The following is a 42,250-nucleotide window of genomic DNA, read 5'->3' on the forward strand; positions in this document are numbered from 1 at the left end:
GAGCAGGAGCAGGAGCAGGAGCAGGAGCAGGAGCAGGAGCAGGAGCAGGAGCAGGAGCAGGAGCAGGAGCAGGAGCAGGAGCAGGAGCAGGGATAGCCTCCTTGGTCGCTCGTATAGCTTCTAAGTGATCAGGGTTGTAGTTAAGTTGCTTTTGAAGATTTGCCCAGGAGTAACCCTTGCCTAACTGCGAAGCTTTGAAAGCTATATCGCGGTAGGAGAATGAGAACCCGTTCATTTTCCCGGTAGAAGCAATGTTAGCCGTCCAAGATACTTCGGCTTCTTCCAGTCGTTTTGTGAAGGTTAAAAGGTCAGGTGTATCTGCCAAACTTTTATCAAGTATCTGTTGGAGAGCTTCTTTGGGGGAAGGAAGGCCAGTCCGTTCTGAAAGCATCTGTTCATTGCGGGAAACCTTTCTTCGCTTCGGTTGCTTTGGTGCTGTCATGGTCACTGTCAGGTTATGAGTGATTTCAAGTTCACTGATGATCCGTGTGCTTATAAGATTTTCGTTCCTACCTAAGTAGAGCTTCCCACCGGCTATGTCGATTCTGCTGGCGATAATGTGTATATGCTGGCCTTCGTCGTCATGTAAGACATAGCAACGGAGATGGGTATCACTGAATCCCATTCGTTTCATATAGTCATCTGCGATGCTGGACCATTGTTCAGCCGTTAGTGATTCTCCACTAGGCAGGCGAAGCGAGTTGTGCCATACCGGTTTCTGGATATCTGGCCGAAGCTGTTTAGTGCCATCAAATTCAGCGATCAGTTCAAGAGCGGAGCCACCCAGCATATTGCCCCCGATTACGGCTGGATCGCTTTTATGATGTGCTCCCGGCTTCAATGCATATTGAACGACACCAGCGAAGCTCTTACCCCTTTTGATCTTCTGCATACCCTTCATAGGGTTTGCTCCATATGTCAGCATTTAGCAGGTGCTGGCGAAGATCTTCCAGTTGTCGCTTCACAGCGAAAAGCTCTGTATGAGTAAGCTGGCTATCTTTGCTCTTACCATCTATATGTATCGCAATTCGATTTAGCTTTTGTGATATTTCAGTTAAAACTTTCCAAGCTTCGATATTAATCTCTGGTATTAAAGGGATGATTTTATTCAAAGCTAATTTACGAAGCCATACGCTTTTATTCGTCGAGCCCCGTTTAATATCAATGAATCTCATTTCTTTATTATTAAATCTTACACTGACGCAATGTATTCTATGCGAAGATGATTTTTGATTGATACTTTGACTGAGATGATTTTTCTTATTGTTTACTTGTCCTTTTTCGGTTTTTTTTATCATATGAAATCCTTTTCATAATTAAAGTAGTTTTCTTTGTAATATTTAGTTATATCAAAACATAAAATTTGTCAATATGAGAGTAACATATTACTTCTGTTTGAATTTTTAAATTTAAACTTTGATATAGCCCCTATCCGCCAATGTATAGGGGCTATATTATTATTCTGCTATTTTAGAATTAGCAATTAAGTTATTAACGTCTTGCATTATTCGCAAGTATTCGCAATCATTATTAATGTTTTTAAATATAAAATGAGGAGGGACCAATGCTTTTCCAGCAGAATTTCTATACAGACCAATTATTGCTATATTATCAGTAGCTACAATAGATAGAGATACCCCGTTAGGGCAATAAAATATTTCTAGTTTATTTGAAGAAGGTGAGTTTTTATGAAATTCAATATATTCTTTTCTGGATTCTTCGATTTTCTTGCCGTAATAGCCACTTTCATCCTTTCCATTTTTCTTGCATAGGAATTTTTCTGCTTCTGAATCAGGGTCCATTAGGACGATGAAAGTTTCTTTATTTTCCTTTTTAAATCGTTCTGAAAGTTGCCTTGAGTTATTAGTAAAGAAATTTCGTCCATCATTCATTATGATAAATAATTTTGATGGTTCCACTATATCTATATCAAGCAATTCCATATTGTTATTATAAACGACATTTTCTAGACCATTATCCTCAATCATCAGTAATTTCGGGAATTTTTCATTAATTAATTCACGGACTTCATAATTGGTTTTTGATGCAGTCAGTTTGTTTACAACTAACGATACGGTCAGTGCAACGAATATCGAAGTGCCAAGCGATATCAAGATCTTCTGATAAGGATCTCTAATATCAAATGCAATTGGTAAGATAACCAAAACAAGAAATGAAATGACTCCAATTAGAGCAATTATTATTTTTAAATATTTTACAATTGACTGCTTTTCCATGCTTAATTCTCTAGTTAAACTTCGGTTGATATTTTTGACGCTTTACAGTGTCTACTTGTATATACTACACTTAAATTGGTTGAACAAGAAATATTAATGTGAAATTTAAACGACTTTATTATCAATGCGAGAATAACTAATATATATCCTTTAATAGTATTTAATAACCATGCATTTTTATTTTTCAACCGAAGGGAGAAAACAAGAGGCTAAAATAAGCGGAGCTTCTTTTGGTTAGCCCTTGCTTTTTATGGATGGGGTATTGACAATACGTGAAAAAAAATTATAGGTATATATGAAAGTTAATTTAGCATGAGGAGTCGGATATGCATTTTTTTTTGTTAATGGCGGTGTTTAGTTTATTTAATTTGCTAGGGTATTTATTACCATTTATTAAACCAACAGTTTTTGTGTTTGATATATTCATAATGCTATTAGGAATGATCGGTCTTTTGTTTTTTAGGAAGGATTTTGATGATTTTTAGAATGGTTTTCTTTGATGTTGCGTAATAAAACTATCTCGTTGGATATATTAGATATTAACTCTTCCTTTGTATTGTGTTTTTTATTGAATTCGATTTTTTTCTCTAAATAAAATTCCATAGCCGATATGAAAAATTTAGCAAATGAGCATAGTAAGATGAGAGATTTGAATAAAGCTAATGTGTGAATGTCAATGGCTTTTTCTATTAATGTTATAAGGTCATTAGAGTTTTGCTCATAAGTTTTATAAACGACAATTGACGCAGAGAAAAATAACACGCAGTCGTTCAATGATTTTATGGATTTACCTATTTTTTTAAAAAATATTGAAATCAATAAACCACCCAGGAATAAACAAGTGAAAAGAATGTCTTCTTTATTTATTGTTATCATTGAGCTTGTAAAGTTTAAAATCTTTGGATCAAATTTATCAATGAGAAATTTTATGATGACATTTATTAAGAGTAGAAATAATACGAGCAAAGAGATTTCTAACGATAATTTTTTATAAAAAAGTAGTCTTAATGATGATTTCATTTAAAACCCTCTGTATTTTTGAATATCCATTATGATAAAAGAATGTTTTGGTTCTGACTGATGTTTAAAACTTATATCGTATTTATTTCACAGAATTAATATCGCGTCGCGATTTTTCAACGCTTAATGATTAGTATATATACTTATACGGGTAAGGCTCATGTTTAATTCTCCAGTTGACAGTTTTTTTTATTTTTAGGTAGTAAATGTGTAAGGTATAATTTCAATTAATAAAAATCCCTTAAAGAATAAAAGATTTTTATTTGCAGCCATAAACAAACTTTAAAATTCTGTTTACGTCTGTAATGTAGTTTACATATTCATCTTCAGTTTTTCAAGAGAAAGGCCACTTAGGTGGCCTTCAATGGGACTGCTTATGCATATTGTGTTAACTTCCAGGTTACGGCTTTACCATCATATGGAGGGAAGCGGTTTCCTTTTGCTATTGGTGCAGTTGTTGATGGTGTCCCTACAACAGTCCACACTCCACTCTCAGGGCAACTCTCGCCAGTTCTCCCGGTAGTGCCCAATGGTGCTTTTGCCATTACGGAATCTCCATGTCATATGTGTTTAGCTATGTGTGTCGAAATTTAGCAGCGTGACGATTATATGGCGGTTACATACTTTGGTTTATTAAGAATTTATTATTTTTGAGAGGTGAATCGATTAAATTATATTGATATATTATGCATTGTGTTTCATATGTTTAAAGTTTTGACATTGGTATTTGTCATGCAATATACAAATATGCAGTTATTAACTGTTAACTTTACCTATCGAACCCATTTTATCTCACCCACTTATGTATGCCATATGTAGATCATTACATTGAAAGTAAATATTTAGTCATATAATTCAATTTGATAATTACATCTTATGAGTACAGCTGCATCATGTGAGTGCGTGATTCGATTAATTTTAGTTGAACTGAATCTTAGAATTTTGACATACTCAGTAACATGTTTTGAAAAGTGTTATATCATTAATCTATAAGAAAAAACCCAAATGGAATAAGTTTCTTTCCGTTATTATTTCTTTTGTAAGGTAATAGTGATGTGGGAAAAGATATTACAAAAAAATCTTTATTCTGAATGGGTTATCCGAAACACCCTATACTGGATGACTCCTGTAAGCCCATGGAAACTTGAAGAAAACATATCCTCGTGGATTATCTTCTTTGAGATAGGTGGTCCTGAATGTGAGTTTGAATTCGCAAGGTTGTTAAACGATTTTAGCCTCCGTGAGAAACTTCACCATCAAACTGGTCAGTTGCGTGATGCCATCATCAGCAAGGTTCTCCGAAGCATAGATGACAGGCTTGCATAATGAAACTCATGCCTTTTAACTTCGACAGGATGCCTGACGGCCGGGTATTCATCAGTAACCTCGCTGGCTTTCATCATTTTTTAGGAGAGCAGGAATTTCTCGATCTGGTAAACGGTCACATCAGTCAAGAACAGTCCTCATCGCTTGAAAGCAAACTTTTCATTTGCGGAGATGAATCTTCCTCCGTTACCCCTTATGCACTAAGTTCGGCTTTTGCCAAACGACTCATGAATGAACTGGCGATCAGGCCAATCTTCATGATTGTACCTACTCTTCGGTGTGATCATACTTGCAAATATTGCCAGGTCAGTAGGGCATCGGTCACCGCTGATGGTTATGACCTCAATCCTGAACTGATACCGCAAATTGTCAGCACCATTAAGAAACTAGGTACACCTCCCTACAAGATAGAAGTACAGGGCGGTGAACCACTTCTCAGGTTCGATCTTGTTCAGTCAATCTATCACGAGTGTGAGATTTCATTGGGTAGTGATGCTTTTGAAATGGTGATTGCTACAAGTCTGTCATTACTCGATGAAAGCATTCTCTCATGGGTTAAAGAGCGGAATATCACCTTCTCGGTCTCGCTCGATGGGATTGAAGCTGTCCATAACAAGAATCGCATCCTTACTGACTTTCAAGCTCATAACAAAGCAGTAACTGGTATTCGGAAAATCACAGAAGAACTTGGCGCAAACCGGGTAGCTACGGTTACCACAGTTACTAAGGAGCTGACTAAAGAGCCAGCTTCCATAGTAGATGCTCATTTGTCTCTGGGTCTTACAGACATGTTTATCAGGCCTGTTAGTCCTTATGGGTTTGCTCAGAAGCAGAGCTTCACTTTTTCAATGCCAGAGTATTTTGCTTTTTATAAAGAGTTGATGCAGGAAGTGTTGATTCAGAATGAAAAGGGAATACCTGTCATTGAGCACTCGGCTGCTATTCATCTCAAGCGAATTTTCAATCCAGGCTTCAGTGGTTATGCAGATCTAAAATCGCCAAGCGGAGTTGTGCTGAACTGCATCCTGTTCAATTATGACGGTAAAGTCTACGGTAGTGATGAAAGTCGTATGCTTCAGAAAGTAAACCCGGAAGCAGATTTCAGTGCAGGAGAGTTTGCCTCACTCTCATTCAGTAGCAACGAATACTACCGTTCCGCTCTCTCATCTTCATTTAACTTCGCCATGCCAGGTTGTGACACCTGTGCATACCAGCCTTTCTGTGGAGCAGATCCTTGCCAGAACATTAGTGTTCATGGCGAACCTGTTGGTGACAAGAGTCGTTCTACTTTCTGCCAGTATCACAAAGGCATGTTCCGCTTCCTTCTGAATGAAATCTCTCAGGATGGACCGATGGCAAAGATGCTTAAAGGGTGGGCTTATGTCTGAGGTGCTGAGAAACGACATTTTCAGATTTACGGCAGATCTGCCAGTTCAGCAAGGTTTCTATCGCTTGTGCAAATCTAAGCCCGAAAATCCTCAATTCTATCTGCCAAATTTACTGGTCAGTGAAACTCAACTTGATTCCAGACTTCCTGCATATTTTGCAGACTTCGTTGTGAGCACTGATCTTTTCAATTCCATAGAAGATGGTGATATAGGGATTGTTAATAATGGCAACATGATTAGGGTGATTTTGTCACGGAGAGCAAACCATAACACTGTTCTGGTAACTGAAAGGTGCAACAACCGTTGCCTTTTTTGTTCTCAGCCTCCTAAGACAGGAAACGATGACTGGCTTCTTAACCAGTCAGCACTTGCCATCGCCTCTTTCTCCCTGAATGGTGTAGTAGGAGTGAGTGGGGGAGAACCTCTACTGTATGGCGAAGATTTCTTGCAATTTCTTGACTTCATAATCGAAAACTCACCTGAGACAGCTTTGCATGTTTTGACCAATGGACGAAAGTTTGCAGATGTCAGTTTTACTCAACAGATGAAAGAGCGAAGCGAAAAGCTCAAAATAACTTTCGGTATTCCGCTTTATTCTTCAAGGTCGTCAGTTCATGACTATCTGGTTGGAAGCGAAGGGGCATTTGATGAGACAGTTATGGGGCTTATCAATGCCGGTAACTCAGGGATCAACATTGAGTTAAGAATCATTCCGACACTGGCTAACTATATGGAACTGGACAAAATCATAGAGTTCGCTGGTCGCGTGTTTTCCAATATCAACCAGATTTCTCTTATGGGCTTAGAATCTATCGGCTGGGCACGTAAAAACTGGTCATCAATCTTCATTGAGCATGATAGCTATAGTGAGAAAATTCTCTCTGCCATAGGAACAGCACAAAGGTCAGGCATCACCCTAACAATCTTCAATTACCCATTGTGCCATCTTCCTGAAAGAGCTTGGGGATTTGCTACTCAGTCAATTTCTGACTGGAAAAATTACTACCCCAAAGAATGTGATGAATGTACTCAGAAGTCTTCCTGTGCTGGTTATTTCAGTTCATCAAAAGGCCGTTTTCATCAACCACCGAGACCAATTTTATGAAAAAATTTAATTTCGCTGCTCTGCTTCCGGGATTTTTAGCACTCAATAATTCTGTATGGGCAAGTGATTCCTCCACTGGTGCAAGTGATTTGCCCGGTATGACTCTTAATGAGCATGATTTAGTTATAGCTCCACTTAACACGGAAGTACCTTTCTACATTGCAGGGCATCGTAGTCATAGCTCCCATCGAAGCCATAGTTCTCATAGATCTTCGTCTGGTGGTGGGTACTATGGTGGAAGCACTCCTTATTATCCTAAAACATACAGTTCACCAAGCTCATCAGGCTCATCCACTTCAGGTACAAATTCGCCATCGTCTTCTTCATCTGTTCGTTCGCTTCGCTCTAATGACACCGATGCCTCTACGACCACAAACTCTGCTGGAATGAATGGAACTACTCGTGCAAGTAGTGGGCTGGCTTCTGATACTGAAAAGCGTAAGCGTTTGATCATGCGAGTGCAGTTCGCATTACTGGATAAAGGGTTTTATAACGGCAATATAGACGGAAGTATGGGGCCTGCGACACGAACTGCTATCAAAAATTACAGAGTTGCATATGGGCTTCCTACTCCAGTAAGAGAAACATTAGATGCTCAGTTATTGAACTCTTTGAATATACTGGCTCGTTAAAATGTTAGGTAAAATAGAATGAAGATAAAACTCTCTATTTATAAAACAAAAAGGTTTAGCGATGCTATTGATCAGGTTTTGAATTTGGAAAGGGTCAAAAGACCTGTTGAATTCGAGATGGAGGATGCACGAGCATATCTATATGTAAAGGAGTACATGGACCCAAAACCTCCTGAATGGACCACCTTTTTTATGGGCCAAAATCCTGGCATAGAACCTGATTTCTTCGGTATGAATAGTAGCACAGGAGCAGTATTAGTTATTGAAGCTAACAATTCCAGATATCTTATTCCCTTTGGAACCGGTCATCACTTAATCAATGATGGCAGCATTGTCAAAGGATTTGGGCTTAAAACAACTCTTAATAGTATAGAACATAAAAAAATTCGCAGTTTAGATAAAGGCAGTCACAACGAAACGAACCTGTTAACTCGCAGTCAGAGCAGTAAAGAAGTCGATATATACAACCTAAAAATAGATTCTGAGATGGATATTCTCACAACTCTCACAGGCACTTCGACAGAAGATATTTTAGGAAGTAAAATTACTGGCAAAGATGCTTTTGTGATCATGCCGGATATTGAATTGAAGGCTATTCCAGCACTGTTGACCAAAATAGACTCTATTTACTTATTACCTCTTCCTGAAGAATTCGAATGGGTTAACAATATCAAGGAGGCTGATGAACAAGAAGTTGAGATATTGGATTCGCTTTTGATTGATCGGATAAAGGAAAAAGACTTCAATGATTTATGGCTTGGAGAGCCAGAAATAATAGACTGGGAAAATCAAATAGGCTATTGCTTTGATAAGAGACAAAGATTCATTCATGAAACCTTATCAATATACCATGTTTGTGATTATTTTGATGGTAAGAAAACTGAAGTAACTGTTGATGAACTCAAAAAAAATTACCTGCATGTTTTGAATGCCGATTTTGAATCGATAAAAAAATGGTCTTTATATAGGTGCCTCTATGCCGAGATAAAAGAAGGTGATCAGAACTATATTCTTCGAGACTCTATATGGTATGTTGCAGATAGGAATTTTGTATCGACTATTGATGATGAAATGAAAAAAATAATTCATTATGAGGAGTCGGATAAATTCCCTGTATATTCATATAAACGAGAGGAGGATTATAATAAAAAACTTTGCCAAGATGATAATTCCTTTACACACATGGATCAGAAATTCATTCATCATGGTGGTGGTAAAAGTAAGATTGAATTTTGTGATCTTATCAGAGGTCAATCAGATTTTATCCATGTAAAATATTATACTGGTTCGCAAAGTATGAGCCATCTTTTTTCACAAGGATTTATAGGTTCTGAACTTTTTATAAGTGACTCTGAATTTCGAGGCAAACTTAATGAGAAACTACCTGCTCATATAAAATTAGCCGATCATATAAATAGACCAGATGCTAAAAAATATAAACTAGTTTTCGCCATAGCTTCTAATAAAAATCTTCCCGAAGATTTACCTTTGTTTTCTAAAGTAAACTTGAAAAATTTCCACAAGAGTATTACCAATTTTGGGTATGAGGTCAGGATCTGCAAAATTGCTGTGGACCCAGATATTTATAAAAAGAAGCTATGTAAACCACAAAAGAACAAGCTTTAAATAAATTTTTCAATGCCAGAGACGTTTGCCAGTTCATGCAGAAAATCGCTTTTGTAAGTTACAGCCCATGTATCTTGGTTTAGAACAAAGTGGTGTCAAAAAAGGTTTATGTCTTGGTGGATAAGGGGCTGGGAGATTTAACCCCTTATAGAGTTGTTATGCCGCAATAGCTTTAAATTTTTGAGCAATGACATAATCACTCCACCACTGCATGAGAATCACTCGTTCTGCCAGATATTCCGGGCGATTGTAAGCTGCAATTATTTCATCTTTCTTCGAGTGGGCAAGGGCCGCTTCTAAGACACCAGTCCTGAACTTACCAGATTCGTCTGTCGCCGTTCTCACAATAGATCTCATTCTATTAACCATAAGTTCACCTCCTTAAACCGTTCGAATGATTACGGCTTATACTGCCTACTTATGCTAATATCTAAGAGAAGCCATTATGGTTGTGTAAGTATACTTCATGGTTTATTTCGGATATATAAAACCATACCTATGACTGGCTGTTTTCAGCAAGAGTCTTCTCATCTAAAGAATTAATTTTCGAAATTCTTTTTAACTCATTAAGATAATCAACCTCGTTTTCCAAGAACCAATGAAGAACTTTAGAGTTACCCAGTAATTTATTAATATATGACTGGATTATCACGAATTTCAACATATCTGAACCATACTCGATTTGAAGTTTTTTTGTTTCTTCCGAAGTTGTTGCCATTTCCTGTTCCAGACGAAGTATGGTTTTTTTTATGTCCTTTTTATAGGGAGTGTTTTTCCCTTTATTTACTATCATTGATGCCGGTGTAGCATCCAAGATGCTCATTGCAAATTTTTTACTATAATTATCAAAATTAATCATTGTACCGACTGCTTCAATTTGACGAATTGGCTTCATTTTCCTCAAAACATCAAATGTAGCCTTAGGTATAGGTTTATCAGAAAGTTTCGCAATTACACTTGGATCTATACCGTTCATCACATTAGCTTTATCTTTTATAGCATCAATAGATATTCCCAAAGCAGCACTAAGTTTTTCAATTGAAACTTTTGCCAAGGACTTGATTATCATTCTATGTTCTTCAACTACATTTATATGATTGACTTGTTTGTTAGGAGTGAACGCATCATCTATGCTCGAAAGTAAACATGGAGCTTTTTCTATGCCTAAGTCTTTTAAAGCCTCAACCCTCAAATGGCCATCGAGTATCTTAATGGCATCTTTATCTTTGTCATAGAACACTATTATTGGTTCAATAATACCTAAGCTTTCAATAGAGGTAACTATTTGATGATATTTATGACTTAACTTTACATTTTCTAACAATTCCTTAGAGGGAATTAACTTGTTAGTTTCTAAATAAATAAAATTGTCGCCAAAACGTATCTGAATCATTTTGATGCCTCTTTGTTTATTGGATTGAGGATTTGAGATGGCAGTTCTGATAGATTCTCTTGTTCAAGTAAATTTTGAAAGCTTTTATTCATCATTATGATGTTAAAAATCTCATTTACTATTAGTAAATTAGTTTTTATAAATTTAGAGTTGTTATAAACAGATTTATGTTCAGCGATACTATTTTCATAAAGCCCAATTAACTCCTCAGCAGTCATTCTTTTTGATGGTTTGTGATAATAAAACCCGGCTGCTTTTGCACCTTTATTCCCAATTGTTCGCTGATTTAGAATGTGTTTTATCTTTATAATGTCCCGGCTTTTAATTAATTTTTTATCATATGCTTCGGTAAGAATATCTTGAGCTTCTTCAGTTTCACATCTTGCAAATTGCACTGCAAGATATAGAGGCAAATTCCCCCGTTCGACTGCAGAGAGAAGTTTATGCTCTCCCTTATCAAGAAGCATATTTATACTGCTCACCCAGTTCGATGAATACCCAGTAATCTCACTTATTTCGGAGTCTGAAAGTCCTCTGATTTTCATATCTTTTATTACCTGTAATAACTCATTGGAACGTGGTCTCCTCCTTGCAATGTTTTCAACTAAACTCATAACGTAAGCATCTTCTTCTGATACATCTCTTATAATTGCTGGAATAATGGTTTCACCTAATGCAACGAGAGCCTCTATTCTCCCTTGACCACAAATTAAAGCATATTTGAAATCGTCTTCATCAATCGCTCTCACGCTTATAGGCTTGCTTAATCCTCTTTTTTTTATGCTTTCCTTAATTTCTTCATGCACTACCTTATTTCTAGTTCTTGGGTTAAGGAATTTTATTTTTGCAATCTCAATTTGTATTATTGGGAATTCATTTGTTTCAGGCAGCATATAGTTCCCTCACTTTCATGCGAGTAATAATTTGTAGAAGTTTATCCAGATTATCAAATCTATAGAGATCTAATCGAATGTTGTTTGTTTCCGTCATGCACATTTTACTATATTCGTTTTCTATCTTTGGTATGATATAAAAATCAAGAGGCGAAATATTTTGTGAATCCATTCGTATAACAATTGTTATGTCTGCTTTCTGTGAGTTATCAAACCGGACCTTCCATCTAAGTTTACCTGATTTCATATGTATGCATTTAGTAATAAGGACGGAAATTAAAAGCTCATCATTGATGTAAAGCATTGGGGCATATTTATATTCGTCTATATAGCAGTTACTTTTTAAAATCCTCCCCTTAAAATCCTCAATTATACCTGAGTAAAATGATCTTAGTGCTTCATTTATTTGGAGATAACTGTAATCATGTTCTGGCTTATAACCAATCAAAGTATATGCTCTTAAAAGACCACCAAATCGGGTTCTGTAAACAGAAGATGAAGGGCCTGTATCATCTTCATCAATGATAAATCCTGATAGTTTTCCATTAGATTCCAATTTTTGTTTTAGCTTTTCTAAAAGCTCTTCATTAGTCAAATGTATGGATCGGAGCTGAATTATATCTTGAGCTTTATTATATTTTTTCTTTGAAATAATGGGTTTATATGCTTTGTCACATCTAACCCATTCATGTTTGGGGTTTTTTACAAGTCTACTTTTTAGTTTAGATGAGGTTTTGTTATATATGTTGTTTCCAATATATTTTTCATTTGTCAAGATTTGATGTATTTTTGCACGAGTCCATAATGTTCCATTTTCTGCAGGTATATTCTGTTCATTTAATCTCTCAGCAATAATGAATTCTGGTACGTTATAATCTATAAAGAGATCATAGATTCTATTTACAATTTTTATCTCATTTTTGGGGCCCGGAATTAATATTACTCTATCTGTTTGAATACTCTTTCTTTTGCGGAAACTCAATATTTCTTTAGCTATGCCATTTTCATCTACTAAAAGACGTCTCAGCCCATAACCAGCCATGCCGCCTTGATGATAACCAAGCTTTATTAAATTTACTTGTCCTATAAATACCTTTTCTGATAAATTCCTGCTGTGATATGCAGCACTAGATCTTTTTATATTCAGTATTACAGAAGACTCTAAAGGGAAATCTTTAGTGGGTATAGGTTCAGAACAGTATATAAGGTCTACACCGTTTCTCTCAAATAGAAAGGAATAATATGCAGCTTCATCACTGTTTTGAAAACGACCAAAACGACTCACATCATAAAATAATACAGCCTGTATATCTATTTTCTTTTGTTCTACATCACTAAGTAACTGCTGCAAAGAATGCCTGCCTACGATACTGACTCCGCTCTTACCTGCATCATCGTAGGTATAAGCGATTTCCATATTGTTCTTTTCAGCATAATCTTTGATGTATTCGGACTGATTATGTAAAGAATATTGCTGATGGTCGGTAGACATCCTCAAGTACTGTGCGACTCTAACTTTATGATTTTTATCATTTTCGCTAGCCATGCACGAAACCTCATGGATGATTCAATACAATGTAGAGGATAAAATTGATCAATTTTTAACCAAATTCAACTCTTTTATCATCGATTAGAGCGAATTTGGTAAATCTTCGAGGTGTATGATAATCGAGAAGAGATGTGAATTATTTAGCTGATATGACCTACAGCTTTCGTTATGTGGACTCAAGGTCCCCATTTGTGAATGGCTATGCTTAGTCCACATAGGTTAATGGTGTGATTATTAATTCTTTAACTAAATCAAGATAGTTAACCCATCATGGGAGATTTATGCGGCAATAACTTTGCATTTTTGAGACGAAACATAGTCACTCCACCATTGCATGAGAACCACCCGTTCAGTGAGATACTCTGCACGATTGTAGGCTGCAATGATTTCATCTTTCTTCGAGTGGGCAAGGGCGGCTTCTAAGACATCAGTTCTAAACTTGCCAGACTCCTCAGCAGCCGTTCTAGCAATGGATCGCATACCGTGAGCTACAAGCTCACCTCCGAAGCCCATACGGATTATGGCCGCATTGGCTGTTTGTTCATGCATGTGATTGAGTGGAGCTTTGATACTGGGGAAAACCCACTCTCTACGTCCGCTGATGGCTTTCATTGAATCCAAGACTCGCAAAGCTTCTTTACTTAGTGGAACTTTGTGAGGCTTCTTCATTTTCATGAACTCCGCCGGAATGTTCCACATTGAGTTGTCAGTATCTATATCGGCCCATCTGGTGCGAACAGCCTCACCAGGACGAACCCAAGTTAGTAACTGCCATTCAATCAGCAATCGTGTCTCCATACGGACTGAGGCGTTGTTTAACACTGTAAGGAAGCGGGGGAGTTCGGTTGGGGGCAGGGCTGGCATGTTCTGTTTCTTCGGCTTACTAAATCTCTGGGCAAGATTGTCAGCCGGATTGAATTCTATGAGTTCTTCTGTTGCTGCATAGCGGAAAACTTCATTCAGGCGGGATATGATGCGGCGAAGTGTTTCAAGGACACCTCGTTTTTCTATGGGGTCTAAATGCTGTTTAAGCATTTTAGGGCGAATCTCCTTAATGGGGGTATCACCCAACGTTGGAAAGATATTTCTTTCTAGGCTTCGCCAGATGTCGTTAGCATGATCCTGGGAGATGCCTGACGTTTTGACTTTCTCATCAAGCCACTTCTTGGCTACTGCTTGAAATGTATGTTCCGTTGCATCTTTTAGGGCATTGGCTTTCTGGGTGTTATGAACTTGTGGGTCTATATCATTTGCAAGCAACGACAAGTATTCATCACGTAAAGCTCGTGCCTTAGCAAGTGTAAGATGAGGATAGGTTCCTAAGCTCACCTTAGTTCGCTTTTTGGTCACAGGCACTGCATATCTGAAATACCAATTTTTCTTCCCTCCCTTCGCCAGGGGAGCGATTCGCAGGAGCAAACCATCGCCGTCAAAAAGGTTAACCTCTTTCTCGGCAGGTTTGGTGCTTTTGATTTCAGTGTCAGTGAGCTTCTTAGCGATTTTTGCCATTTGGGACCCTCGATTTTTGGACCCTTCTTAGTGGGTCCTATTCAGGGTGCCATAACTCGTAGTTCTCAGCAATTCTCACTGGACGACAATAGACGTAAAAAAGCCCGCAGAGCTTGTGCTGTGCGGGCTTAGTAGACTTCATTGTACTTCAAACAACTAAAAAGTGGTGGAGCTGGCGGGAGTTGAACCCGCGTCCGAAATTTCTACATCCTCGGTACTACATGCTTAGTTTGTCTTTACATTCGCACGCCAGCTGCGAACAAACACGCCACTAACGTACTAGCCTGATTAGTTTTAACGCTTCAACCCCAGGCAGGGCTTCCACGCGATCTCTTTTGGGTTTGACCTCTCTTGAATCCCCGTCTTAAGAGCGGAAGCTAGGGAGAGAGGGCTCAGAGCAGGTTATTAAGCTGCTAAAGCGTAGTTTTCGTCGTTTGCGACTATTTTTTTGCGGCTTTTTACGAGGCAAACCGCCCCTCGGCATGCACCTTGGGTTTCGCAAATCCCGTCGAATCCAGAATCAGCCCCAATAGTGTTGAACTGAGTATACCAGATTTTAGATCCTGGATACCAGCCCGGAACGCTAACTTATTGAATAGTACAATAAGTGCGCAGAATCAACGTCCTGCGTTTTTCATAATACGTGCTTTGTCGAGCTGCCATTCGCGCTCTTTCAGATCGGTACGTTTGTCGTGCTGTTTTTTACCCTTCGCTACGCCAACTTTCACTTTGCACCAGGCATTTTTCCAGTACAGCGACAGGGCAACCACGGTGAAGCCTTCACGATTAATGCGCCCATAAAGGGACTCCAGTTCACGCTTGTTCAGCAGCAGCTTACGGGTACGCGTTGGGTCACACACGTAGTGTGACGAGGCGACGGTCAGCGGCGTGAAGTTGGCACCGAACAGGAAGGCTTCGCCATCTTTCAGGATCACGTAGCTATCACCGATGTTGGCTTTCCCGGCGCGCAGCGATTTTACTTCCCAGCCCTGCAATGCCAGGCCAGCTTCGAATTCTTCTTCAATAAAATACTCGTGGCGAGCACGCTTGTTGAGCGCAATGGTCGCCGAGCCTGGTTTATGTGCTTTTTTCTTCGTCATAAGTATCGTAAAGCCATCGGTAATCTGATTTCAAAAAGTCACCTCATTGCGTCCTGTGAGGTCTAACGCGCTATATTAGCACGAGATGAGGCTTAGCGTTTTTTTAACAGGTGATAAATGTTATTATTTGTCGGTTGTGTGACCATGGGAAATGCTATGCCTCAGATTAGCCGTACTGCGCTTGTTCCATACAGCGCGGAACAAATGTATCAGTTAGTGAACGACGTTCAGTCTTATCCAGAGTTTATTCCGGGATGTACCGGGAGCCGAGTGCTGGAGTCTGGCCCGACGCAGATGACGGCGGCGGTCGATGTCTCCAAAGCGGGGATCAGCAAGACGTTCACCACCCGCAATACGCTGACGAGCAATCAGAGTATTTTGATGCATCTGGTAGATGGTCCGTTTAAAACCCTGATGGGTGGCTGGAAGTTTACCCCCCTCAGCGCTGATGCCTGTCGCATCGAGTTCCAGCTGGACTTTGAGTTTACCAATAAACTGATTGAGCTGGCGTTTGGCCGCATCTTTAAAGAGCTGGCCTCGAATATGGTTCAGGCGTTCACGACCCGCGCCAAAGAGGTTTACAGTGTCGCATAAGATAGCTGTCGAGGTGGTGTATGCGCTGCCGGAGAAGCAATATCTGCAGCGTGTGATGCTGGAAGAAGGTGCGACCGTTGAGGTGGCTATTCGCGCTTCTGGCATCCTTGAGCTTCGTCGTGACATCGACCTGGCGAAAAATAAAGTCGGCATTTACAGCCGTCCGGTCAAACTGGCTGATGTGGTGAATGAGGGTGACAGGGTCGAAATTTATCGCCCGCTGATTGCCGACCCCAAAGAGCTGCGTCGTCAGCGTGCGGAGAAATCGGGTAAGTAGTTCGCTCTTCACCTTAAGCCTGATCTCAAAGGGGCGAGGGGGATGAAGGAAAACAAAAAAGGTGCTCATTGAGCACCTTTTTGCATCTCTGACACCTGATTATTTGGTCAGGGCAGGCTTGTTGTCGATGTTGGTCAACACACCGGCGCTGCTGAAGGTCAGCGTCAGGGTCTGCTGGGACGCGTCTTCATGGCCCGGCTGCTGACGGAATACATAGAACCAGGTGTTTGTGCCGAACGGATCGGACATCATTGGGGTTCCAAGTGCATAAGCGACCTGCTGTTGTGTCATCCCCACACGGATTTTGGACACATCGTTAGGGGTAAGGTAGTTCCCCTGGTTGATATCAGGACGGTAAACCACTTTCTCCAGAGTGGAACAGCCTGCGGTCAACATCAGAAGAACCGCTGCGGCAGCGGTCAGCATTTTACAACGCATAGTGATTTGATTCCTTTTCGGGCCCGAGCAGAACGCGGCTCATATGTTATATGCCGATGATAATAGACCTTGCCCCACTTTGAAACCGGTCTGGCGGCGTTTTTGTTGTTCTCTATGACCCTGAGATCCCGAAAAAGTTTATGCCGCCAGCAGTTCTTTCGCGTTCGCGAGCGTATTTCGCGTGACTTCACTGCCGCCCAGCAGGCGTGCCAGCTCCTGCAGACGTGCGCGTTTATCCAGTGGCTTCATGTGCGTTTCCGTCATTTCACCGTCAGTTTCTTTGCTGACGATAAAGTGATGATGACCACACCCGGCCACCTGCGGCAGGTGGGTAACACACATGACCTGCGTTGATTCACCCAACTGGCGCAACAGTTTGCCGACGACCGCCGCCGTAGGGCCGCTGATCCCCACGTCTACTTCATCGAAAATCAGCGCCGGGGTTTCCATTTTACGTGCGGTAATCACCTGAATCGCCAGCGCGATACGCGACAGTTCACCGCCGGAAGCCACTTTAGAGATGGGCTGCAACGGCTGCCCCGGGTTGGTGGTGACGCGGAATTCGATACGGTCCGCACCTTCCGCCGTCAGATGGTTCTCTTCGAAACGGACATCGATGGTGAATACGCCGTGCGGCATCGCCAGCGTGTGCATGCTGTCGGTGATGTGCTGGCTCAGTTCCTGGGCGTAATGTTGACGGATCTCATGCAGCTGTTTCGCCGTCGTCAGCGCCTGTTCATGGTGCAGGTTCACCGCCAGTGACAGGGTTTCCAGCGAGTCAGCCTGATCGTCAAGCTGCTGTTGTTCATCAAGCAGAGACTGATAGTAGCCAGGCAGCTCCTCTGGCGTAACGTGGTGCTTACGCGCCAGCGAGATCTGACGGGAGATGCGTTGCTCCAGTTCAAACAGACGGTTCGGGTCGAGATCCAGACGTTCACAGTAGTGGCGCAGTTCGTCACTGGCTTCTGAAATCTGAATCGCGGCCTCTTCCAGCATATCCAGTACGCCAGAGAGTTTGCTGTCCATGCCGGCCAGTTCGGTGATGAGCTGACGAACATTATACAGCTGGCTCTGCAGGTTCACGTCTTCACCGTCAGCCAGCATGTTAAGGGCATTCTGGCTGGTTGAGAGCAGGTGACCGCTGTTAGCCAGGCGCTTGTACTCTTCGTCGATAAGCTCAAATTCACCCGCCTGCGGGCTAAATTCGTTGAGTTCTTTAAGCTGGTATTCCAGAAGCTCAGCGCGGGCGGCACGCTCCTGGCTTTGCTGCTGGTGCTGGGCAAGCTCACGGCAGCTTTGATGCCACTGGCGATAGTGCTCCGCCATGCGCTGAGTAAGTGCGTACTCACCAGCATAGCCATCAAGCAGCGCTTTCTGCTGCTCCGGTTTAATGAGTTGCTGGTGCGCGTGCTGGCCGTGGATCTGAATGAGTAACTGGCCGAGCTCGCGAAGCTGGGAAAGCGGGACTGCAGTGCCGTTGATAAAGCCGCGGGAACGACCATCGCTGCTGATAACGCGACGAAGTAAACACTCACGTCCGTCTTCCAGCTGGTTCTCTTCCAACCAGCGCAGGGCAGCAGGGGTATCTTTCAGGGAGAAGCGAGCGCAGAGATCGGCACGGTTTGCGCCCCTGCGCACCATGTCACCTTCTGCACGGCCGCCGAGGCACAAGCCGAGGGCATCTATGGCAATGGATTTACCCGCACCGGTTTCCCCGGTGATCGCCGTCATGCCGCTGTGGAAATCGATCTCAAGCTCACGAACTATGGCAAAGTTGCTGATGGTCAGTTGTGCCAGCATAATTGTTTTCCTGTATGAAAAACCATGACTGTGTTTTCATACAGTATAAACTGGTTTTATATACAGTAAAGTACTGGATGCAAAATCAGAACAATTTTTTTGACCAGCCAAGCTTCGAGCTTAATGTATTGAAATAGCTGTAATCTTTCGGATGAATAAGATTCAGGTGGTAATCACACCGACGAATGAGAACATCTTCACCTTCCTGAATAGGCAGCGCAATCTGGCTGTCGCAGCTGATCTCCAGATCGTTACGGCGGTGCGAGAAACGCAGACGAATGGTGCTGCTACTGTTGATCACCAGCGGACGCGCCGAGAGCGTGTGCGGGAACATCGGTACCAGGGTGATGGCATCCAGTGAAGGGGTGAGGATCGGGCCACCCGCAGAGAGCGAGTAGGCAGTCGACCCTGTCGGCGTGGAGATAATCAGCCCGTCAGAACGCTGCGAGAAGGCGAAGATTTCGTCGATATAGACTTCGAACTCAATCATGTGCGCCACTTTGCCGGGGTGGAGCACCACTTCATTAATCGCGGTGCTGATGCGCTTCTGGCAGTCCTGCTGACACACCTGCGCTTCCAGCAAAAAGCGTTTTTCGCTGATATAATGACCTTCCAGCACGTCGGCCAGCTGCTGCTGGGCGTTGTCCGGATCGAGGTCGGTCAGAAAGCCGAGATTGCCGCGGTTGATACCAATGACCTTGATGTCATAACGCGCAAGCGTTCGGGCCGCGCCGAGCATATTGCCGTCGCCACCGACCACCACGGCGAGATCCGCCTGCTGGCCAATTTCCGCCAGCGTGCCGGTTTTGACGCTCTTCAGCTGCAGCTCCTGGGCAATCTGCTGTTCGACCATCACTTCATAGCCTTTGCTACACAGCCAGCGATACAACATTTCATGTGTCGTCAATGCGGTAGGGTGACGCGGATGCCCGACGATCCCAATACACCTGAAATGATTATTCATTTTCTGGAGGTCCTTGTGCCTGATGAATGATGACAATCTGTCTTGTTCCCTTGAATCCCGGAAACTGATCCCCATAATAAGCGAAGTTAGCGATATGAATGCAGAAAAACGCGGAGAAATTCATGAGTAGTAAAGAACAGAAAACGCCTGAGGGGCAAGCCCCTGAAGAAATTATCACGGAACAGCACGATGATGTTGAGGCTGTAGAGCCGGACGCATCTGCTGAGCAGGTGGACCCGCGCGATGAAAAAATTGCGAATCTGGAAGCTCAGCTGGTAGAAGCACAGAATCGCGAACGCGACAGTGTTCTGCGCATCAAGGCGGAAATGGAAAACCTGCGCCGTCGTACCGAGCAGGACGTTGAGAAGGCGCATAAATTTGCGCTGGAGAAATTCATCAACGAACTGCTGCCGGTGATTGATAGCCTGGATCGCGCACTGGAAGTGGCTGATAAAGCTAACCCGGACAACACCGCGATGATCGAAGGTATCGAACTGACGCTGAAATCCATGCTGGATGTGGTACGTAAGTTTGGCGTGGAAGTGGTTGGCGATACCAACGTTCCGCTGGATCCAAACGTGCACCAGGCGATTGCGATGGTGGAATCAGAAGACGTTGAAGCCGGTAAAGTGCTTGGCGTAATGCAGAAAGGTTATACCCTGAACGGTCGTACCATTCGTGCTGCAATGGTTACCGTGGCGAAAGCGAAAGCGTAATTTGCCATCTGTAGTGCCGGGTGGCGGCTTGCGCCGTACCCGGCCTACTCTCTACTCTGCAATACTTTCCCGAATCGGTTTTACCGGCAGGACTTTCACCTGCTTAATCATATTGTCCTGCACGTCCAGGATATCAATATCGTAGTGCTCAATGCGCACCCGCGTGCCCGCCGCCGGGATCTCTTCCAGTGCCTCCAGAATCATCCCGTTTATGGTGCGTGCTTCATCTTCCGGTAAATGCCAGTTAAAGGCTTTATTGAGTTCGCGAATGTTCGCGCTACCGTCGATCAGCACCGAGCCGTCGTTTTGCGGGGTGACTTCTTCCGCAAGGGAAGGGGACATTGAGGTGGTAAAGTCGCCAACAATCTCTTCCAGAATATCTTCAACCGTCACCAGCCCCTGAATATCCCCGTACTCATTGACCACCAGGCCGACCTTCTTCTTGTTACGCTGGAACTTCACCAGCTGGGTGCTGAGCGGCGTTCCTTCCGGCACGTAATAAATTTCGTCGGCGGCGCGGAGCATCACCTCTTTGGTGAACTCTTTTTTCTCGGTCATCAGACGATAAGCTTCGCGCACGCGCAGCATGCTGATGGCATCGTCCAGAGAGTCGCGGTACAGCACGATACGGCCGTGCGGGGAGTGGGTCAGCTGGCGGACGATGGCTTTCCAGTCGTCATTGATATCAATGCCGACGATCTCGTTACGCGGCACCATGATGTCGTTAACGCTGACCTTTTCCAGATCCAGTACCGACAGCAGCATGTCCTGATTACGCCGGGAGATCTGCGAGCGTGATTCATGCACGATGGTGCGCAGCTCTTCTTTGCTGAGCGCGCTGCTGATGGTGACGTCTGCTTTGATACCGATCATCCGCATCAGAACACGCGTCACCATGTTCAGTAACCAGACTAGCGGCATCATCAGGATCAGCAGTGGTGCGAGCAGGAAGCTGCTGGGGTAGGCCACTTTTTCCGGGTAGAGCGCGGCGATGGTTTTAGGCAACACTTCTGCAAACACCAGCACCACAAACGTCAGCACACCGGTGGCAATGGCGACGCCGGCGTTGCCGTACAGGCGCATCCCAACGATGGTACCGAGCGCAGAGGCAAGAATGTTGACGAGGTTGTTACCGATGAGCACCAGACTGATCAGACGATCCGGTTGACGCAGCAGTTTTTCGACGCGACGGGCGGCACGGTTACCCTGCTTAGCACGATGACGTAACCGGTAGCGGTTTAAGGTCATCATGCCGGTTTCCGAGCCGGAGAAATAGGCGGAGATGACCACCATGACGATCAGCGTAATGATCAGCGTGGTGGTAGAGATGTGTTCCAGGGGGAACTCCTTTGTTACTTAGCCAGCAAATTGCTGTATGAAGCGGCTGCCAAAATAGGCAAGGGTGAGAATGCCCGCGCCCGCGACGTTGAACCAGACCACGCGACGACCGCGCCAGCCTTCATGATAATGGCCCCATAACAGGACAATATAGACAAACCACGCGATGATGGAGAGGACCGCTTTATCGATATTCTCTACGCTGAACAGGTTCTTCATATAAAACAAGCCCGTGCACAGCGTTAACGTCAGCAGCACGACACCGACCTGCGTGATGTGGAACATCTTACGCTCAATCACCATCAGCGGCGGCATCTCATGGTTAAAGGCCAGCTTTTTGTTTTTCAGCTGGTAGTCAATCCAGGCGAGCTGCATGGCATAGAGCGCGGCGATAATCAGCGTTGCGTAAGCGAAGAGTGACAGGCCGATATGCACCAGCATTCCCGGCGTCGCTTCCAGATGCGTAATAAACTCATTGGGCATAAACGTGGCCAGGGCCAGGTTGATCAGCGCGAAGGCATACACAATCGGCAGCAGCAGCCAGCCACGGTTTTTAGAGGCGACAATGGTCATCACCGTGCAGATCATCAGGCTGACCAACGAGCCGACGTTGAGCACGCTCAGGTTCTGTACGCTGCCATCGCCGGGGATAATGCGCGATTCCAGCGCGAACGCATGGCTTATCAGTGCGATCACCGCCGAAAGAATAGCCATGCGTCGCCAGCCGCTGTTTTTTTGCAGCAGTCCAGGAATGATCAGCGCGAGGCTGACAGAGTAGGCAACAAGGGCGATCAGTGCGAAAACAGGCATATAGGCATCGACAGTTGTCTTAATAAGAAAGAGAAGCAGTATAACGTTACGTGACGCCTGCTCCAACCGTTGCATAACAACAAAGCCGCCTTCATGTTATACTCCGGCAAAATTCTGTGTATGTGTCGCTGCCAGCGACCCAACGTTTCTACTCAGGCGAGAGACAATGTTTGATAATTTAACCGATCGTTTGTCGCGCACGCTGCGCAACATCAGCGGCCGCGGACGCCTTACCGAAGACAACATCAAGGAAACGCTGCGCGAAGTGCGCATGGCGCTGCTGGAAGCAGACGTCGCGTTGCCGGTTGTTCGTGATTTTATCAACCGCGTTAAAGAGAAGGCGGTTGGTCATGAAGTTAACAAGAGCCTGACCCCGGGTCAGGAGTTCGTCAAAATCGTCCGTAACGAACTGGTTTCGGCGATGGGCGAAGAGAACCAGGTGCTTAACCTGGCGGCACAGCCACCGGCCGTCGTGCTGATGGCAGGCCTGCAGGGTGCGGGTAAAACCACCAGTGTGGGTAAGCTGGGTAAATTCCTGCGTGAAAAGCACAAGAAAAAAGTGCTGGTCGTTTCTGCGGACGTCTATCGCCCGGCGGCGATTAAACAGCTGGAAACCCTGGCGCAGCAGGTCAGCGTGGATTTCTTCCCGTCTGACGTTGCCCAGAAGCCTGTCGACATCGTTAACGCGGCGCTGAAAGAGGCGAAGCTGAAATTCTACGATGTGCTGCTGGTGGATACCGCCGGTCGTCTGCACGTTGACGAAGCGATGATGGATGAGATCAAACAGGTGCATGCCGCTATCAATCCGGTAGAGACCCTGTTTGTTGTTGACGCCATGACCGGTCAGGATGCGGCGAACACCGCGAAAGCGTTTAACGAAGCGCTGCCGTTAACCGGCGTAGTGCTGACCAAAGTGGACGGTGACGCCCGCGGCGGTGCGGCGCTTTCGATTCGTCATATCACCGGCAAGCCGATTAAATTCCTCGGTGTGGGTGAGAAAACCGAAGCGCTGGAGCCGTTCCACCCGGACCGTATCGCCTCCCGTATCCTCGGCATGGGCGACGTGCTGTCGCTTATCGAAGATATCGAGAGCAAGGTTGACCGCGCCCAGGCTGAGAAGCTGGCCAGCAAGCTGAAAAAAGGCGACGGCTTTGACCTGACCGATTTCCTTGAGCAGCTGCGTCAGATGAAAAACATGGGCGGCATGGCAAGCCTGATGGGCAAACTGCCGGGCATGGGCCAGATCCCTGACAACGTAAAAGCGCAGATGGATGACAAGGTGCTGGTGCGTATGGAGGCGATCATCAACTCGATGACCCTCAAGGAACGTGCTAACCCGGACATCATCAAAGGGTCCCGCAAACGCCGTATCGCAGCCGGTTGCGGCATGCAGGTGCAGGACGTAAACCGCCTTCTGAAACAGTTCGACGACATGCAGCGCATGATGAAGAAAATGAAGAAAGGCGGCATGGCGAAGATGATGCGTGGCATGAAGGGCATGATGCCGCCAGGATTCCCTGGCCGTTAATCGCCAGGCTGTTGGCTATTTTGATGCCGGGGTGTGCCCGAAAAGCGCACCCTGGCCGTGTTTTGCAGCAGAGTTTTAACTGCTGATTGCATTTTCCCCAGAAATCAGTAAAATTTTCGGGCTTTTAATATGACACCCGGGCTCCGTTCCTCGATGGGGCCCGGTTGTTTTATTCACACAAGAGGATGTTATGGTAACTATTCGTTTAGCACGTCACGGCGCTAAAAAGCGTCCGTTCTACCAGGTTGTTGTTACTGACAGCCGTAATGCACGCAACGGTCGCTTCATTGAGCGCGTTGGTTTCTTCAACCCGATCGCTTCTGGTTCTGAAGAAGAAACCCGTCTGGATCTGGATCGTATCGCTCACTGGGTTGGCCAGGGCGCTACTGTTTCCGATCGCGTTGCTACGCTGATCAAAGCAGCAAACAAAGCAGCTTAATCTGTCACGGTGGTCATGATGAGCAATAAAGCACCTGTTGAACCGATTGTATTGGGCAAAATGGGTTCTTGCTACGGTATTCGTGGTTGGCTCAGAGTGTTTTCCTCCACTGAAGACGCTGATAGCATTTTTAATTACCAGCCCTGGTTTATCCAGAAAGCCGGTAAGTGGGAAGAGGTCGAGCTGGAAAGCTGGCGTCACCACAATCAGGACATCATCATCAAGCTGAAAGGCATTGACGATCGTGATGCCGCGAATGCACTGACTAATTGTGAAATTATCGTGGATTCGTCGCAGTTGCCGCAGCTGGAAGAGGGCGACTACTACTGGAAAGACCTTATGGGTTGCCAGGTGGTCACCACTGAAGGTTATAGCCTGGGGAAAGTCATCGACATGATGGAAACCGGGTCAAATGACGTTCTCGTCATTAGGGCAAACCTGAAAGATGCATTTGGCATCAAGGAGCGGTTGGTTCCGTTCCTCGATGGACAGGTTATCAAGAAAGTCGATCTCGCTACTCAAACGATTGAAGTAGATTGGGATCCTGGTTTTTAAATTCTCCGGATAAACGGTAAAAGACGGCGCTATGTGGATTGGCATAATTAGCCTGTTTCCTGAAATGTTCCGCGCGATTACCGATTACGGGGTAACTGGCCGGGCAGTAAAGAATGGCCTGCTGAACATCCAGAGCTGGAGTCCTCGTGACTTTACGCATGACCGGCACCGTACCGTGGACGATCGTCCTTACGGCGGCGGACCGGGGATGTTAATGATGGTGCAACCCTTACGGGACGCCATTCACACAGCAAAAGCCGCGGCAGGTGAAGGCGCGAAGGTGATTTATCTGTCACCTCAGGGACGCAAGCTTGATCAAGCGGGCGTCAGCGAACTGGCGACGAATCAAAAATTGATTCTGGTCTGTGGTCGCTACGAAGGGATAGATGAGCGCGTAATTCAAACCGAGATTGACGAAGAATGGTCTATCGGCGATTACGTACTCAGCGGTGGTGAGTTACCAGCGATGACGCTGATTGACTCCGTTGCCCGGTTCATTCCGGGTGTACTGGGCCATGAAGCTTCGGCAACGGAAGATTCCTTTGCTGATGGGTTGCTGGACTGTCCACACTATACTCGTCCTGAAGTGTTAGAAGGGATGGAAGTACCGGCGGTGTTACTGTCAGGAAACCATGCTGAGATACGTCGCTGGCGTTTGAAGCAGTCGCTGGGCCGAACCTGGCTTAGAAGACCTGAACTTCTGGAAAACCTGGCTCTGACTGAAGAGCAAGCAAAGTTGCTGGCCGAGTTCAAAAAAGAACACGCGCAACAGCAGCATGAACATGATGGGAATGCGTAATACGCTCCCGAATATCAGTTTACCCAGGATAAGAGATTAAATTATGAGCAACATTATTAAGCAACTTGAACAAGAGCAGATGAAGCAGGACGTACCTTCCTTCCGTCCAGGTGACACCGTGGAAGTGAAAGTATGGGTTGTTGAAGGTTCCAAAAAACGTCTGCAGGCATTCGAGGGCGTGGTTATCGCTATTCGTAACCGCGGTCTGCACTCTGCATTCACTGTTCGTAAAATTTCCAACGGCGAAGGCGTTGAGCGTGTCTTCCAGACTCACTCTCCGGTAGTTGACAGCATTGCTGTTAAACGTCGTGGTGCTGTACGTAAAGCTAAACTGTACTACCTGCGTGAGCGTACTGGTAAGTCTGCTCGTATTAAAGAGCGTCTGAACTAAGATTCGCTTAAGCGACATCCTGTTAAAAAGGGCTGGCCGAAAGGCTGGCCCTTTTTTATTCCATTGCACCTCTCGCATTAACCCTTTCGTCATAAATCATTTACAATGCTGGCCTCTTAACGGGAGGGAAAGTGGATAACGTACTGCATCGGCATAACTGGAAACGCGCAGCGGCTTTGACCGCGCTGTTTGCGATCCTGTTGATCGTGGTTGCGCCGCTTATCTCCATCTCGCTGCAAAAAGATCCCATGAGCGCCATGCCGGGAATGCATCATGACATGAGCATGATGTCGATGGATGAGCACCATGGCGATATGCCGCACTCGATGCCCGTCGACCATGCGGAAGCGTGTGGCTACTGTGTACTGTTAGCGCATGTGCCGGGCGTGATACTGGCGCTGATTGTACTGCTCAGTGTGGTACTGCAAAGGAGTCGCGTTACACCGCCGCAACCGCCGGTCAGCCACTGGTACTTTTTCCCCTGGCTCTTTCCTGATACCCGCGCGCCGCCGCGGCAGTCTGCTTTTTCCCTTTAAAAAAATCGATAACTTTTTGCCTTAAAAAGGAAAAGTATGACTACCTGCACTCCGCGCGCGGCATGGGGAAACCTGCTGCGTCGACTCCATTTCTATGTCGGGCTGTTTGTTGGCCCGTTTATCTTCTTCGCCGCGCTGACCGGTACGCTGTATGTGGCGACGCCGCAGCTGGAAAACACGCTCTACCGGCACGCGTTGCACACGGATTCGGTGGGAGAGGCACGGCCTCTGGCCGAGCAGATTGCCGTGGCGGAAAAAGCCGTGGGTTCAGATCTGCGCCTGCATGCCGTTCGTCCGGGGCTGGTTGACGGTGATACTACCCGCGTGATGTTCGCTGACCCGGCGCTTGGCCCGTCGGAGAACCGCGCTATCTTTGTGGATCCCGTAAGCCTTGAGGTGCGGGGCGATATGACGGTGTACGGCACGAGTGGCATTCTGCCGTTGCGCCAGACCATCGATTATCTGCACACCTCGTTGATGCTTGGCGATGTCGGGCGTCTCTATAGCGAGCTGGCCGCCTCCTGGATGTGGGTTGCCGCGCTGGGTGGAATCGCCCTGTGGTTTTACACCCGACCAAAACGTCGGATGAACAACCGTTTCCAGAACCGCCGTCGTGTGCATGTGGCACTGGGCTGGGTGTTGCTGGGGGGAATGTTATTGTTCTCAGCGACAGGCCTGACGTGGTCTCAGTGGGCGGGCGGTAACGTGGATACACTGCGTGCCCGGATGAACTGGCTTACGCCGCAGGTCAATACTACGCTCTCCGGTGCGCCTGCCATCATGGACGAGCACGCTGAGCACCGGGGGCATCATAGCGGGATGATGATGCCCGCGATGGTGATGGATCCGACGCTTTTTGATGACGTCCTGCATGCCGCCCGTACGGCGGGTATAGATGCCAGCAAGCTCGAAATCCGCCCGGCGAAAACGGCTGAACAGGCCTGGACCGTGACGGAAATCGATCGCAGCTGGCCGACTCAGGTCGACGCGGTGTCGGTCGATCCGCACTCCCTGCACATTCTGGACAGAACCCGGTTTGAAGATTTCCCGTTAATGGCAAAACTGACCCGCTGGGGCGTGGATTTCCACATGGGGATCTTGTTTGGGCTGGCCAATCAGCTGTTGCTGATCGCGTTCGGTATTGCCCTGTGCGTGCTGATCGTCTGGGGATACCTGATGTGGTGGATGCGTCGTCCGGCGCAATCGGTCGTGAACCCGGTTCAGACGCTCTGTCAGAGCTGGCTGGCGCTATCGGGATGGGGAAGAGCCGTCACGGCGATAGTGAGTGTCCTGCTGGGGCTGGCGATGCCGGTGATGGGTGTGAGTCTGGCCCTGTTTGTGCTGGTCGACTGGCTGCGCTGGCGAGCGGCAACAGGCGTGTCGCTCGCAGAATCATCGGTTAAATAACCTTATGGCGTGCTGATAACCACCGCAACCCGGCGGTTTTCAGCGCGCCCTTTTGCAGTACTGTTGCTCGCAACAGGGTATTTTTTGCCTAACCCCTGCGTGGTGAGGTTGCTGCGCGGGATATTGGCTCCCTTCGCCCAGGCGTCGGCTACCGCATTTGCACGTTTCAATGACAGCGCTTCGTTGTAGCGCTCTTCGCCGTAGTTGTCCGTGTGACCGTCCATACGCGCGTGGTTCAGGCCGGTTGCCGCGAGGCGAGAGGCCATGGTCTTGATCTGCGTTTCACTTTCCGCACGCAGCCTGGCGTCATTTTTATCAAACAGGATGGTATCTGACAGGCCAAGAGACCAGTCGCCGTTCAGTTCGTTAAAACCGTAAGACTTCATCGCCGCAATCTGCTCAGGAGTGAACTTGCCTTGTGGCGGTGACTGGCAACCTGCCAGCACGACTGAGGCTAATAACAACGGCGCGAAGTATCGCTTTAACATATCGTTTCCCTTCTAATTTATCGTTTTTGTACGCTGGTTTTTAACCAGGTACATATTGCGGTCGGCTTTCTCCAGTAATGCTTCCACAGAACCATTTTCCCACGCCAGAGCAAAGCCAATACTGAGTGACATTGATGCTTTTTGCCCGTTATGCAATTCGAACGGGCGGATAAACTGCTGCGATAAGGCAGCACAAAGATGTTGAACCTCAGGCTCTGAATGGACGCCGTACAGCACCATGGCAAACTCGTCGCCGCCAAGGCGGTATGACTGATGGCGCTTATCACCGAACTCGACCATTCTTCTGGCGACTTCAATCAGCACACAGTCTCCTGCCGCGTGTCCCCAGGTGTCATTAATAAACTTAAAATTATCACCGTCGAGGAAGAGCAGGGCCGAGTTTGTTTTTGCTGAGGGGTCATTCATTAATGCCGCGATGCTGTTACGAAACGCCGCACGGTTGGCAAGACCCGTCAGCGGGTCGTGCATGGCGGTGCGTAATAGCTGGGCGTTTTTCGCCTGCAGTTTAAGCTGCCACTCCTCCATTTCATCCAGAAGGCTGTTGAAGTCCTCGCCAAACTGGTGAAATTCTTCAATGCGCCCGTCTTTCACCCGTCGGGAGAAGTTACGGTTAGTGCGTACGTCATGAACGACGTCAGTAATGTTTTGCAGCGCTGTAACCATGCCGTGATGCAAGGATTGCGTAATGGTCAGTGCGACCACCGTCGCAAACAGAATACAGCCGGTGAGAACGGCAAACGACATCCAGATGAAGTGGCTTATCAGGCTGTCACGCGCGGTAAGGCGTATTTCGCCAATCGTTGAGCCGTTATGGAATACGGGCTGGGAAATCGGCTCGGGGAAAAGCCAGCGGCTGACCAGTGCGCCCAGAGTGTCGTTGTTATCCGCCGGGTTCCACGACCAGTACGCAAAGCGTTTTTTGTGCACGTTGAGGACTTCAGCCACGGCAAACTGGCCCTGTTTGCCAAGGGCGGCAAGCGTTTCATTGGCTGCCACTGAATCGTTGAACACCAGGGAGGCTTCAAGGCTGTGGCTCATGGTGGCGCCGGTTAATTCGAGATTCTTTTGTGCGTATTGCTTTAATGTCACGACGGAGGCAAAACAGAGGAGCAGCCATATTAATGTCATCGTGATGATGACGCTTATCATGCTGATTCGTCTGAGTGTTCTTTTAAACGTCGGACGTGGCGCTGAAGTGAAATCTTTATCCATGCTGCTTATTCCGTGCGAGCATTAATACATCCGGATTGACTCTCACGCCACTGCGAGTCAGCGCATCCAGATTGACGGAAAACCGGACATGGTTGCGATCAATTATCAGGCAAAAGGCGCTGCCAATAATACATTCCGGATTTTGCTCTGAGATTAATAGCAATGCTCTGCCCTGATACTGACTTATTAATTCACGTTGTTTTACGGGGGATTCCGCCCCGAAATAAATAGCATCACACGTAGCGGACAGGGCTTCCTGATCGTTACGCACAATAACGGGGGTATAAGGTAATTCGCTTTGCCCGTCCTTGCTGGTGAGTGCATGCGTGTAGTGAGAAGAAGCATAAACACAGAGTTTTGGCTGGCCGGAAAGTGACGGCCATCGGGTGTAGCTCACAATACCTGAAACGATCGAACGTACCGATTTATCGGTTTCGGTGAACGTGCCTGCCGCCGCTGCGCCCACCATAAGGAACAGCATTAGCACCAGAGTGAGTCGGAAAAAAGAGATCAAGGATAAATTTCTCACCAGAATCCGCCACTTCGCTCCGGAAATAGATGTCCTTAAGAGTTGTGGGCAGAATACCATTGTTTACCAAAGCCGTCATTATGTCAGAATTTTCCCTGCCTCGACCTAAGCTAAATCCTACACTTTGTTATATTCCGGTGAATAAAAAGAGGCTTAATTAAGTCTGCTGGAGCGCATGCTTTCATCCATGCCTTTTTGCCATGACTCGTGCAGTTTTGCTGCATTTTCAGCAGTATCGCAGCTGGCAGGAAAAGATTTGCCCGCTAATCCCCAGGCGTGGAGAAAACCTTCTTCACACACTTTCTTCTGTCCGTCTGCATATCCCCGGAGATATTCACTACGATCAACATGCGGATCATTAAAATTATCGGCCAGCGTCTGGTTATCTTTAACCGGCAGACCATTCATAGCGTCTTCTTTACCTGCATCAAACCAGCTGGGGCTGGTCCAGTCCGGGTGGAAGGTATAAGGATTGATTTGGCAACCCGATAAAATGAGCGACAACAGCACCAGAGCAATTGAACGCATAGCCATTCTCCTTTTTTCTTCAGCATAGCCTGGTAACGGAAAGAAGGGGTGTAATTTAAAGTTTACGGATATGGCGGCTGATTTTTGCAATAAATTGGCATTCGTAAAGAAAAGTGTACGTATTTTGGATTGAAATCTTTACTTGTTATGGTATCGTTGTTTCACCTCTTCGAGGAAAACAATATCGCAAACGAGCTTTACAGGATCGCAATCATGCAAAAAGACGCGCTGAACAACGTACATATCACTGACGAACAGATTTTGATTACTCCGGATCAACTGAAAGCGGAATTCCCGCTTAGCGTCGCGCAGGAGGCTCAAATTGAGCACTCGCGTCAGACCATTTCAGACATTATCGCTGGCCGCGATCCGCGCCTGCTGGTGGTATGTGGTCCTTGTTCTATTCACGATCCTGAAGCCGCCATTGAGTACGCTCGTCGATTTAAAACGTTAGCGGAGGAGGTCAGCGATAGCCTCTATCTGGTAATGCGCGTCTATTTTGAGAAGCCACGTACCACCGTTGGCTGGAAAGGGTTGATTAACGATCCGCACATGGATGGCTCGTTTGATGTGGAAGCAGGGCTGAAAATTGCGCGTCGCCTGCTGGTGGAGTTGGTCAGCATGGGGCTGCCGCTGGCCACTGAAGCGCTGGATCCGAACAGCCCGCAGTACCTGGGCGACCTGTTTAGCTGGTCTGCCATTGGGGCACGTACCACGGAATCACAAACCCACCGCGAGATGGCGTCTGGCCTGTCGATGCCGGTTGGTTTTAAAAACGGTACCGATGGCAGCCTGGCCACTGCAATTAACGCCATGCGTGCCGCGGCAATGCCGCACCGTTTTGTTGGCATTAACCAGGCGGGGCAGGTTTGCCTCCTGCAAACGCAGGGTAACCCGGATGGTCACGTGATCCTGCGCGGTGGTAAAGCACCGAACTACAGCCCGGCAGATGTGGCACAGTGTGAAAAAGAGATGGAGCAGGCGGGACTGCGCCCGGCACTGATGGTAGATTGCAGTCATGGTAATTCGAATAAAGATTACCGTCGTCAGCCTGCGGTTGCGGAATCTGTGGTGGCACAGATAAAAGACGGCAACCGTTCTATTATCGGTCTGATGATTGAGAGCAATATTCATGAAGGCAATCAGTCATCTGAACAACCGCGCAGCGCAATGAAGCACGGCGTATCCGTCACGGATGCCTGCATCAGCTGGGAAACCACCGACGCGCTGCTGCGTGAGATCCATAAAGATGTAAGCGGCCAGCTGGCGACGCGTCTGGCTTAAGAGGGTAGTTATGGTTGCTGAATTGACCGCGTTACGCGATCAAATTGATGAAGTGGATAAGGCGTTGCTGGACCTGCTGGCGCGCCGTATGGCTCTGGTTGCCGAAGTGGGTGAGGTAAAAAGCAAATACGGCCTGCCGATTTACGTCCCGGAGCGTGAGGCATCCATGCTGGCCTCGCGGCGCAAAGAGGCCCAGGCGCTGGGCGTCTCGCCGGATCTGATTGAAGATGTCTTGCGTCGCGTAATGCGGGAATCCTATTCCAGCGAAAACGATAAGGGCTTCAAAACCCTCTGTCCGTCCCTGCGCCCGGTGGTTATTGTGGGTGGTGCGGGCCAGATGGGGCGTCTGTTTGAAAAAATGCTGACGCTTTCTGGTTATCAGGTTCGCATTCTGGAAAAAGAGGACTGGGAACACGCGCCAGCGCTGATGGCCGATGCGGGGATGGTTATCGTCAGCGTGCCTATCCACGTGACGGAGCAGATCATCGGCAAGCTTCCACCGTTGCCGAAAGATTGCATCCTGGTTGACCTTGCATCGGTCAAAAATGGCCCCCTGCAGGCGATGCTGGCGGCGCATACTGGCCCGGTGCTTGGCCTGCACCCGATGTTTGGTCCGGACAGTGGCAGCCTGGCGAAGCAGGTTGTGGTGTACTGCGATGGTCGTCAGCCGGAGGCCTATCAGTGGTTCCTGGAACAGATTCAGGTATGGGGTGCCAGGTTGCACCGGATCAGCGCGGTAGAGCACGATCAGAACATGGCGTTCATTCAGGCGCTGCGCCACTTTGCGACCTTTGCCTACGGTTTGCATCTGGCGGAAGAGAATGTGCAGCTTGAACAGCTGCTGGCGCTCTCTTCACCGATCTATCGCCTGGAGCTGGCGATGGTCGGGCGTTTGTTCGCTCAGGATCCACAGCTTTACGCCGACATTATTATGTCCTCTGAGAACAACCTGGCGCTTATCAAACGTTACTACCAGCGGTTTGGTGAAGCGATCACCTTACTGGAGCATGGCGATAAACAGGCGTTTATCGACAGCTTCCGTAAAGTCGAGCACTGGTTTGGCGATTATGCACAACGTTTTCAGAGTGAGAGCCGCACGCTTTTGCGTCAGGCAAATGACAGTCGCCAGTAATGCGATGATGTATATACTAAAAGCCAGCAATGCTGGCTTTTTTCCTTTTGGGGAACTGTTATGGCCGAACCGCAGCCGCTGTTGAATTACACCGGGCATCTGCCCGAATGTCCGACATGGAGTGCCGAAGAGCATGCGCTTTACTGGGCAGATATTCTGGAGGGGGAGATCCACCGTTATCATCTGCCTACCGCGGAACACACGGTACTCTCTTTCCATGAAGAAGTAGGCTGTTTCGCTCTGCGTGAGCGTGGCGGCTTTATCGTCGCGATGCGCAATGGCATCTGGCTTGCTGACAAGCACGGCCTGCTTCAGCGCAAGGTGTGTGATAACCCCTCTAACCCGCAACTGGCGCGTTTTAATGATGGAGGTACCGATCATCATGGACGGTTCTATGCGGGAACCTTCTGGGGGCCGGGGGATTACAACGGCGCCATGCTGATGCGTATCGATAATGACCTGACGCCGAAAGTGATCCAGTGTGATATTCACGGGCACAACGGTCTGGCATTCAGCCCGGACAAACAGTGGATGTTCACCTCTGACACGCCAAATGGCGTTATCTACCGCACGCCGCTTGATGAGCAAGGTGAGCCGGGGAAACGCGATATATTCCGCCGCTTTAAAGAGGGGGAGGGCATACCCGACGGTGCTGCGATGGATGAAGAAGGCTGCTACTGGAGCGCAATGTTTGATGGCTGGCGTATCGCGCGCTTTTCACCGCAGGGGGAACAACTGGAAGAGCATCGCATGCCGGTTCGTTGTCCGACGATGGTCTGCTTTGGCGGCGAGGATATGAAAACCCTGTTTATCACGACCACGCGGGAAAATATGGATGCGGATGAAGTGGCGCAGTATCCGCTCTCCGGCGCCATCTTCACCCTGCCCGTTAGCGTGGCAGGGATGAAGAAAAGCCGCTTTATCGAACGTTAAGTGGGGTCAACCGGCACGACGTTTTCGCTCGGATAGCAGCCCAGCACTTTCATTGAGCGGGTGATTTCACCCAGTTCACGCAGGGCTTTCTGCATGGATGCAGATTCCAGGTTGGCCTGGATATCCAGATAAAACATCTCTTCCCACGGATTACCATGAATCGGGCGCGATTCCAGCTTCGTCATGATCAGGTTGTGGTTACGCAGTACCAGCAGGGCCTCAACCAGCGCACCCGCCTGCTGCCCGGTCGCCATCAGCAGCGTCGTTTTAGCCGGAACCTGCTCAGAGACATTGATGGCTTTACGGGCCAGTACCACGAAGCGGGTGATATTTTGCGTCTGGTTCGCCAGGTTGCGTTCCAGTACCTGCAGCCCATACAGCGCTCCGCCCGCCTCGCTGCCAAGCGCGGCCACCGTCGGGGAATTTGCCTGCATCACTTTTTCCATCGCCGCAGAAGTGCTTTCGGTGTACTCAATTTTCCAGTTCGGATAACGGTTGAGGAACTGACTGCACTGCTGGAACGGTTGTGGGTGACTGTACACCGTCTCGATTTGGCTCAGGTCGGTTGAGCCAGAGACCAGTACGCAGTGATCGATAGGGATGGTCATCTCGCCAACCAGCGACAGCGTAGTGTGCTGCAGAAGATCGTACACGTCGTTAATGGCGCCTGAGCTGGTGTTTTCAATCGGTACGACGGCGTAATCCGCCTGTCCGGTTTCGACCTGATTGAAAATATCAGCAAATTTTGCGCAGCCGCTTTCAATAAACTCTTCGAAATGACGCGCTGCGTACTGGCGCGCGGCAAGGTGAGAGTAAGAGCCTTTAGGGCCGAGGAAGGCGACACGTGCAGAGTGCGGGTTCGTTTTATTCAGATGCTGCTGGAGTAGCGCTTGCTGGGTCAGAACGGAGTCTTCGATGATGAGCTGGAACAAACGGGTGATGTAATGGGCGTCGAGGTGGTGCGCTTTGCCAAGCTGAATCAGGCGTTCCAGCAGGTCGCGTTCACGGTCAATATCACGCACCGGCCGATGGGAGTCCAGCTTGGCTTTTCCCACTTCGATGGCGAGTGTGCGACGTTCTGCCAGCAGGGCCAGTAATTTTTCGTCCAGTGCGCTGATTTTCACTCGCAGGTCCAGTAACGGGTTTTCCGGTGTCATAGTGTTGCCTGTCTCGTTTATCGTTATTAATAAAAAAGGCCTCCCGGTGTGGGAGGCCTTGTTGTTCGTCTTCGCATTCTTTATCACACGACGAAACGCCTCCCAATCAGGGGAAGGTAAAAAAGAATGCGAAGAAAAACGGTGTGTGTTTCATGAAATCATCCTGTCGTTGATACCGTTAAAGTACCCGTACTGTTTTCACGCTGTCAATAAAAAACGCGCCCGAAGGCGCGTTGGCGGTAAACTCAATTTAAAGGATTACTCTTCTTCAACTTCTTCCGCGAAGCTGGCGTCTTTCACCGACGTTGCGGCGCGACGGGCTTCACCTTTGTGTTGCACTTTATTGAGCTGCCGTTCCAGCTTGTTGATCAAATCGTTAATAGCGGTGTACATATCCTCATGTTTTGCGCTGGCGACCAGATGGCCGTTTGGAGTATTGATAGTTGCGTCAGCGATGAAACCTTGCGGCTCCTTGGACAGGATGATATGTGGGTTAATCAAATGTGTTTGCCATTTATCCAGTTTGGCGAGACGGTCTGCGACGTGTTGGCGGATTGCCGGAGTAATTTCCATTTGTTTACTGGTAATGTTCATTGTCATAAATTTTACCTCTTGTCTTTCCGTCTTGGTGATTCCAGCATACCTGTCCTAATGTCAAAATGTGTGATTTAGATCACGTTATTTTGTCGGTTTTTGTCAGGGAATGTTTTTTGTGAGGCAGGGCAGGAAGAGGTGATATTTACCTTGTGGAAGGCCCGATTTGCGGTCATAGTTGATAGGATGTGTTGAGGCTAAACCGCTTCAGCTGATCTCTGAACGCATAAAAAAACGGCAGCCCGAAGGCTGCCGTTTTGCATTGAGGCAATATCAGGTGTTGCTGCTGTTCGCGGCGATGATTTTCGCCACTTTGTCAGCCTGTGCGGTCATCTGCATCTGACGGTAAGCATTTTCCATCAGCTTCAGGCCATCACGCGTTGCCTGTGTATCCGGGTAATCACGCAGCATACCTTCTACACGATTAACCACGGCAACCCATGCGCCACGGCGGGTATAGTATTCCGCAACGGAGTATTCGTATTTCGCCAGACGATCTTTCAGGAACACCAGACGTTTGGTCGCGTCAGTGACGTACTGGCTGTTCGGGTAGCCGCGCACCAGTTTGGAGAAGTCGTTGAAAGCATCACGCGCATGCTGCGGGTCACGGTCAGAGCGATCCACACCGAAGAAACCTTGCAGGGCACTGTCGTCCAGCGCCATGTTGGTAAGACCGCGCATGTACATGACGTAATCGATGTTAGGATGAGTCGGGTTCAGACGCATGAAACGATCGATGGTTGCCTGAGCCAGCGGCAGATCGGCATTTTTATAGTAGGCATAGATGAGATCTAACTGTACCTGCTGCGAATACGGACCAAATGGATAGCGATTATCCAACGCTTCCAGTTGCGTTATCGCCTGTTTCCAGTTACCGTCCTGCAACTTTTGTTGTGCAGTCGCATAGATTTCATTCGGCGGATTGTCAGGGACCTGTTCATTTGAACCGGAGCAGCCCACCAAAGCCAGGCTCAACGTGGCCGCTGCCACCAGATATTTCATGCGCGTCATGACGTTTTGACTTTCCTCAAATGTTTGTCCGGGAGAAACTCTGTTCCTGCTCCCGATTAAGACCAGCTACAATAGCACACTATATTAAACGGCAAAGCCGTAAAACCCAACGTTAAACGAAGAAGCAGTTTATGGCACAACGAGTAGAACTCACCGCAACAGTCTCCGAAAATCAGCTCGGGCAACGCTTAGATCAGGCTTTGGCCGAATTGTTCCCTGATTATTCGCGTTCACGCATAAAAGAATGGATCCTTGACCAGCGCGTGCTGGTAAACGGCAAGATCTGGGACAAACCAAAAGAGAAAGTGTTAGGTGGGGAAGCCGTCGCCATCAATGCTGAAATCGAAGAGGATATCCGCTTCGAGCCGCAGGATATCCCGCTGAACATCGTCTATGAAGATGATGACATCCTGGTGATCAACAAGCCACGTGACCTGGTTGTTCATCCGGGCGCGGGGAACCCTGATGGCACAGTGCTTAACGCACTTCTCCATTATTACCCGCCTATCGTGGATGTTCCGCGCGCCGGCATCGTTCACCGTCTGGATAAAGACACCACGGGTCTGATGGTGGTGGCAAAGACCGTTCCAGCTCAGACACGTCTGGTGGAATCTCTGCAGCTGCGTGAAATCACCCGTGAATATGAAGCGGTGGCCATTGGTCATATGACCGCTGGTGGCACGGTGGAAGAACCTATCAGCCGTCACCCAACCAAACGTACCCATATGTCGGTGCACCCGATGGGTAAGCCTGCGGTGACGCACTACCGCATTATGGAACACTTCCGCATTCACACGCGTCTGCGTCTGCGTCTGGAAACCGGTCGTACTCACCAGATCCGTGTTCATATGGCGCACATTACCCATCCGCTAGTGGGCGATCAGGTCTACGGTGGTCGTCCGCGTCCGCCAAAAGGCGCATCGGATGAGTTTATTAGCGTACTGCGTAAGTTTGATCGCCAGGCGCTGCACGCAACGATGCTGCGTCTTTACCATCCTATCACCGGTATTCAGATGGAATGGCACGCGCCGATCCCACAGGATATGGTCGACCTTATTGACGCCATGCGTGTTGATTTTGAAGAACATAAAGATCAAGTGGACTGGTTATGACCAAACTGATTGTCCCGGAGTGGCCACTGCCTGAGGGCGTGGCTGCCTGCAGTTCAACCCGTATCGGCGGTGTGAGCCAGGGCGCGTGGGAATCTTTGAATCTCGGCGCACACTGTGGTGACAACCTGGAGCACGTTGAAGAAAACCGCAAACGCCTGTTTGCTGCCGGGAATTTACCGTCGAAACCGGTCTGGCTGGAACAGGTTCACGGTAAAACGGTACTGCCGTTAACGGGCGAACCCTATGCGTCTAAACGGGCCGATGCGTCTTACAGTGATACCCCGGGAACGGTATGTGCGGTAATGACTGCCGATTGCCTGCCGGTTCTGTTCTGTAACCGTGCCGGTACCGAGGTGGCAGCAGCGCATGCGGGCTGGCGTGGTCTGTGTGAAGGTGTGCTCGAAGAGACCGTCGCCTGCTTTAAAGATGACCCTGCGAATATCATGGCCTGGCTCGGCCCGGCCATTGGTCCTCGTGCGTTTGAAGTGGGGCCAGAGGTCCGCGAAGCCTTTATGGAGAAAGATCTGCAAGCCGCGGATGCTTTCCTTCCTGCCGGTGAAAAATATCTGGCCGATATTTACCTGTTGGCCCGCCAGCGCCTGAATAATGTCGGCGTGACGCAGATCTTCGGCGGCGATCGCTGTACCTTCACCGAAAAGGGTGATTTTTTCTCTTATCGCCGCGACAAGACGACAGGTCGTATGGCAAGTTTTATTTGGCTGATATAACCTAAAGAATCAAGACGATCCGGAACGTGCCGTTTTCTTTTCACATAATTCAGGTCATTAACCTTGAATAATTGAGGGATGACCTCATTTAATCTCCAGTAGCAAATTTGACCTGTTATGGGAGGAGTTATGCGTCTGGATCGTCTTACTAATAAATTCCAGCTTGCTCTCGCCGATGCCCAGTCCCTTGCACTGGGGCACGACAACCAATTCATCGAACCTCTTCATTTAATGAGCGCCTTGCTGAATCAGGAAGGGGGATCGGTACGTCCGTTATTAACGTCTGCCGGCATTAATGCTGGCCAGTTACGCACCGCCATCGATCAGGCTCTGAGCCGTTTACCCCAGGTAGAAGGTACCGGTGGCGACGTTCAGCCGTCTCAGGATCTGGTGCGTGTGTTGAATCTTTGCGACAAGCTGGCGCAAAAACGTGGGGACAACTTTATTTCGTCAGAACTTTTCGTTCTGGCGGCGCTTGAATCACGCGGTACCTTGACCGACCTGCTGAAATCTGCCGGCGCAACCACCGCCAATGTGACTCAGGCGATTGAGAAAATGCGCGGAGGTGAAAGCGTGAACGATCAGGGAGCCGAAGACCAACGTCAGGCTTTGAAAAAATTTACGGTCGACCTGACCGAGCGTGCCGAGCAGGGCAAGCTTGACCCGGTGATCGGCCGTGATGAAGAGATTCGCCGTACTATCCAGGTACTGCAGCGTCGTACCAAAAACAACCCGGTGCTGATTGGTGAGCCGGGGGTCGGTAAAACCGCCATCGTCGAAGGTCTGGCGCAGCGCATTGTGAACGGTGAAGTGCCGGAAGGGCTGAAAGGTCGTCGTGTACTGGCGCTCGACATGGGTGCGCTGGTGGCCGGGGCGAAATACCGCGGTGAGTTCGAAGAGCGTCTGAAAGGCGTGCTTAACGATCTGGCGAAACAGGAAGGCAACGTCATCCTGTTTATTGACGAACTGCACACTATGGTCGGCGCGGGTAAAGCGGACGGCGCGATGGATGCCGGTAATATGCTGAAACCAGCCCTGGCACGTGGGGAACTTCACTGCGTAGGGGCTACCACGCTGGATGAGTACCGTCAGTACATCGAAAAAGATGCTGCGCTGGAGCGTCGTTTCCAGAAAGTGTTTGTTGCTGAGCCAAGCGTTGAAGATACCATCGCGATTTTGCGTGGGCTGAAAGAACGTTATGAACTGCACCACCATGTGCAGATTACTGACCCGGCGATTGTTGCAGCGGCCACGCTTTCGCATCGTTATATCGCTGACCGTCAGTTGCCCGATAAAGCAATCGACCTTATTGATGAAGCGGCCTCGAGCATTCGTATGCAGATTGACTCGAAACCGGAAGAGCTGGACAGGCTCGACCGTCGCATCATCCAGCTCAAACTGGAACAGCAGGCACTGAAGAAAGAGTCTGATGAAGCCAGTAAGAAACGGCTGGATATGCTCAACGAAGAACTGGACGATAAAGAGCGTCAGTACTCTGAGCTGGAAGAAGAGTGGAAAGCGGAGAAAGCTTCACTCTCGGGTACTCAGACAATTAAAGCTGAACTGGAACAGGCGAAAATTGCCATTGAGCAAGCGCGTCGTGTGGGTGACCTGGCGCGAATGTCTGAACTGCAGTACGGCAAAATTCCTGAGCTTGAGAAACAGCTTGAGATCGCCACGCAGTCGGAAGGCAAAACGATGCGTCTGTTACGAAACAAAGTAACGGATGAGGAGATCGCTGAAGTGCTGGCTCGCTGGACCGGTATTCCGGTTGCGCGCATGATGGAAAGCGAACGCGACAAACTGCTGCGCATGGAGCAGGATCTGCATCATCGCGTGATTGGTCAGAACGAGGCGGTTGAAGCGGTCTCTAATGCCATTCGCCGTAGCCGTGCAGGGTTGTCTGACCCTAATCGTCCGATCGGTTCGTTCCTGTTCCTGGGGCCTACGGGTGTCGGTAAAACCGAACTGTGTAAGGCGCTGGCTAACTTCATGTTTGACAGCGATGATGCGATGGTGCGTATCGATATGTCCGAGTTTATGGAGAAACACTCCGTTTCGCGACTGGTCGGTGCGCCTCCAGGATATGTGGGTTATGAAGAAGGTGGCTACCTGACAGAAGCGGTGCGCCGTCGTCCTTATTCCGTCATCCTGCTGGATGAAGTGGAAAAAGCGCATCCGGATGTGTTCAACATTCTGCTGCAGGTTCTTGACGATGGACGGCTGACTGACGGCCAGGGGAGAACGGTCGACTTCCGTAACACGGTAGTGATCATGACCTCGAACCTGGGTTCCGATTTGATTCAGGAACGTTTCGGTGAACTGGACTACGGCCATATGAAGGATCTGGTGATGGGCGTGGTAAGCCATAGCTTCCGTCCAGAGTTCATTAACCGTATTGATGAAGTGGTAGTGTTCCATCCTCTGGGTGAGAAACATATTGCGTCGATTGCGCAGATTCAGCTGCAGCGTCTGTATAAACGTCTGGAAGAGCGTGGATATGAAATTCACATCTCCGATGATGCGCTGAAGCTCTTGAGCGCAAATGGGTACGATCCGGTTTATGGGGCGCGTCCGCTGAAACGCGCAATCCAGCAACAGATCGAAAACCCACTGGCGCAGCAGATACTCTCCGGGGAGCTGATTCCGGGCAAAGTTATCCGTCTGGAAGCCAACGACGACAAAATTGTGGCAGTGCAGTAAGTCACAAAACGCAAAAACGGGCCGCTTGCGGCTCGTTTTTGTTTAAAAACCAGGCCAGAATTGAGGTCTGGGATGCAAATTGCCTGGAAAGTGAGCAGTCAGTAAATAATTTTCACTTTATCCTTGCAGCTTCAGAATTACCCCCTATAATGCGCCTCCACTGACACGGAACAACGGCACACACGCCGCCGGGTCAGCAGAGATAAGCGAAAATAAATGCTTGACTCTGAAGCGGGAAAGCGTAATATGCACACCCCGCGCCGCAGCGAAAACGAAGCGGCACTGCTCTTTAACAATTTATCAGACAATCTGTGTGGGCACTCAAAGTGACATGGATTCTTAATGTCTTCGGACACTAAATGAATACCAAGTCTCTGAGTGAACATACGTAATTCATTACGAAGTTTAATTCACGAGCATCAAACTTAAATTGAAGAGTTTGATCATG

General features: G+C 47.6%; 43 protein-coding genes, 1 other RNA gene, 1 pseudogene and 1 other annotated feature. Of the genes and pseudogenes, 21 read left to right on the forward strand and 24 right to left on the reverse strand.

From position 1 onward, the window contains the following. The 4 genes from AC2FAP_RS23440 to AC2FAP_RS23455 all read right to left on the reverse strand — a co-directional run. On the reverse strand, positions 1 to 901 hold a 901-nt coding region (locus AC2FAP_RS23440; protein WP_248262566.1), incomplete at its 3' end, for a relaxase/mobilization nuclease domain-containing protein. Beyond that, the gene (locus AC2FAP_RS23445; RefSeq protein WP_063158974.1) at positions 870 to 1,298 is read right to left on the reverse strand and encodes a hypothetical protein; all 429 of its coding nucleotides are present in this window, start codon (positions 1,296 to 1,298) and stop codon (positions 870 to 872) included. The genes AC2FAP_RS23445 and AC2FAP_RS23440, both read right to left, overlap by 32 nt. A 159-nt stretch (positions 1,299 to 1,457) precedes the next feature. Beyond that, the gene (locus AC2FAP_RS23450) at positions 1,458 to 2,237 is read right to left on the reverse strand and encodes a hypothetical protein (protein WP_063158973.1); all 780 of its coding nucleotides are present in this window, start codon (positions 2,235 to 2,237) and stop codon (positions 1,458 to 1,460) included. 459 nt (positions 2,238 to 2,696) lie between these two features. Continuing rightward, a complete protein-coding gene (locus tag AC2FAP_RS23455) occupies positions 2,697 to 3,257 on the reverse strand; it encodes a hypothetical protein (protein ID WP_003845893.1) in 561 nt (186 codons plus the stop codon). Positions 3,258 to 4,310: 1,053 nt separating this feature from the next. Between AC2FAP_RS23455 and hxsD the strand changes: the two genes are divergently transcribed. The 5 genes from hxsD to AC2FAP_RS23480 are packed head-to-tail and all read left to right on the forward strand — an operon-like array spanning position 4,311 to position 9,334. Next, the gene (gene hxsD, locus AC2FAP_RS23460) at positions 4,311 to 4,583 is read left to right on the forward strand and encodes a His-Xaa-Ser system protein HxsD (RefSeq protein WP_003845891.1); all 273 of its coding nucleotides are present in this window, start codon (positions 4,311 to 4,313) and stop codon (positions 4,581 to 4,583) included. After that, the gene (gene hxsB, locus AC2FAP_RS23465; RefSeq protein ID WP_047718527.1) at positions 4,583 to 5,971 is read left to right on the forward strand and encodes a His-Xaa-Ser system radical SAM maturase HxsB; all 1,389 of its coding nucleotides are present in this window, start codon (positions 4,583 to 4,585) and stop codon (positions 5,969 to 5,971) included. The genes hxsD and hxsB overlap by 1 nt, the downstream gene beginning before the upstream one ends. Continuing rightward, on the forward strand, positions 5,964 to 7,076 hold the full coding sequence (gene hxsC, locus AC2FAP_RS23470) for a His-Xaa-Ser system radical SAM maturase HxsC (protein ID WP_023323122.1): 1,113 nt from the start codon (positions 5,964 to 5,966) through the stop codon (positions 7,074 to 7,076). Before hxsB ends, hxsC begins: the two co-directional genes overlap by 8 nt. Further along, positions 7,073 to 7,708: a His-Xaa-Ser repeat protein HxsA gene (gene hxsA, locus AC2FAP_RS23475; protein WP_001624497.1), complete on the forward strand. Its 636-nt coding sequence runs from the start codon at positions 7,073 to 7,075 to the stop codon at positions 7,706 to 7,708. The genes hxsC and hxsA overlap by 4 nt, the downstream gene beginning before the upstream one ends. Positions 7,709 to 7,726: 18 nt before the next feature. After that, on the forward strand, positions 7,727 to 9,334 hold the full coding sequence (locus tag AC2FAP_RS23480; protein WP_047718521.1) for a TIGR04141 family sporadically distributed protein: 1,608 nt from the start codon (positions 7,727 to 7,729) through the stop codon (positions 9,332 to 9,334). Between the two features lie 156 nt (positions 9,335 to 9,490). Here AC2FAP_RS23480 and AC2FAP_RS23485 read toward each other — a convergent pair. The 7 genes and pseudogenes from AC2FAP_RS23485 to smpB all read right to left on the reverse strand — a co-directional run. After that, a pseudogene (locus AC2FAP_RS23485) lies at positions 9,491 to 9,715 on the reverse strand (integrase); the annotation flags it as partial. A gap of 115 nt (positions 9,716 to 9,830) precedes the next feature. Beyond that, on the reverse strand, positions 9,831 to 10,727 hold the full coding sequence (locus AC2FAP_RS23490; protein ID WP_485453024.1) for a ParB/RepB/Spo0J family partition protein: 897 nt from the start codon (positions 10,725 to 10,727) through the stop codon (positions 9,831 to 9,833). Next, positions 10,724 to 11,620 (reverse strand): ParB/RepB/Spo0J family partition protein, encoded by an 897-nt coding sequence (locus AC2FAP_RS23495; protein ID WP_045351110.1) that lies wholly within the window; start codon positions 11,618 to 11,620, stop codon positions 10,724 to 10,726. Before AC2FAP_RS23495 ends, AC2FAP_RS23490 begins: the two co-directional genes overlap by 4 nt. Further along, positions 11,610 to 13,166, reverse strand: a complete 1,557-nt coding sequence (locus AC2FAP_RS23500; RefSeq protein ID WP_047718515.1) for a recombinase family protein — start codon at positions 13,164 to 13,166, stop codon at positions 11,610 to 11,612. Before AC2FAP_RS23500 ends, AC2FAP_RS23495 begins: the two co-directional genes overlap by 11 nt. Positions 13,167 to 13,448: 282 nt before the next feature. After that, positions 13,449 to 14,678 (reverse strand): integrase domain-containing protein, encoded by a 1,230-nt coding sequence (locus AC2FAP_RS23505; RefSeq protein WP_048249317.1) that lies wholly within the window; start codon positions 14,676 to 14,678, stop codon positions 13,449 to 13,451. Positions 14,679 to 14,842: 164 nt separating this feature from the next. After that, positions 14,843 to 15,206, reverse strand: a transfer-messenger RNA (tmRNA) gene (gene ssrA / locus AC2FAP_RS23510). A gap of 89 nt (positions 15,207 to 15,295) precedes the next feature. Further along, positions 15,296 to 15,778 (reverse strand): SsrA-binding protein SmpB, encoded by a 483-nt coding sequence (smpB, locus tag AC2FAP_RS23515; protein WP_008502505.1) that lies wholly within the window; start codon positions 15,776 to 15,778, stop codon positions 15,296 to 15,298. Positions 15,779 to 15,934: 156 nt separating this feature from the next. Between smpB and AC2FAP_RS23520 the strand changes: the two genes are divergently transcribed. Beyond that, the gene (locus AC2FAP_RS23520) at positions 15,935 to 16,372 is read left to right on the forward strand and encodes a type II toxin-antitoxin system RatA family toxin (RefSeq protein ID WP_024908332.1); all 438 of its coding nucleotides are present in this window, start codon (positions 15,935 to 15,937) and stop codon (positions 16,370 to 16,372) included. After that, a complete protein-coding gene (locus AC2FAP_RS23525; protein ID WP_449541533.1) occupies positions 16,362 to 16,649 on the forward strand; it encodes an RnfH family protein in 288 nt (95 codons plus the stop codon). The genes AC2FAP_RS23520 and AC2FAP_RS23525 overlap by 11 nt, the downstream gene beginning before the upstream one ends. Positions 16,650 to 16,748: 99 nt before the next feature. On the opposite strand, the gene bamE is transcribed toward AC2FAP_RS23525, so the two are convergent. From bamE to nadK, 3 genes are all read right to left on the reverse strand, one after another. Next, positions 16,749 to 17,087 (reverse strand): outer membrane protein assembly factor BamE, encoded by a 339-nt coding sequence (gene bamE / locus AC2FAP_RS23530; RefSeq protein ID WP_014171256.1) that lies wholly within the window; start codon positions 17,085 to 17,087, stop codon positions 16,749 to 16,751. A gap of 138 nt (positions 17,088 to 17,225) precedes the next feature. Next, positions 17,226 to 18,887 carry a DNA repair protein RecN gene (gene recN, locus AC2FAP_RS23535; protein ID WP_020883908.1) on the reverse strand — a complete coding sequence of 554 codons (1,662 nt, stop codon included), beginning with the start codon at positions 18,885 to 18,887 and terminating at the stop codon, positions 17,226 to 17,228. An 85-nt stretch (positions 18,888 to 18,972) separates the two neighbouring features. After that, on the reverse strand, positions 18,973 to 19,851 hold the full coding sequence (gene nadK, locus AC2FAP_RS23540; protein WP_020883909.1) for an NAD(+) kinase: 879 nt from the start codon (positions 19,849 to 19,851) through the stop codon (positions 18,973 to 18,975). A 122-nt stretch (positions 19,852 to 19,973) separates the two neighbouring features. Here nadK and grpE point away from each other — a divergent pair, with 122 nt between their 5' ends. Beyond that, on the forward strand, positions 19,974 to 20,567 hold the full coding sequence (grpE, locus tag AC2FAP_RS23545; protein WP_020883911.1) for a nucleotide exchange factor GrpE: 594 nt from the start codon (positions 19,974 to 19,976) through the stop codon (positions 20,565 to 20,567). A gap of 51 nt (positions 20,568 to 20,618) precedes the next feature. Here grpE and AC2FAP_RS23550 read toward each other — a convergent pair whose 3' ends face one another. Then, a complete protein-coding gene (locus AC2FAP_RS23550) occupies positions 20,619 to 21,905 on the reverse strand; it encodes an HlyC/CorC family transporter (protein WP_449541538.1) in 1,287 nt (428 codons plus the stop codon). An 18-nt stretch (positions 21,906 to 21,923) separates the two neighbouring features. Then, complete coding sequence (locus AC2FAP_RS23555; protein ID WP_003863130.1) at positions 21,924 to 22,715, reverse strand: cytochrome C assembly family protein; 792 nt, start codon at positions 22,713 to 22,715, stop codon at positions 21,924 to 21,926. Positions 22,716 to 22,881: 166 nt separating this feature from the next. Between AC2FAP_RS23555 and ffh the strand changes: the two genes are divergently transcribed. The 7 genes from ffh (at position 22,882) to AC2FAP_RS23590 (ending at position 28,370) form a co-directional block, all read left to right on the forward strand. Further along, a complete protein-coding gene (gene ffh, locus AC2FAP_RS23560) occupies positions 22,882 to 24,243 on the forward strand; it encodes a signal recognition particle protein (RefSeq protein WP_014171250.1) in 1,362 nt (453 codons plus the stop codon). A gap of 190 nt (positions 24,244 to 24,433) precedes the next feature. After that, entirely contained in the window at positions 24,434 to 24,682 is a 249-nt protein-coding gene (gene rpsP, locus AC2FAP_RS23565; RefSeq protein ID WP_014171249.1) for a 30S ribosomal protein S16, read from the forward strand. Between the two features lie 15 nt (positions 24,683 to 24,697). Further along, positions 24,698 to 25,237 carry a ribosome maturation factor RimM gene (gene rimM / locus AC2FAP_RS23570; RefSeq protein WP_032670210.1) on the forward strand — a complete coding sequence of 180 codons (540 nt, stop codon included), beginning with the start codon at positions 24,698 to 24,700 and terminating at the stop codon, positions 25,235 to 25,237. Between the two features lie 31 nt (positions 25,238 to 25,268). Continuing rightward, positions 25,269 to 26,036, forward strand: coding sequence for a tRNA (guanosine(37)-N1)-methyltransferase TrmD (gene trmD, locus AC2FAP_RS23575; protein WP_014171247.1), 768 nt, complete (start codon positions 25,269 to 25,271; stop codon positions 26,034 to 26,036). Positions 26,037 to 26,079: 43 nt separating this feature from the next. Next, positions 26,080 to 26,427 carry a 50S ribosomal protein L19 gene (rplS, locus tag AC2FAP_RS23580; protein ID WP_002914145.1) on the forward strand — a complete coding sequence of 116 codons (348 nt, stop codon included), beginning with the start codon at positions 26,080 to 26,082 and terminating at the stop codon, positions 26,425 to 26,427. A gap of 131 nt (positions 26,428 to 26,558) precedes the next feature. After that, complete coding sequence (locus AC2FAP_RS23585; RefSeq protein WP_449541534.1) at positions 26,559 to 26,963, forward strand: DUF2946 domain-containing protein; 405 nt, start codon at positions 26,559 to 26,561, stop codon at positions 26,961 to 26,963. A gap of 36 nt (positions 26,964 to 26,999) precedes the next feature. Beyond that, positions 27,000 to 28,370: a PepSY-associated TM helix domain-containing protein gene (locus AC2FAP_RS23590; protein ID WP_449541535.1), complete on the forward strand. Its 1,371-nt coding sequence runs from the start codon at positions 27,000 to 27,002 to the stop codon at positions 28,368 to 28,370. 2 nt (positions 28,371 to 28,372) lie between these two features. Here the strand turns inward: AC2FAP_RS23590 and AC2FAP_RS23595 are convergent, their stop codons facing one another. From AC2FAP_RS23595 to AC2FAP_RS23610, 4 genes are all read right to left on the reverse strand, one after another. After that, positions 28,373 to 28,858: an OmpA family protein gene (locus AC2FAP_RS23595; protein WP_014171244.1), complete on the reverse strand. Its 486-nt coding sequence runs from the start codon at positions 28,856 to 28,858 to the stop codon at positions 28,373 to 28,375. A gap of 12 nt (positions 28,859 to 28,870) precedes the next feature. Beyond that, complete coding sequence (dgcN, locus tag AC2FAP_RS23600; protein WP_047366092.1) at positions 28,871 to 30,091, reverse strand: diguanylate cyclase DgcN/YfiN; 1,221 nt, start codon at positions 30,089 to 30,091, stop codon at positions 28,871 to 28,873. Then, the gene (gene yfiR / locus AC2FAP_RS23605; protein WP_020883918.1) at positions 30,084 to 30,572 is read right to left on the reverse strand and encodes a regulatory sequestration protein YfiR; all 489 of its coding nucleotides are present in this window, start codon (positions 30,570 to 30,572) and stop codon (positions 30,084 to 30,086) included. Before yfiR ends, dgcN begins: the two co-directional genes overlap by 8 nt. 201 nt (positions 30,573 to 30,773) lie before the next feature. Continuing rightward, on the reverse strand, positions 30,774 to 31,148 hold the full coding sequence (locus AC2FAP_RS23610; RefSeq protein ID WP_020883919.1) for a DUF2799 domain-containing protein: 375 nt from the start codon (positions 31,146 to 31,148) through the stop codon (positions 30,774 to 30,776). A 213-nt stretch (positions 31,149 to 31,361) separates the two neighbouring features. Between AC2FAP_RS23610 and aroF the strand changes: the two genes are divergently transcribed. The 3 genes from aroF to AC2FAP_RS23625 are packed head-to-tail and all read left to right on the forward strand — an operon-like array spanning position 31,362 to position 34,497. Then, complete coding sequence (gene aroF / locus AC2FAP_RS23615) at positions 31,362 to 32,432, forward strand: 3-deoxy-7-phosphoheptulonate synthase AroF (protein ID WP_032680469.1); 1,071 nt, start codon at positions 31,362 to 31,364, stop codon at positions 32,430 to 32,432. Between the two features lie 10 nt (positions 32,433 to 32,442). Then, a complete protein-coding gene (gene tyrA / locus AC2FAP_RS23620) occupies positions 32,443 to 33,564 on the forward strand; it encodes a bifunctional chorismate mutase/prephenate dehydrogenase (RefSeq protein WP_014171239.1) in 1,122 nt (373 codons plus the stop codon). A gap of 60 nt (positions 33,565 to 33,624) precedes the next feature. After that, positions 33,625 to 34,497, forward strand: a complete 873-nt coding sequence (locus AC2FAP_RS23625) for an SMP-30/gluconolactonase/LRE family protein (RefSeq protein WP_449541536.1) — start codon at positions 33,625 to 33,627, stop codon at positions 34,495 to 34,497. Here the strand turns inward: AC2FAP_RS23625 and pheA are convergent. The 4 genes from pheA to bamD all read right to left on the reverse strand — a co-directional run bounded on the left by pheA (position 34,494) and on the right by bamD (position 37,259). Continuing rightward, positions 34,494 to 35,654 carry a bifunctional chorismate mutase/prephenate dehydratase gene (gene pheA, locus AC2FAP_RS23630; protein ID WP_219372340.1) on the reverse strand — a complete coding sequence of 387 codons (1,161 nt, stop codon included), beginning with the start codon at positions 35,652 to 35,654 and terminating at the stop codon, positions 34,494 to 34,496. The two genes, AC2FAP_RS23625 and pheA, sit on opposite strands and share 4 nt — an antisense overlap. 29 nt (positions 35,655 to 35,683) lie before the next feature. Next, positions 35,684 to 35,809: a sequence feature (Phe leader region), on the reverse strand. Beyond that, positions 35,761 to 35,808 carry a pheA operon leader peptide PheL gene (gene pheL / locus AC2FAP_RS23635; RefSeq protein WP_001386991.1) on the reverse strand — a complete coding sequence of 16 codons (48 nt, stop codon included), beginning with the start codon at positions 35,806 to 35,808 and terminating at the stop codon, positions 35,761 to 35,763. Its footprint overlaps the feature before it by 48 nt. 103 nt (positions 35,810 to 35,912) lie before the next feature. Then, a complete protein-coding gene (gene raiA / locus AC2FAP_RS23640) occupies positions 35,913 to 36,254 on the reverse strand; it encodes a ribosome-associated translation inhibitor RaiA (protein ID WP_003863162.1) in 342 nt (113 codons plus the stop codon). Between the two features lie 267 nt (positions 36,255 to 36,521). Next, positions 36,522 to 37,259 (reverse strand): outer membrane protein assembly factor BamD, encoded by a 738-nt coding sequence (gene bamD / locus AC2FAP_RS23645; protein WP_013098339.1) that lies wholly within the window; start codon positions 37,257 to 37,259, stop codon positions 36,522 to 36,524. Between the two features lie 131 nt (positions 37,260 to 37,390). On the opposite strand from bamD, the gene rluD reads away from it, so the two are divergent. The 3 genes from rluD (at position 37,391) to clpB (ending at position 41,802) form a co-directional block, all read left to right on the forward strand. Then, on the forward strand, positions 37,391 to 38,371 hold the full coding sequence (gene rluD / locus AC2FAP_RS23650; RefSeq protein ID WP_014171235.1) for a 23S rRNA pseudouridine(1911/1915/1917) synthase RluD: 981 nt from the start codon (positions 37,391 to 37,393) through the stop codon (positions 38,369 to 38,371). Beyond that, positions 38,368 to 39,099: a purine nucleoside phosphorylase YfiH gene (gene yfiH / locus AC2FAP_RS23655; RefSeq protein ID WP_020883923.1), complete on the forward strand. Its 732-nt coding sequence runs from the start codon at positions 38,368 to 38,370 to the stop codon at positions 39,097 to 39,099. The genes rluD and yfiH overlap by 4 nt, the downstream gene beginning before the upstream one ends. A gap of 129 nt (positions 39,100 to 39,228) precedes the next feature. Beyond that, positions 39,229 to 41,802, forward strand: a complete 2,574-nt coding sequence (gene clpB, locus AC2FAP_RS23660) for an ATP-dependent chaperone ClpB (protein ID WP_449541537.1) — start codon at positions 39,229 to 39,231, stop codon at positions 41,800 to 41,802. Positions 41,803 to 42,250: the final 448 nt, after the last annotated feature.

This window comes from Enterobacter cloacae complex sp. 394I7, from assembly GCF_057320345.1.

What these genes read in the sequence shown, in the direction of transcription:
- AC2FAP_RS23445 (WP_063158974.1), bottom strand. Translation starts at nt 1,298, where the DNA reads ATGATAAAAAAAACCGAAAAAGGACAAGTAAACAATAAGAAAAATCAT.
- AC2FAP_RS23450 (WP_063158973.1), bottom strand. Translation starts at nt 2,237, where the DNA reads ATGGAAAAGCAGTCAATTGTAAAATATTTAAAAATAATAATTGCTCTA.
- AC2FAP_RS23455 (WP_003845893.1), bottom strand. Translation starts at nt 3,257, where the DNA reads ATGAAATCATCATTAAGACTACTTTTTTATAAAAAATTATCGTTAGAA.
- hxsD (WP_003845891.1), top strand. Translation starts at nt 4,311, where the DNA reads ATGTGGGAAAAGATATTACAAAAAAATCTTTATTCTGAATGGGTTATC.
- hxsB (WP_047718527.1), top strand. Translation starts at nt 4,583, where the DNA reads ATGAAACTCATGCCTTTTAACTTCGACAGGATGCCTGACGGCCGGGTA.
- hxsC (WP_023323122.1), top strand. Translation starts at nt 5,964, where the DNA reads ATGTCTGAGGTGCTGAGAAACGACATTTTCAGATTTACGGCAGATCTG.
- hxsA (WP_001624497.1), top strand. Translation starts at nt 7,073, where the DNA reads ATGAAAAAATTTAATTTCGCTGCTCTGCTTCCGGGATTTTTAGCACTC.
- AC2FAP_RS23480 (WP_047718521.1), top strand. Translation starts at nt 7,727, where the DNA reads ATGAAGATAAAACTCTCTATTTATAAAACAAAAAGGTTTAGCGATGCT.
- AC2FAP_RS23490 (WP_485453024.1), bottom strand. Translation starts at nt 10,727, where the DNA reads ATGATTCAGATACGTTTTGGCGACAATTTTATTTATTTAGAAACTAAC.
- AC2FAP_RS23495 (WP_045351110.1), bottom strand. Translation starts at nt 11,620, where the DNA reads ATGCTGCCTGAAACAAATGAATTCCCAATAATACAAATTGAGATTGCA.
- AC2FAP_RS23500 (WP_047718515.1), bottom strand. Translation starts at nt 13,166, where the DNA reads ATGGCTAGCGAAAATGATAAAAATCATAAAGTTAGAGTCGCACAGTAC.
- AC2FAP_RS23505 (WP_048249317.1), bottom strand. Translation starts at nt 14,678, where the DNA reads ATGGCAAAAATCGCTAAGAAGCTCACTGACACTGAAATCAAAAGCACC.
- smpB (WP_008502505.1), bottom strand. Translation starts at nt 15,778, where the DNA reads ATGACGAAGAAAAAAGCACATAAACCAGGCTCGGCGACCATTGCGCTC.
- AC2FAP_RS23520 (WP_024908332.1), top strand. Translation starts at nt 15,935, where the DNA reads ATGCCTCAGATTAGCCGTACTGCGCTTGTTCCATACAGCGCGGAACAA.
- bamE (WP_014171256.1), bottom strand. Translation starts at nt 17,087, where the DNA reads ATGCGTTGTAAAATGCTGACCGCTGCCGCAGCGGTTCTTCTGATGTTG.
- recN (WP_020883908.1), bottom strand. Translation starts at nt 18,887, where the DNA reads ATGCTGGCACAACTGACCATCAGCAACTTTGCCATAGTTCGTGAGCTT.
- nadK (WP_020883909.1), bottom strand. Translation starts at nt 19,851, where the DNA reads ATGAATAATCATTTCAGGTGTATTGGGATCGTCGGGCATCCGCGTCAC.
- grpE (WP_020883911.1), top strand. Translation starts at nt 19,974, where the DNA reads ATGAGTAGTAAAGAACAGAAAACGCCTGAGGGGCAAGCCCCTGAAGAA.
- AC2FAP_RS23555 (WP_003863130.1), bottom strand. Translation starts at nt 22,715, where the DNA reads ATGCCTGTTTTCGCACTGATCGCCCTTGTTGCCTACTCTGTCAGCCTC.
- ffh (WP_014171250.1), top strand. Translation starts at nt 22,882, where the DNA reads ATGTTTGATAATTTAACCGATCGTTTGTCGCGCACGCTGCGCAACATC.
- rpsP (WP_014171249.1), top strand. Translation starts at nt 24,434, where the DNA reads ATGGTAACTATTCGTTTAGCACGTCACGGCGCTAAAAAGCGTCCGTTC.
- rimM (WP_032670210.1), top strand. Translation starts at nt 24,698, where the DNA reads ATGATGAGCAATAAAGCACCTGTTGAACCGATTGTATTGGGCAAAATG.
- trmD (WP_014171247.1), top strand. Translation starts at nt 25,269, where the DNA reads ATGTGGATTGGCATAATTAGCCTGTTTCCTGAAATGTTCCGCGCGATT.
- rplS (WP_002914145.1), top strand. Translation starts at nt 26,080, where the DNA reads ATGAGCAACATTATTAAGCAACTTGAACAAGAGCAGATGAAGCAGGAC.
- AC2FAP_RS23590 (WP_449541535.1), top strand. Translation starts at nt 27,000, where the DNA reads ATGACTACCTGCACTCCGCGCGCGGCATGGGGAAACCTGCTGCGTCGA.
- AC2FAP_RS23595 (WP_014171244.1), bottom strand. Translation starts at nt 28,858, where the DNA reads ATGTTAAAGCGATACTTCGCGCCGTTGTTATTAGCCTCAGTCGTGCTG.
- dgcN (WP_047366092.1), bottom strand. Translation starts at nt 30,091, where the DNA reads ATGGATAAAGATTTCACTTCAGCGCCACGTCCGACGTTTAAAAGAACA.
- yfiR (WP_020883918.1), bottom strand. Translation starts at nt 30,572, where the DNA reads ATGCTGTTCCTTATGGTGGGCGCAGCGGCGGCAGGCACGTTCACCGAA.
- AC2FAP_RS23610 (WP_020883919.1), bottom strand. Translation starts at nt 31,148, where the DNA reads ATGCGTTCAATTGCTCTGGTGCTGTTGTCGCTCATTTTATCGGGTTGC.
- aroF (WP_032680469.1), top strand. Translation starts at nt 31,362, where the DNA reads ATGCAAAAAGACGCGCTGAACAACGTACATATCACTGACGAACAGATT.
- tyrA (WP_014171239.1), top strand. Translation starts at nt 32,443, where the DNA reads ATGGTTGCTGAATTGACCGCGTTACGCGATCAAATTGATGAAGTGGAT.
- AC2FAP_RS23625 (WP_449541536.1), top strand. Translation starts at nt 33,625, where the DNA reads ATGGCCGAACCGCAGCCGCTGTTGAATTACACCGGGCATCTGCCCGAA.
- pheA (WP_219372340.1), bottom strand. Translation starts at nt 35,654, where the DNA reads ATGACACCGGAAAACCCGTTACTGGACCTGCGAGTGAAAATCAGCGCA.
- raiA (WP_003863162.1), bottom strand. Translation starts at nt 36,254, where the DNA reads ATGACAATGAACATTACCAGTAAACAAATGGAAATTACTCCGGCAATC.
- bamD (WP_013098339.1), bottom strand. Translation starts at nt 37,259, where the DNA reads ATGACGCGCATGAAATATCTGGTGGCAGCGGCCACGTTGAGCCTGGCT.
- rluD (WP_014171235.1), top strand. Translation starts at nt 37,391, where the DNA reads ATGGCACAACGAGTAGAACTCACCGCAACAGTCTCCGAAAATCAGCTC.
- yfiH (WP_020883923.1), top strand. Translation starts at nt 38,368, where the DNA reads ATGACCAAACTGATTGTCCCGGAGTGGCCACTGCCTGAGGGCGTGGCT.
- clpB (WP_449541537.1), top strand. Translation starts at nt 39,229, where the DNA reads ATGCGTCTGGATCGTCTTACTAATAAATTCCAGCTTGCTCTCGCCGAT.